Origin of the sequence: Cupriavidus sp. DB3 (genome assembly GCF_020418465.1) — a bacterium.
In the GTDB taxonomy this organism is placed as follows: Bacteria; Pseudomonadota; Gammaproteobacteria; order Burkholderiales; family Burkholderiaceae; genus Cupriavidus; species Cupriavidus cauae.
The window spans coordinates 113,269-169,079 of record NZ_JAIZPL010000001.1 but is presented as its reverse complement, the minus strand read 5'-3'; the positions used below and the strand labels follow the sequence as shown (position 1 = coordinate 169,079).

Annotated in this window: 52 protein-coding genes and 1 pseudogene (2 of these 53 only partly in view); 21 read left to right on the top strand and 32 right to left on the bottom strand. The window is 68.8% G+C overall.

The genetic code is table 11. From position 1 onward, the window contains the following. On the top strand, positions 1–103 hold the final stretch of the coding sequence (locus tag K7G19_RS00750; RefSeq protein WP_150082365.1) for a DUF4142 domain-containing protein. The gene continues 518 nt to the left of window position 1, outside the view; only the last 103 of its 621 coding nucleotides appear in the window; its start codon lies beyond the left edge, outside the window; the stop codon is at positions 101–103. An 87-nt stretch (positions 104–190) separates the two neighbouring features. Further along, positions 191–586 carry a BON domain-containing protein gene (locus K7G19_RS00745; RefSeq protein ID WP_226105211.1) on the top strand — a complete coding sequence of 132 codons (396 nt, stop codon included), beginning with the start codon at positions 191–193 and terminating at the stop codon, positions 584–586. Positions 587–962: 376 nt separating this feature from the next. Here the strand turns inward: K7G19_RS00745 and K7G19_RS00740 are convergent, their stop codons facing one another. Together K7G19_RS00740 and K7G19_RS00735 are read right to left on the bottom strand one after the other, a co-directional pair. Further along, positions 963–1,430: a hemerythrin domain-containing protein gene (locus K7G19_RS00740; RefSeq protein ID WP_149318063.1), complete on the bottom strand. Its 468-nt coding sequence runs from the start codon at positions 1,428–1,430 to the stop codon at positions 963–965. Between the two features lie 96 nt (positions 1,431–1,526). After that, positions 1,527–1,985 (bottom strand): BON domain-containing protein, encoded by a 459-nt coding sequence (locus tag K7G19_RS00735; RefSeq protein ID WP_226105208.1) that lies wholly within the window; start codon positions 1,983–1,985, stop codon positions 1,527–1,529. A gap of 345 nt (positions 1,986–2,330) precedes the next feature. Between K7G19_RS00735 and K7G19_RS00730 the strand changes: the two genes are divergently transcribed. After that, positions 2,331–2,840 carry a CinA family protein gene (locus tag K7G19_RS00730; protein WP_150082367.1) on the top strand — a complete coding sequence of 170 codons (510 nt, stop codon included), beginning with the start codon at positions 2,331–2,333 and terminating at the stop codon, positions 2,838–2,840. 114 nt (positions 2,841–2,954) lie between these two features. Here K7G19_RS00730 and K7G19_RS00725 read toward each other — a convergent pair whose 3' ends face one another. Further along, positions 2,955–4,937, bottom strand: coding sequence for an ATP-binding protein (locus tag K7G19_RS00725; RefSeq protein ID WP_226105206.1), 1,983 nt, complete (start codon positions 4,935–4,937; stop codon positions 2,955–2,957). Positions 4,938–5,286: 349 nt separating this feature from the next. Here K7G19_RS00725 and K7G19_RS00720 point away from each other — a divergent pair, with 349 nt between their 5' ends. The 3 genes from K7G19_RS00720 (at position 5,287) to K7G19_RS00710 (ending at position 6,687) form a co-directional block, all read left to right on the top strand. Next, positions 5,287–5,649 carry a hypothetical protein gene (locus K7G19_RS00720; RefSeq protein WP_226105204.1) on the top strand — a complete coding sequence of 121 codons (363 nt, stop codon included), beginning with the start codon at positions 5,287–5,289 and terminating at the stop codon, positions 5,647–5,649. A 213-nt stretch (positions 5,650–5,862) separates the two neighbouring features. Beyond that, on the top strand, positions 5,863–6,306 hold the full coding sequence (locus K7G19_RS00715; protein WP_149318057.1) for a hypothetical protein: 444 nt from the start codon (positions 5,863–5,865) through the stop codon (positions 6,304–6,306). Positions 6,307–6,324: 18 nt separating this feature from the next. Further along, on the top strand, positions 6,325–6,687 hold the full coding sequence (locus K7G19_RS00710; RefSeq protein WP_226105203.1) for a hypothetical protein: 363 nt from the start codon (positions 6,325–6,327) through the stop codon (positions 6,685–6,687). A gap of 119 nt (positions 6,688–6,806) precedes the next feature. Here the strand turns inward: K7G19_RS00710 and K7G19_RS00705 are convergent, their stop codons facing one another. Then, complete coding sequence (locus K7G19_RS00705) at positions 6,807–7,397, bottom strand: diguanylate cyclase (protein ID WP_226105202.1); 591 nt, start codon at positions 7,395–7,397, stop codon at positions 6,807–6,809. Positions 7,398–7,413: 16 nt separating this feature from the next. After that, positions 7,414–8,427, bottom strand: a complete 1,014-nt coding sequence (locus K7G19_RS00700; protein WP_226105201.1) for an SDR family oxidoreductase — start codon at positions 8,425–8,427, stop codon at positions 7,414–7,416. A gap of 495 nt (positions 8,428–8,922) precedes the next feature. Between K7G19_RS00700 and K7G19_RS00695 the strand changes: the two genes are divergently transcribed. From K7G19_RS00695 to K7G19_RS00675, 5 genes are read left to right on the top strand one after another with little or no spacing between them, the layout of a single operon-like run. After that, positions 8,923–10,194, top strand: a complete 1,272-nt coding sequence (locus K7G19_RS00695) for a glycosyltransferase family 1 protein (RefSeq protein ID WP_226105200.1) — start codon at positions 8,923–8,925, stop codon at positions 10,192–10,194. Positions 10,195–10,207: 13 nt separating this feature from the next. After that, positions 10,208–11,317, top strand: a complete 1,110-nt coding sequence (locus K7G19_RS00690) for a UDP-glucuronic acid decarboxylase family protein (protein ID WP_226105199.1) — start codon at positions 10,208–10,210, stop codon at positions 11,315–11,317. Beyond that, entirely contained in the window at positions 11,314–11,685 is a 372-nt protein-coding gene (locus tag K7G19_RS00685; RefSeq protein ID WP_226105198.1) for a hypothetical protein, read from the top strand. Before K7G19_RS00690 ends, K7G19_RS00685 begins: the two co-directional genes overlap by 4 nt. A 3-nt stretch (positions 11,686–11,688) precedes the next feature. Continuing rightward, positions 11,689–12,423: a PIG-L deacetylase family protein gene (locus tag K7G19_RS00680; RefSeq protein ID WP_226105197.1), complete on the top strand. Its 735-nt coding sequence runs from the start codon at positions 11,689–11,691 to the stop codon at positions 12,421–12,423. A gap of 14 nt (positions 12,424–12,437) precedes the next feature. After that, positions 12,438–13,361: a glycosyltransferase family 2 protein gene (locus K7G19_RS00675; protein WP_226106263.1), complete on the top strand. Its 924-nt coding sequence runs from the start codon at positions 12,438–12,440 to the stop codon at positions 13,359–13,361. Between the two features lie 61 nt (positions 13,362–13,422). Here the strand turns inward: K7G19_RS00675 and K7G19_RS00670 are convergent, their stop codons facing one another. The 11 genes from K7G19_RS00670 to K7G19_RS00620 all read right to left on the bottom strand — a co-directional run bounded on the left by K7G19_RS00670 (position 13,423) and on the right by K7G19_RS00620 (position 26,706). Next, positions 13,423–14,370 carry a glycosyltransferase family 4 protein gene (locus K7G19_RS00670; protein ID WP_226105195.1) on the bottom strand — a complete coding sequence of 316 codons (948 nt, stop codon included), beginning with the start codon at positions 14,368–14,370 and terminating at the stop codon, positions 13,423–13,425. Continuing rightward, positions 14,363–15,490: a glycosyltransferase family 9 protein gene (locus K7G19_RS00665; RefSeq protein WP_226105193.1), complete on the bottom strand. Its 1,128-nt coding sequence runs from the start codon at positions 15,488–15,490 to the stop codon at positions 14,363–14,365. Before K7G19_RS00665 ends, K7G19_RS00670 begins: the two co-directional genes overlap by 8 nt. After that, positions 15,487–16,518 carry a glycosyltransferase family 2 protein gene (locus K7G19_RS00660; protein WP_150082375.1) on the bottom strand — a complete coding sequence of 344 codons (1,032 nt, stop codon included), beginning with the start codon at positions 16,516–16,518 and terminating at the stop codon, positions 15,487–15,489. Before K7G19_RS00660 ends, K7G19_RS00665 begins: the two co-directional genes overlap by 4 nt. Continuing rightward, the gene (locus K7G19_RS00655) at positions 16,505–18,271 is read right to left on the bottom strand and encodes a carbamoyltransferase C-terminal domain-containing protein (protein ID WP_226105191.1); all 1,767 of its coding nucleotides are present in this window, start codon (positions 18,269–18,271) and stop codon (positions 16,505–16,507) included. Before K7G19_RS00655 ends, K7G19_RS00660 begins: the two co-directional genes overlap by 14 nt. A gap of 47 nt (positions 18,272–18,318) precedes the next feature. Further along, positions 18,319–19,506, bottom strand: a complete 1,188-nt coding sequence (locus tag K7G19_RS00650; protein ID WP_226105189.1) for a glycosyltransferase family 9 protein — start codon at positions 19,504–19,506, stop codon at positions 18,319–18,321. Then, positions 19,503–20,144 carry an HAD-IIIA family hydrolase gene (locus tag K7G19_RS00645; protein WP_226106262.1) on the bottom strand — a complete coding sequence of 214 codons (642 nt, stop codon included), beginning with the start codon at positions 20,142–20,144 and terminating at the stop codon, positions 19,503–19,505. Before K7G19_RS00645 ends, K7G19_RS00650 begins: the two co-directional genes overlap by 4 nt. A gap of 47 nt (positions 20,145–20,191) precedes the next feature. Continuing rightward, complete coding sequence (locus K7G19_RS00640) at positions 20,192–20,932, bottom strand: SDR family oxidoreductase (protein ID WP_053823623.1); 741 nt, start codon at positions 20,930–20,932, stop codon at positions 20,192–20,194. Between the two features lie 435 nt (positions 20,933–21,367). After that, a complete protein-coding gene (locus K7G19_RS00635) occupies positions 21,368–21,922 on the bottom strand; it encodes a heme-binding protein (RefSeq protein ID WP_226105187.1) in 555 nt (184 codons plus the stop codon). 182 nt (positions 21,923–22,104) lie between these two features. Further along, positions 22,105–24,819, bottom strand: a complete 2,715-nt coding sequence (locus tag K7G19_RS00630; RefSeq protein WP_149318045.1) for an ABC transporter transmembrane domain-containing protein — start codon at positions 24,817–24,819, stop codon at positions 22,105–22,107. Positions 24,820–24,935: 116 nt separating this feature from the next. Beyond that, a complete protein-coding gene (locus K7G19_RS00625) occupies positions 24,936–25,982 on the bottom strand; it encodes a hypothetical protein (protein WP_226105185.1) in 1,047 nt (348 codons plus the stop codon). A 217-nt stretch (positions 25,983–26,199) separates the two neighbouring features. After that, positions 26,200–26,706, bottom strand: coding sequence for a low affinity iron permease family protein (locus tag K7G19_RS00620; protein ID WP_149318356.1), 507 nt, complete (start codon positions 26,704–26,706; stop codon positions 26,200–26,202). 566 nt (positions 26,707–27,272) lie between these two features. Between K7G19_RS00620 and K7G19_RS25020 the strand changes: the two genes are divergently transcribed. From K7G19_RS25020 to K7G19_RS00590, 5 genes are all read left to right on the top strand, one after another. Then, positions 27,273–28,853 carry a BON domain-containing protein gene (locus K7G19_RS25020; protein ID WP_370639459.1) on the top strand — a complete coding sequence of 527 codons (1,581 nt, stop codon included), beginning with the start codon at positions 27,273–27,275 and terminating at the stop codon, positions 28,851–28,853. A gap of 20 nt (positions 28,854–28,873) precedes the next feature. Then, positions 28,874–29,494, top strand: a complete 621-nt coding sequence (locus tag K7G19_RS00605; RefSeq protein WP_226105183.1) for a ParB/Srx family N-terminal domain-containing protein — start codon at positions 28,874–28,876, stop codon at positions 29,492–29,494. A gap of 432 nt (positions 29,495–29,926) precedes the next feature. Beyond that, positions 29,927–30,886 (top strand): chemotaxis protein, encoded by a 960-nt coding sequence (locus K7G19_RS00600; RefSeq protein WP_149319966.1) that lies wholly within the window; start codon positions 29,927–29,929, stop codon positions 30,884–30,886. Between the two features lie 456 nt (positions 30,887–31,342). Further along, positions 31,343–31,582 (top strand): isochorismatase, encoded by a 240-nt coding sequence (locus K7G19_RS00595; RefSeq protein WP_226105181.1) that lies wholly within the window; start codon positions 31,343–31,345, stop codon positions 31,580–31,582. Next, positions 31,579–31,908 (top strand): GTP cyclohydrolase, encoded by a 330-nt coding sequence (locus K7G19_RS00590; protein WP_149319964.1) that lies wholly within the window; start codon positions 31,579–31,581, stop codon positions 31,906–31,908. The genes K7G19_RS00595 and K7G19_RS00590 overlap by 4 nt, the downstream gene beginning before the upstream one ends. A 111-nt stretch (positions 31,909–32,019) precedes the next feature. On the opposite strand, the gene blaOXA is transcribed toward K7G19_RS00590, so the two are convergent. Beyond that, positions 32,020–32,925: an OXA-837 family class D beta-lactamase gene (gene blaOXA, locus K7G19_RS00585; protein WP_226105179.1), complete on the bottom strand. Its 906-nt coding sequence runs from the start codon at positions 32,923–32,925 to the stop codon at positions 32,020–32,022. A gap of 255 nt (positions 32,926–33,180) precedes the next feature. Here blaOXA and K7G19_RS00580 point away from each other — a divergent pair, with 255 nt between their 5' ends. Further along, complete coding sequence (locus K7G19_RS00580; RefSeq protein WP_226105177.1) at positions 33,181–34,860, top strand: hypothetical protein; 1,680 nt, start codon at positions 33,181–33,183, stop codon at positions 34,858–34,860. Between the two features lie 93 nt (positions 34,861–34,953). Here the strand turns inward: K7G19_RS00580 and K7G19_RS00575 are convergent, their stop codons facing one another. From K7G19_RS00575 to K7G19_RS00510, 14 genes are all read right to left on the bottom strand, one after another. After that, a complete protein-coding gene (locus K7G19_RS00575; RefSeq protein WP_226105174.1) occupies positions 34,954–38,073 on the bottom strand; it encodes an efflux RND transporter permease subunit in 3,120 nt (1,039 codons plus the stop codon). 5 nt (positions 38,074–38,078) lie between these two features. Continuing rightward, positions 38,079–39,239 carry an efflux RND transporter periplasmic adaptor subunit gene (locus tag K7G19_RS00570; RefSeq protein WP_226105172.1) on the bottom strand — a complete coding sequence of 387 codons (1,161 nt, stop codon included), beginning with the start codon at positions 39,237–39,239 and terminating at the stop codon, positions 38,079–38,081. 2 nt (positions 39,240–39,241) lie between these two features. Continuing rightward, positions 39,242–40,531, bottom strand: a complete 1,290-nt coding sequence (locus K7G19_RS00565; protein WP_149319960.1) for a TolC family protein — start codon at positions 40,529–40,531, stop codon at positions 39,242–39,244. 154 nt (positions 40,532–40,685) lie between these two features. Further along, complete coding sequence (locus tag K7G19_RS00560) at positions 40,686–41,138, bottom strand: cobalt-zinc-cadmium resistance protein (RefSeq protein ID WP_149319959.1); 453 nt, start codon at positions 41,136–41,138, stop codon at positions 40,686–40,688. A gap of 363 nt (positions 41,139–41,501) precedes the next feature. After that, on the bottom strand, positions 41,502–42,836 hold the full coding sequence (locus tag K7G19_RS00555; protein ID WP_226105170.1) for an MFS transporter: 1,335 nt from the start codon (positions 42,834–42,836) through the stop codon (positions 41,502–41,504). A gap of 167 nt (positions 42,837–43,003) precedes the next feature. After that, positions 43,004–44,527 (bottom strand): amidase, encoded by a 1,524-nt coding sequence (locus K7G19_RS00550; RefSeq protein ID WP_370639458.1) that lies wholly within the window; start codon positions 44,525–44,527, stop codon positions 43,004–43,006. A gap of 467 nt (positions 44,528–44,994) precedes the next feature. Further along, positions 44,995–45,186 (bottom strand): hypothetical protein, encoded by a 192-nt coding sequence (locus tag K7G19_RS00545; RefSeq protein WP_149319957.1) that lies wholly within the window; start codon positions 45,184–45,186, stop codon positions 44,995–44,997. 290 nt (positions 45,187–45,476) lie between these two features. Continuing rightward, the gene (locus K7G19_RS00540; RefSeq protein ID WP_150082386.1) at positions 45,477–46,181 is read right to left on the bottom strand and encodes a GntR family transcriptional regulator; all 705 of its coding nucleotides are present in this window, start codon (positions 46,179–46,181) and stop codon (positions 45,477–45,479) included. A gap of 187 nt (positions 46,182–46,368) precedes the next feature. Continuing rightward, positions 46,369–47,370 carry a 2Fe-2S iron-sulfur cluster-binding protein gene (locus tag K7G19_RS00535; RefSeq protein WP_226105168.1) on the bottom strand — a complete coding sequence of 334 codons (1,002 nt, stop codon included), beginning with the start codon at positions 47,368–47,370 and terminating at the stop codon, positions 46,369–46,371. A gap of 88 nt (positions 47,371–47,458) precedes the next feature. Then, complete coding sequence (locus K7G19_RS00530) at positions 47,459–47,938, bottom strand: heme-binding protein (protein ID WP_006575728.1); 480 nt, start codon at positions 47,936–47,938, stop codon at positions 47,459–47,461. Between the two features lie 51 nt (positions 47,939–47,989). Further along, complete coding sequence (locus K7G19_RS00525) at positions 47,990–49,435, bottom strand: aldehyde dehydrogenase family protein (protein ID WP_149319988.1); 1,446 nt, start codon at positions 49,433–49,435, stop codon at positions 47,990–47,992. 73 nt (positions 49,436–49,508) lie between these two features. Next, a complete protein-coding gene (locus tag K7G19_RS00520) occupies positions 49,509–50,240 on the bottom strand; it encodes a TenA family transcriptional regulator (protein ID WP_149319954.1) in 732 nt (243 codons plus the stop codon). Positions 50,241–50,424: 184 nt separating this feature from the next. Continuing rightward, a complete protein-coding gene (locus tag K7G19_RS00515) occupies positions 50,425–51,366 on the bottom strand; it encodes an ornithine cyclodeaminase family protein (protein WP_226105166.1) in 942 nt (313 codons plus the stop codon). 144 nt (positions 51,367–51,510) lie between these two features. Further along, a complete protein-coding gene (locus tag K7G19_RS00510) occupies positions 51,511–52,308 on the bottom strand; it encodes a sulfite exporter TauE/SafE family protein (protein ID WP_226105164.1) in 798 nt (265 codons plus the stop codon). Between the two features lie 346 nt (positions 52,309–52,654). Here K7G19_RS00510 and K7G19_RS00505 point away from each other — a divergent pair, with 346 nt between their 5' ends. From K7G19_RS00505 to K7G19_RS00490, 4 genes and pseudogenes are all read left to right on the top strand, one after another. Beyond that, complete coding sequence (locus K7G19_RS00505) at positions 52,655–54,193, top strand: hypothetical protein (protein WP_149319951.1); 1,539 nt, start codon at positions 52,655–52,657, stop codon at positions 54,191–54,193. A 97-nt stretch (positions 54,194–54,290) separates the two neighbouring features. After that, a complete protein-coding gene (locus tag K7G19_RS00500; protein ID WP_149319950.1) occupies positions 54,291–54,659 on the top strand; it encodes a 2Fe-2S iron-sulfur cluster-binding protein in 369 nt (122 codons plus the stop codon). 25 nt (positions 54,660–54,684) lie between these two features. After that, entirely contained in the window at positions 54,685–54,978 is a 294-nt protein-coding gene (locus tag K7G19_RS00495) for a ferredoxin (RefSeq protein WP_226105162.1), read from the top strand. 69 nt (positions 54,979–55,047) lie between these two features. Continuing rightward, a pseudogene (locus K7G19_RS00490) lies at positions 55,048–55,326 on the top strand (2Fe-2S iron-sulfur cluster-binding protein); the annotation flags it as partial. Between the two features lie 367 nt (positions 55,327–55,693). On the opposite strand, the gene K7G19_RS00485 reads toward K7G19_RS00490, so the two are convergent. Beyond that, positions 55,694–55,811: the 3' portion of a hypothetical protein gene (locus tag K7G19_RS00485; RefSeq protein WP_006575737.1), read on the bottom strand. Its footprint extends 68 nt past the window's final position; only the last 118 of its 186 coding nucleotides appear in the window; its start codon lies beyond the right edge, outside the window; the stop codon is at positions 55,694–55,696.

Here is a 55,811-nt window from a genome sequence, read left to right as displayed (position 1 = left end):
CTTCGCCAAGCGCACGCTGCCGATGCTGGAAGAGCGCCTGTCGCAGGGCAAGTCGATGTCCACGCGGACCATGACGTGGCGCAGCGGGATCGCGCAGCGATGAGGTCGCGGTCCGATTTCCCGACTGGACGGGCGCGCGAAGACAACGGCGCGCGCCTCTCTTTGCTTTCCTGACTCAGCGAGCACGCCCATGCCAGACTCCATTCCTTCTCAGCCCACCCCGCCGACCGCCGCCGCCACCTCCGCGCAGGACGACGACCTGCTCCGGCAGGCGCGCGACCATATCGCCGAGGAATTCGGCGGCTCCCTGCCGGAGGGCATCGAGGTGGGCATCGAGGACAAGCGCATCCGGCTGCGCGGACGCGTGGCCGATCTGCCGACCGCCGAGCGCATCGCCAAGGCGGCGGCCATCGGTCCCGGCATCCTCGGCGTCTACAACGAACTGCAGGCGGCCGATAACAGCGAACCGGCCAGCCCGATCGCGGGAGCCGAGGCCGCCGATGCCATCGACGCGCCCGAGCCCGGCGAGCGGGGAGAACGCGGCGCACCGCTGCCGCCGCCCGGGCCGATCCATCACAAGGTGTGAGACCGCGGGTGTGAGACCGCGGGTGTGAGACCGCGGGTGTGAGACCGCGGGTGCGAGGCCGCGGGTGCGAGGCCGCGGGTGTGAGACCGAGGGTGCGAGACCGCGGGTGCGAGGCCGCGGGTGTGAGACCGCGGGTGTGAGGCCGCGGGTGTGAGGCCGCGCCGCTGTGAGACCGAGGGTGCGAGACCGCGGGTGCGAGGCCGCGGGTGTGAGACCGCGGGTGTGAGGCCGCAGGTGTGAGGCCGCGCCGCTGTGAGACTGCAGCACGGCCGCTGAAAACGCCTGCGGCGCGGTATGAATCCGCGCCGCAGGCAGCCGAGGCCGTCAGGCGAGCCTCAGCCGACGAGCCTCGGCGACGAGGCCTTAGTGACGAGCCTTACGCCATGGCCCCCATCAGCTCTTCCTTGCGGGCCGTCATCTGCTCGGCCATCTCGCCCAGCTCCACGTTCTTGCTGATGACCATCTTGAAGAGTTCGTTCTCCTCTTCCTGCACGTGGTGGTTGACGTATTCGGACAGCACCTTGTAGTTGGCCTCCAGCATCTCGCCGCTCAGGTCGCCTTCGATCGCCGCGATCAGGTCCTTGGCGACCTGGTGTTCGACCTTCGCTTCATCGAGCATCTCGTCGATCTTCTCGTGGACCCCGCGCAAGCCGGGATAGAAGATCTCCTCCTCGATCTGCGCATGCACGGTCAGCTCATGGCAGGTCTGCTGCGCGATCTGCTCCTTCTCGGAACGCTCCTTCGCGCTCTCGAACGACTTGAACAGCTTCTTGACGTTGCGGTGGTCGTCGAGCAGCAGGCTCAGCGCGGCGCGTTGCGCGGTCGGAATCTTGGACTTGTCCATGCGAAACTCCTTTTATCGTGGTGGGGAATTGCTTTGTGGTGCTGCGTCAGTGCTGCGTGGGCCGTTACCGAAGCCCTGTTTCCATCCGGTCCGTCGTTACCCTTCGGCGGGTGCCGTCAGGCCCCGGGACTCGCTGCGATCCGGCGCGACCCGGATCCGGTTCTCGATATCGGACACGCCCTGGCAGGCGTCGACACACTCCTCGATCTGCCGGCGCGCCGTACGGCTGCCGACCTGGCCTTCGAGCGTGACGTGGCCGCCTTCGACGCGGACCGATACCTCGCTGACATCGAGCCCCGCGCGCCACAGGCGCTCGCAGACCCGATCCAGAATGCGATCGTCCGAATAGCTGATGCGGTTGCCCGCACCGCGGCCGGCATCGCCTTGCCGCTGATAGCTCGGGTTTTCGTTCTTGAAGCCGCCGTAACTGCTTTGACCGGGATCGGCACTGCGGCTGCGCACCTCGTCGCCAGACCGGTCGGTGCGGGTCCCCGGCGCGGCAAACGGTGCCCCGGTGACACTGCGTTCTCGCGGATTGCTGGTGGATTGCTGCATGCCTCGACTCCTTGTGCTCCGGTTTGCATCGATCGCCGCGGGCCGGCGCTGAGGCGCATCCAACCTGCGGCTTCGAGCCAAGACGCAATATCCATACCGCCGGCACGACGGCCACGTTTGCGCCCGCTGCGGCGCTGAAAAAGCCCGCTGCCGGCGTGTCCCGACGTTCGGAATTTCATGCGGGGGCCGCTTTTTACACACTTTCCCGATGTCCGGCGCAGGCCACGTGGCAACGCGTGCAGATTTGACCAAGCCGGCCCGATGGCATGGAACCTGCACACGCGAAGCGCGATGTCGATGTCGATGTCGATGTCGATGTGGATCGTGAAGCGGGAGGAACACAAGATGAATGCCCATGAGGAGGCCGCACGCTTTCTGTTGCGGCATGGCCTGCGCCTGGCCACCGCGGAATCGTGCACGGCCGGCCTGATCGCCGCGCGCATCGCCGATGTGCCCGGCTGCGGCGACGCGCTGCGTTGCGCGGTGGTGGCCTATGCCCCGGCAATCAAGCATCGCGTGCTGGGCGTGTCGCCGGAAACGATCCGCCGCCATGGGCTGACCAGCGAAGAGGTATCGCTGGCGATGGCGCGCGGCGTGCTGGCGCTGACCGATGCCAACCTGGCGATCGCCAACACCGGCATTGCGGACGGCAAGGGCGATGACGGCACGCCGCCCGGCACGCAGTGTTTCGCCTGGATCTTCAGGCAGACCGGTCGCGGCGACGGCCGTACCGTCGAGTTTTCGGAGACGGTACGCCTGCGCGGCGGCCGCAACGAGGTGCGGGAGGCGGCCGCCGAATTCGCACTGGCGCAGATCGCCCGCTATTACGCGCTGGCACAGCAGCGGGAGCGATGATCTCGCTGGTTTCGCCGACCTCGCCGACCTCGCTGACCTCCCTGACCTCGCTGACCTTGCCGGCCGGGCTGACTCGCCGGCCAAGCTGGCGGGGCAACGCGTGCCCCGATGAGATCAGGCGCGACGGGACGGCTGGCACGCCGGCAGGAACAGCGTGACGGTGGTTCCCTTGCCCGGAGCCGAGCGCACCGTGACCGCACCGCCCGCCTCGCGGCAGAAGTCGCTGACCTGGCTCAGGCCGAGACCGGTGCCGGCGCCGTCCGGCTTGGTGGTAAACAACGGCTCAAGCGCCCGATCTGCGACGTGAGCCGGCATGCCGATGCCGCTGTCGCTGACCCAGAGCCGCACGTAGACGCCGCGCATCGGCGTCGCGGCATCGCGCGGATCGTCTTCGGCGCGGTCTCCGTCCGCGCGGTCTTCTGCAGCTTGGCGTGCTCCGGCGCGGTCTTCTTCGGGGTGAGCTTCCGCCCGACCATCGGCACGATCGGCAGTATTGGTACGACCGGCAAGATGGACATCATCGGTCGGCTCCACTGACCCGCGCCGCGCATCCAGGTCCGGCGGCAGCGAGGCCCCACCGCCGTCGGCCGCGCCGAGATTGGCGGCACCGATCTCCAACACCCCACCCTCGGGCATCGCATCGCGCGCGTTGGCCGCGAGGTTCAACAGCGCCAGACCCAGCTCGCAGCGGTCGGCAAGGACCGGCAGGCAATCGGGACTGAGCGCATAGCGCAAGGCGATGCCGGAGCCGAGCGTCGCGCGGATCAGCGGATCGCATTGCTGCAGCTCCTCGTGCAGCGCAATGGCCTCGCTGCGATGCTCGCGCCGCCGCACCACGCCGAGCAGCCGCTCGGCCAGCAGCGCGCCGCTGGCCAGGCTCTTGCGGATGCCGGCCAGCGCGGTACGGTTGGCGCGGTCCGCCCGCTCGGCCCGGTCCGAACTTCCCGGGACACCGGGCCGCAGCAGCAGCACGTCGGTATAGGCCGAAATCACCGCCAGCACATTGCGAAAGTCGTGCGCGACCGAGCCGATCAGCTGCCCCATCGCCTCGAACTTGCGCGACTGCCGATAGCGCTTTTCCAGTTGTTCGCGGCGCGCGCATTCGTCGCGCCAGCGCCGCCGTACCGCTTCCTCGGCGCGAATGCGCCGCAACGCGCTCCATAACGACAGGCACAGCACCGCCGAGACGATGCCCGCCGCCAGCGAGGCGGGCGCCATGCGTTGCCACCAGGCGCGATAGACCACGCGATACGGCACGCTGACCATGGCGCTGGCCACGCCGTCGCCGACCGGATGGACCGTAACCAGCCACGCATGGCCGTCGGCGCGCTCGACTCGCTGTGCTGCGTCGCCGTCCCGCGCATGCCGCACCATGGCCGCGAAGCGCGCCGCGTCGGGGTCCGGCCAGGGATACGCCGCCAGCACCGCGCCATCGCTGCGCACCAGTGCCGCGCGGTAACCGTCGGTGTGCTCGAGCAATTGCCGGTAGAAGTCGGCGAAATAGGAAGGCCGCAGCGAGATCGACACGATGCCGGCGAGCCGTTGGCCATGCATGCGCGGCATGCTGGCCTTGAACACCGGCTCGGGAATCACGCCGCCGATCAGCACCGCGGACAGATGCATGGGCTCGCGATCGACCATGATCGCCCGATAGTCCTCCCGTTCCGAGATATTGAGCATCGGCGCCGGGTAGAGCAGGCTGCTGACCAGCAGCGTGCCGTCGTCGCCGAAGATGCCGAGCGCAAAGGCTTGCGGCAGACCACGGCCCATCCGCGCCATGCGCCGATGCAGTTCGAGCTCATGGTGGCGAATGTCCGCGTTGCTCCATTGCACCGTCAGGTCGCGCAGGCGCTGGTCAGCCAGCCGGTTGCTCTCCATCACCTTGCTGGCGTGCTCCTGCACCACCCGTGCTAGCAGCGCGCATTGACGCTGGGCATCGGCGAACGCATCGCGCAGCGCGAGCCATCCCCAGCCGGCCAGCAGGCACAGCGGCAACAGCAGGGTGCTGGCCAGCAGCAGCGCGGTGACGCGCCGGCGCAGCGGAAAATCGGCTTGGGGATCGGCCTGCGTGGCCTCGGCGGAATCGAAGGTGTTCATGGCGGGACCCGGGCGCGGGATGGCATCGCCGTTCGGCCGGGTGCGAGCCAGCTTAGTGAGCGGTAGCGAGGCCGCAAGACCGGGAGGGTCAAAAGCTATAGTCCGCGTCCGGGCGGGTCCCGTATGCGTCGGACTGCCGCGCCGGACTGCCGCGCCGGACGCCGCGCGGAATCGCCCTGCTTGCGGCCCGGCCTGGCCAACGAATTACAACGTCCATGTAAAACCGGCCGAAAACCGGGCGTATCGCGCCGCGCCTCGCGGTACGGAGGGCTGCGGTGCCAGCAATCGCGATTGGCATGGTTAGTGCTCATGCGTGGGAAGTGCAACTTGCCTTCGACGGAGTGGACGCATGGCAACAGAATCTCGGCCCGGGACCGCATCCCCTGATACCGGCAACACCGGCGCCGGCGATACCGGGCGGCAAACCAGCGCCCCGGTCGGCCAACGCAACGATCCGGGCGTGAGCCAGACCTCCGGCCCGACCCCGGCGCAGAGCGCGCCCGATGCCGGTGGCCGCAATGGCCAGCGCGACACTCGGAGTGACAGTCGGCAAGACAGTCAGCGAGATCAGCGCGACAGCGGCGGCAACTCCGCAAGCGAGTCCGACCCCGCGGCCGGGCGCGACCTTCCCGATGAAAACGGCGAGCCGCCGTCGGTGAAGCGCCCCGGCGGCAATCCGGAAGAAAGTGAGCCGCCCGTGGAAAACACCTGAACCAATTCCGAAAAACGTTCTAAAACACTAGAGCACGCCGCCATCAGCACGCAGCCAAGCCCCGGCATGCGGTAGCGCGCCCCGGATCCCACCGATCCGCACGACCTCCGCCCCCCTTGCCGAGCCGAGATTGCCGTGTCTGCCCAAGCCCGTTTGCCGAACCGTCCGCACACTGTGAAATCGACCTCTCCGTCTCCAGACGACCCGGCCGCCATGCTGGCGGCCCTGGGCGAACTGGCCGCGCTCTGCGGGCAGTCGCTCGAAGCCGCATCGGTGAGCGCCGCCGATCCGCAATTGCGGGCGCTGCTGATCCACCGCGCCAACCTGCAACGACGCGCCGCCGCCGATCTGTCGCAGCGCGCCGCCGGTACGCCCGCCGCACCGCCGCGCGGGGATGGCGCGGCGCATCGCGAGCGCCCCGGCGATACGCCGCTGCAGCTGGCCTGCCGCCGGGCGGGGCGTTCGGTGGCCGCCTGCGGGGCGCTGCTGCGCGGCGAACTGGAGGATCCGATGCTGCGCCCCTGGCTGATCCGCTATTACCACGAGGCGGCCGACCTGCTGCGGGTGCTGGAGCAGTTGACGCGCGAGCAGTACCCGGCCACCACGCGCCGCTCGCCGTCGCGGCCGACCGTCAACCGGCCGCTGCCACACCGCTAGACCACGAAGGCTGTGTCGATGCCGACGAATCCGCCCAACTCACCCGACTCGCCGAATTCCCCCACTGCGCAATCCCCGCGCAATCCCGCTGCCGATCTGCGCCGCGCGCCGGCGGACCCGGTGCCGCCGGCCGCCACGCCACTTGCCACGCCGCCGGTCACGCGGCCGGCATGGACGCGCCTGCTCGATGCGCTGGCAATGACGCTGCTGGTCGTCGCGGCCGTGCACGAGGCGGTCATCTGGCTGGGGGGAGAAGGCTGGCTGGCGCGCCTGCCGAGTGCCGGTGGCAGCGACAATGCGGTGGTGGTCGGCGTCATCTTCGCGCTGGCCGCGGCCTATGGGGCCTACCTGGTCGTGCGCAGCTGGCGTCGGGTCGGCTGAGCGGCGGGCCGGCCTTCCGACCGGTCGGTCACCTCAGTTCACTCACCCTGGCGCGTTCACCCGAGGTCATTCACCTGAGGTCATTCGCCTGAGGTCATTCACCTTAACGTCCGCCTCCCTCACCCCTCCGTCACCACCGCCGCGCGCTGCCCGCGCTCGGCGCCATGCTCGCGCCGCCAGCGTCGGCAACGATAAAACTCCTCGACGAAGGGCAACACCCCGCATAGCGCCGTCGCCGCCAGCACCGCGGCGAGATACCAACCGGGCAGCGGCGGCTGTTTCGGCGTCAGCGAGAAGTCGGGAGCCCGGTCGCCCAGTCCGAACAGCGCCAGCGCCTGCGGCCAGTGCGCGACTGCCACCAGCGCCACCGCCGATAACGGCAGCACCTCCAGCAGCCCGTGCATATGCTGTTCGGTCGGGCCGATGACCCTGCGGCCGTACGTGTAATGCACATCCCACCAGGCGGTCGCGGCGTGCACCACCACGGCGACGATCATGATCGCCAGCACCAGCGCATTGACCTCGAAGAACAGCGCCAGCAGCACCGGCACGCCGACCTCGGCCAGCATCAGCAGATGCAGCGCCGATTCGTAGGTGCCCGCATTGCGCTCGATCCGTTCGCGACGATGGCAGGCCCAGTCGCCCAGTCCCGCCACCAGCCACAGCGGGACCAGGCCGTACATCAGGATTAGCGTGGCCGCCTCAGCCATCGTTGCTGCTCATCGCTCATCGCATGCGCGTGCGCCGCATGCCCAGCGCCGCTGCGAGCGCCAGCGACGCGCCGACCACCATTGCGCCGGTCATCACCGGATGGCGGGTGCTGGCGGTATAGGGGCAGGTGCGGACCACGTGCCGGCGCCCTTCGCGCTCGACCAGGTCGTTGGTGGCCTGGAACAGCGCGTTGTTCTCGCGGGGACCCGCGGGACGGGCGGTGCACTGCGCGCGCCCCAGGAAGCGCCGCATCACGCGGTCGTACAGGGCCGGCATGTGGTAAGCCGCGGACGACATGGCCTTGGAAGCGGCGCCGACGAACATGTCGCGGCGCGGATGCTCGGCGGCGAACAGGATCGCCTCGGCTGCCATCTCGGGATCGTAGACCGGCGGCGCCAGTTCCGGCTCGACGTCCAGATAGTTCTTGGCATGGCTGGCGAACGGCGTGTCGAGCGCCGCCGGCTTGATCAGCGTGACCGACACCGGCGCGCGTTCCTGTTCGAGCTCGAGCCGCAGTGAGTCGGTAAAGCCCTTGATCGCATGCTTGGACGCGGCATAGGCGCTCTGCAGCGGCAGCGGTACATCGCAGGCCTCGCTGCCCATGTTGATGATCGCGCCGCCCCGCTCGCGCAGATGCGCGGCCGCGACCAGCGAGCCATGGACCACACCCCAGTAATTGGTATCGAACAGCTTGCGCTGGTCCTCCATCGGTACCTCGTTGTACCGGCCGTAGATCGTCACCCCCGCGTTGTTGACCCAGGTATCGAAGCCGCCGAAGCGCTCGATCGCCGCTTGCGCGAGCGCCTTGACCGCCTCGAGATCGCCGACGTCGGTCGGCACGGTGATCACTTCGGAACCGGTCTCGCGCAACTGTTCGGCGAGCTGGTGCAGCGCCTCTTCGCTGCGCGCCGCAAGAACCAGCTTCGCGCCGCGCGCGGCCGCCTTGCGCGCCGCGAGCAGGCCCACGCCGCTGGTGGCGCCGGTGATCACGATCACCTGCGACCCGATTTTCTTCAGCGTCATTCTCATCTGCTTGCTACTCCAGCGGCCCGGGTCTCCATCCACCGCATCGCGGCGCCGCACCACGCGCGTGGCAGCCGGCACGGGCCTCGCCGCCGGCAGCCTTGACCTTCCTGCAAAGAGCGTTCCCGGAGTTGCTCCGGCGATGCTCGTGCGCTACCGCGGCACCGTTGTGCAACGGAAGTGCGCACGCAGCGCAAACGCAACGCAAACGGAGCGCCGGTGCGTCGCGCGCGCGGGACATGCAACAGTGGCCCATCGCCGCCTGCTAGCGCGTATTACAAAATGCTGCAATTTCGCCATGGCGCTGGACAGCGCCCTGCGAACGCCCGCGCAGATTTTCATGTGCGGCAGGGGAACCGAACGAGAAGCGATATAACGCTTCTCGCCGTCAACAGCCTGAGAAGTCGCACGCTGGCATGCAAGCTGCAATCACGCTGGCTTTACTAGCGAGCGGATCGCCCGGCTGCGACGGCCGGCAGCTCGCTCCCCTGGGAGCCAACCATGCAAAGGATCGCGCTGATCAGCGAGCACGCTTCCCCTCTGGCCGGGCCGGGTAGCGTGGACAGTGGAGGACAGAACATCTACGTGGCGCAGCTGGCGCGCCATCTTGGCAAGCGAGGCTATCCGGTGGACGTGTTCACGCGCCGCGACAAGGGCCTGTTGCCCGAGGTCGTGGCGTTCGCTCCGAACGTGCGCGTGATCCATGTTCCCGCCGGCCCCGCGGTCCACGTGCCGAAGGAACAGCTGTTGCCTTATATGGACGAGTTCGGCGCGTATATGGCCGAATTCATGGCGCGCGATCGCGTCGGCTATATGGTGATGCACGCGAACTTCTTCATGTCGGGGTTGGCGGCGCTGCGCGTCAAGCAAAAGCTTGATATTCCGCTGGTCATGACGTTCCATGCGCTCGGCAAGGTCAGGCGCCAGCACCAGGGCAGCGCCGACGGCTTTCCCGACTGCCGCTTCGATATCGAGGAGCGGCTGGTACGGGAGTCGGACTGCGTGATCGCCGAATGCCCGCAGGACCGGCACGACCTGATCCGCCTCTATGGCGCCGATCCCGGCACGATCGAGACGGTGCCGTGCGGCTTCGACGGCGACGAATTCTCGCCGGTGCCGCGCCTCGAAGCACGGCGCGCGCTCGGCTGGCCGTCGCATGAATTCTCGGTGCTGCAGCTCGGCCGCATGGTGCCGCGCAAAGGCATCGACAACGTGGTGCGTGCGATGGGCGAGCTGCGGCGCGCGTTCGGCCTGCGCGCCCGGCTGTATGTGGTCGGCGGCAATTCCGATCAGCCCAGCCCCGCGGCGACGCCGGAGATCGGCCGGCTGCAGAAGATCGCCGCCGAGGAAGGCGTGGCCGACGCGGTGACCTTCGTCGGCCGGCGCGGCCGCGAGCAATTGCGGTTGTTCTACAGCGCGGCCGACGTGTTCGTCACCACGCCGTGGTACGAGCCGTTCGGCATCACGCCGGTCGAGGCGATGGCCTGCGGCGTACCGGTGATCGGCGCCGCGGTCGGCGGCATCCGCAGCACCGTGCTAAATGGCCGTACCGGCTACCTGGTGCCGCCCAACGATCCCGCGGCGCTGGCCGCTCGGCTCGCGCGGCTGGCGTGCGACCCGACGCTGGCCGAGCGCATGGGCGCATCCGGCCGCCGCCGCGCGCACGCGCATTTCACCTGGGCCGGTGTCGCCGCGCGGATGGAAACGGTATATGCGCGGCTGGCCGGTGTCACCGTCGACGACACGGCGCAAACGCCGCAAGTCGCCGCCTGAACGGAGCGACCTCATGAAAGAAGCCAATCGACGCCGCGTGCTGGTCACAGGAGGCGCGGGCTTTCTCGGCTCGCATCTGTGCGACCGGCTCGTTCAGGCAGGACACGACGTACTGTGCGTGGACAATTTCTATACCGGCAGCAAGGACAATATCGCGCACCTGCTGCGCGAGCCGAATTTCGAGCTGATGCGTCACGACGTGACCTTTCCGCTCTACGTCGAGGTCGACCAGATCTACAACCTGGCCTGCCCCGCCTCGCCGGTCCACTACCAGAGCGATCCGGTGCAGACCACCAAGACCAGCGTGCACGGCGCGATCAACATGCTGGGGCTGGCCAAGCGCGTGAAGGCGCGCATCCTGCAGGCCTCCACCAGCGAGGTCTATGGCGACCCGGATTGCCATCCGCAGCAGGAGTCGTACTGGGGCCATGTCAATCCGATCGGCCTGCGCTCCTGCTACGACGAGGGCAAGCGCTGCGCCGAGACGCTGTTCATGGACTATCACCGCCAGCACGGCGTCGACGTCCGCATCGCCCGCATCTTCAATACCTACGGCCCGCGCATGCATCCGGCCGATGGCCGCGTGGTGTCCAACTTCATCACGCAGGCGCTGTCGGGCCAGCCGCTGACCGTCTATGGCGACGGCTCGCAGACGCGCTCGTTCTGCTATGTCGACGACCTGATCGAAGGACTGATCCGGCTGATGGAGGCCCCCGGCGACCACAGCACGCCGATCAACCTGGGCAATCCGTGCGAGCTGTCGATGCTGGAGATCGCGCGCAAGGTGCTGGCGGCGACGGGCTCGTCCGCGCCGATCGTGATGCGCCCGCTGCCGGAGGACGATCCGCGCCAGCGTTGCCCCGATATCACGCAGGCGGGACTGCAGCTGCAGTGGGCGCCGCGCATCGATCTGGACGAAGGGCTGCGCCGAACCGTCGCCTACTTCGCCGAGCGGCTGGCGCGTGGCGCTGGCATGCCGGCACCGGCGGTCAACGACACCGTCGCGCAGCAGGCCGATGGCGGCCTGGCCGCCGCGGCGCAGGCAGCGCAGGCCGCCGCCGGCATCGCGGCGCTGGCGCCGCGGCGCGGCGCCGGTCCAGGCCCGCGGGGAGCAACGCGATGAGCGGCAACATCACCTTTCTGGTCTACCGGCTCGAATGGCATCGCCGCCGTGCCGAAGCGCTGCAGGCCGCGCGCAGCGGCCTCTATCGGCAGCTTGAAGATCTGCCATCGTGCAAGATCTACTGGGCGGCCGACACCTTTGCACACCGCAGCCCCTCGGGCGCGCGGCCCCTACAGGGTCCACTGTCAGGTCAGATATCGGGCCCGATATCCGGCCCGATATCCGGCCCAATATCCGGCCCGACTTCGAGCGCGACGCCCGGCACGACCGAGGACACAGCGCCGGACACCACGCAGCGCACCCCACTGCGCGCCACCGATTGGCGCGATCCTTGCACCATCGCGGACCTGCAAACCGAACCGGATTGAACCATGTCCCTGTCGGTCTCCGTTCCCCTGGTGGTGATATCGCCCCACCTGGACGACGCGGTATTCAGCTGCGGCAATCTGCTCGCGGCCTGTCCCGGTTCCGTGGTCGTCACCGTCTTCGCCGGCGTACCGCCGGTCGACATGCCGGCGCCGGACTGGGACCGGCGCGCCGGCTTCTCCAGTGCGGCGCAGGCGGTGCTGTCGCGGCGCGAGGAAGACCGCGTCGGCCTCGCCATCCTCGACGCGCAACCGGTCTGGCTCGATTTTCTGGACAGCCAGTACAACCGGCGCCACACCGCGGGCGAGATCGCCGCGCAACTGTCGAAGGTGATCTCGCTGCATAACGCCTGCGCCGTGGTGGCGCCATGCGGCCTCTACCATTCGGACCACACGCTGGTGCATGAAGCCTGCGCGCGGCTGTGGCGCGAACGCGATCACGGCGGTCCGCCCTGGCTCTATTACGAAGAGGCGATCTACCGGCGCAAACCCGGCATGCTGCACAAGCTGCTGGCGCGCTGGCACGCGGCCGGCACCGTGTCCACGCCGGTGGACCTGGCCATCGGCGAGCACACCGCCACCAAGGCTCGCGCCTGCAACGCCTACGCCAGCCAGCTGGCCATGTTCGACTCGAACACGATCAGCGACCTGAGCGCGCCCGAGCGCTATTGGCAGTGGGAGGCCAGCGCCGGCGATGCGACCGAGGCCCAGACCGCCTGCACCAGCGAGGGCAGCGTGTGAGCGTAGCGGACGGCATCGCGGCGCCTGCGCCCGGCGGCGGCCGGCAATCGCAGGCGCGGGCGCAGGTGGAGACGCGCGTCAGCGTGGTGGTGTTGACCTACAACCGTTGCGAATGGCTGCGCGCCACGCTGTCACGGCTGTGCGCGCTGCCCGAGCGTCCCGCCATCGCGGTGGTCGACAACGGCTCGAGCGACGGCACCGCGGACATGGTGCGGCGGGATTTTCCGCAGGCGGCCTTGCTGCGGCTGCCGGCCAATCTCGGCGCCGCGGCGCGCAATGTCGGCGTCGACTGGGCGCGCACGCCCTATGTCGCGTTCTGCGACGACGATACGTGGTGGCATGCCGGCGCGCTGAAGCTGGCGGCAGACACGCTGGACCGCCATCAGGACGTCGCCGCGCTGACCGCGCACCTGATGGTGGTGCGCGAGGACAGCGAGCCGCAGACCGACCCGATCAGCCGCATCATGGCCGACAGTCCGCTGCCGTCGGCGGGCCTGCCGGGCAAGGCGATCCTCGGCTTGCTCGCCGGTGCGACGGTGTTCCGCGTGGACGCCTACCGCCGCGCCGGCGGCTACCATCCGCGGCTCTTCATCGGCGGCGAGGAAACGCTGCTGGCGCTCGATCTGGCGGCGCTCGGCTGGCAGCTGGTCTACTGCCCCGAACTGATCGCCTACCACCAGCCCTGCCCGATCCGCGCGCACAGGATGCGCCGCCGCCTGCTGGCGCGCAATGCGATCTGGTCGGCGTGGCTGCGCCTGCCGGCGGGCGCGGCGCTGCGCGAGAGCCTGCGCATGCTGCCGGCGCTGCTGCGCGAAGGCGGACTGGCGGGATGCGTCGATACCGCACGCGGGCTGCCATGGGTGCTGCGCGAACGCACGGTGATTCCGCCGACGGTGGAGCAGCTGCGGCGGTATCTGGGGTCGGCGCAGATGCGGTAAGGCGCGGCAGGTTGGGAATTGGGCCGCCTGCCCTTCGCGAGAGCGCCCAGCCCCTTCCCTCTTACTGGGTCACCTGCCGCAACACCGCGCACCAATCCTCGACAAAGCGCCCGATCCCGAAGCGTTCCTGCGCGCTGGCGCGCGCCTGCTCGCCCCACTCCCTGGCCAGGCCAGGATCGTCGATCAGCCGCCGCATCACCTCGACCAGCCGCTCGAGCCGGGTATCGACATAGCCGTTGTATTCGTTGCGGATCGCCGTCGACATCTCGGTCGTCGCCATCCCGACCACCGGCATGCCGATCATCATCGCCTCGACCACGGCGAGCCCCAGGCTCGTATAGCGGATCGGATTGAAGAAGAAGCGGTAGCGCGCGATAAAGGCCGCCAGCTCGGGATTGGGCACCTCGCCCAGTCCGCCGGCCTCTTCCGCGGCCATGCCGACCAGATCGAGCGGCACCTGCTCGCGCGCCTGCGCGAAGATGTCGGCGCCAAGCCGGCGCCCACGTTTGGTCAGGTTGTTGACCACGCTGATGCCGCGCGGGGCCTCGCCGCTGTAGCGCACGGACGGATCGACGACCACCCCATGCTCGACCACGCAGTGCGGCGTGACGCCGCTGTCCCACATCAGCGCATTGAACGGCGTCACATGGACCAGCATCACGTTCGGGTCCTGCACCGGATGCACGGTCGCGGTCGGATGCTGCTGCGGCGGATCATGTTCGAGGAAGATCGTCGGCAGACGCCGCTGCGCCTCCGTCAGCAGCGTCTCGCGATCGCTGTCCCAATGGCGCTGGTGCTGGTACAGCACGCAATCGAACTCGCGGTTCGGCACGTCCTCGTAGGCGACCTCGTGCACGTTGCCGCCCCAGGGCAGCGCGCCGACGGCACCGGCATAGCCCGGCGGCGAGCCTGGCCTGGTCACCAGGTACAGGTCGTGCGGGATCTGCGACAGGTAGTACAGATAATTGCCGTGAACGTGCCAGGTCAGGATGCGCAGCCGCTCACGCATGGCTGACCTCCTGCGTCTCGCGCGACTGGCCGGTCATCGCCATCGCGGCCGCCACTACCTCGTCGACCCCGACGCCCTCGGCGCACAGATGGCCCACCGGGCAATCCTGATGCATGCACGGGCGGCAGGCCGGATAGTCGGCCAGCACGCGATGGCTGGAGCTGTCGAGCGGCGCCCAGCGCGCGCTGTCGCTGCCGCAGGAAACCACCACGCTCGGCGTGTGCATCGCCGCGGCGATATGCGAGGCGCCGGTGTCGTTGCACAGCAGCAGCCGCGCGTGTTTGACGACCGCCGCCATCGCGCCCAGATCGGTCTTGCCGCACAGATTGATCACCGGCGAACCGAGCGTGTCGCACAGCCGCCCGACCAGTTCCGCCTCATCGGGCGTGCCGGTCACCACGATCTTCCAGTGCTGGCGCAACACGTCGGCCACCGCGGCAAAGCGCTCGACGGGCCAGCGGCGGGAATGCATGCGCGCGCCGGGATGCACGCAGATGAAGTTGCCGGGCATCAGGTCGTACATCAACGCCAGCCGCTGCCAGGCCGCGTTGTCGGCGGGCCGCAGCGGAAATTCGAGCTGGGTGCCATCGGGCGGATAGCCCAGCCGGCTGGTCAGCGCCAGCAGCCGCTCGATCTCGTTGCCGCCGGGCCAGTCGATCAGCAGCTCCTTCACCGGACGCGCGCCGTACGAGACGACGCCCGGCTGCCATTTGCGTTCGGCGCGGCCCGCGACCGGCGCCGCGGGGACCGGCCGGAATCCGGCCATCTGCCGCGCGCCCAGCTGCCGCACGATCGCGTTGGTCACCAGCCCGCTGCCATGCAGCTGGATTGCCAGATCGAACCGGCGCGCGCGCGCCTGCTCGTAGAAGGCCTGGGTTTCCTCTTCGCGGATCGGCTGCTCGGGCATGCCGGGCGCCCCGGGAAACACCATCAGGTCGTCGATCAGATGCGAGAAGCGCTCGACGAACGAGGCCGCCCACGGCAGGCCGATCAGCGTGATGGCCGCATCGGGCTCGGCCTTGCGCAGCGCGCGCAGCGCCGGCACCGCGCACAGCATGTCACCCAGTTGCAGCGCGCGGAATACGGCGATCCGGCGCGGACGGTCCGCGAATCTGATCATAGGAAACCAACCTTGAAGGCAAGGGCGCCGCGCAGGCGCCAGTACAGGGAAAGCGGGGGAATCAGAATCGACGTCGCGATCATCTCGGCGACATGCGAAGGGGTCAGCGCCGCGCCGCGCAGGCGGCGGCAGCAAAACCACGCCGTCAGCACGAACCACACGCCGAAGCCGCTCCATGCCACCGCGGCATGGCCGGCCAGCGCGGCGACCAGGGCGACCAGCAAGCCGAGCACCGAAACGTAGTAGTGCCAGGGCGGAATCGGGCGGATGCGCTCGCGATACCAGCGCGGATGCTTCTTGTACAGCAGCGCGTCGAAGAACACCTTGGACTGCGCGGCGATGCTGCTGCCCCACGGAGCCGGCCGCACCGGATGCACCACCATCGCCCCGTGCGCGGTACCGATCGGGCCGACCTGCTGCAGCAGGCGGAACTGCAGATCGGAGTCCTCCCGCCACGCGCGCGTGAAGCGCTCGTCGAAGCCGCCGACCTTCAGCAGCGCCTCCTTGCGGACGAAGCAGTTGGCGGTGACGAACTCCGCGGTCGCCAGGCCGCCGGTATCGCGCTGATGGTCGGTCGGACGGGCCGGCAGGGGCACCACCACCCTGCCCGTGATCGCGCAGCATTGCGGCGAGGTCGACAGCGCCCGGCAGCCTTCGCGCAGCCAGCCAGGATCGGGAATGGTGTCGTCGTCGGTGAACGCGATCACCGACGCGCGCGCGATGCGCCAGCCGGCGTTGCGGGCGCCGGCGGGTCCTTGCGTGTCGGGCACCGGCAGATAGCGCAGCGTGCAGCGCGGCCACGCGCCGTTCAGTTCCTGGACCAGGCGCTCGACCTCGGGCTGGCAACCGTCATCGGCGACGATCACCTCGAACGTGCCGGCGCCGAACTGCTGCACGCCGATCGCGCGCAGGCAGCGGTGCAGCAGGTCCGGGCGGCGGTAGGTCGGGATCACCACCGAGACCAGCGGCTCGGCGTCCGCGGTCTCGACGTGGCCGACTGCCTGATCCGCGGGCTCATGCAGCGGCATGGGCGCCCTCCCGCGCAGGCTTTTCCAGCAGGAACGGACCGATCACCAGCGCATCGAGCGGCGACGTCCAGAAGCATTCGACCGCATCGCGCGGCGTGCAGACGATCGGCTCGCCGCGCGTGTTGAACGAGGTATTGACCAGGATCGGCACGCCGGTGCGCTGCTCGAAGGCGGCCAGCACGTCGTAGTAGGCGGGATTCTGCTCGCGCCGCACGGTCTGCACGCGGGCCGTGCCATCGACGTGGCAGACCGCCGGGATACGATCCTCGCGCCCCGACTTGACGTCGAACACGAACAGCATGAACGGCGCGCGCCAGTTGCCGGGACAGGCCGCCGTAAACCATTCGGCGGCGCGTTCCTCCATCACCACCGGCGCCACCGGCCGGAAGTCCTCGCGGTCCTTGATCTGGTTGAGCTTCTGCTGCATCGACGGATCGATCGGCGAGGCCAGGATCGAGCGCGCGCCCAGCGCGCGGGGGCCGAATTCCATGCGGCCCTGGAACCAGCCGATGATCTTGTTCTGCGCGAGCAGTTCGGCGGTCTCGCCGGCAACGTCGTCGAGCCGGCGGTACGGCAGCTTGGCCTGGTCCAGGAAAGCCGCGATCTCCTGCTCGTCGAAGGCCGGGCCGTAATAGGCGTGCTCCATCGTCCAGCGCCGCGCCGGCTTGCCGCGCTGCTGCCAGTCGATCCACAGCGCCGCGCCCAGCGCGGTGCCGGCATCGCCGGCGGCCGGCTGCACCCAGACCTCGTCGAACGCGCCCTGGTCGCGCACCCGTGCGTTCATCACGCAGTTGAGCGCCACCCCGCCCGCCATCGCCAGCTTGCGCTCGCCGGTCTCGGCGGCCAGCCACGCCGTCATGCCGAGCACCGTCTCCTCGAGCACCAGCTGCAGCGAGCGCGCGATATTGAAATGCTCGCGCGTGAATTCGCTGCCGCGCACGCGCGGCGGCCCCAGCACCGCTTCGAGGTCGGCCTGGTCGATGCGATAGCCGCCCTCGCGGTCGCCATGGACCATCGCGCGGAACACGTCGGCGCGGGTCGGCTCGCCATACGAGGCCAGCGCCATCACCTTGTACTCGTCGGACGAATGCAGGAAGCCCAGATGCCGCGTCACGCGTTCATACAGCAGGCCGAGCGAATCCGGCAAGTCGATCTGCTTGATGCGGCGGTAGTCGCGTCCGTCGAACACGCCATAGCTGGTGGTGGCGCTCTCGCCGCGGCCGTCCATCGTCAGCACCGCGCAGCGGTCGAACGGGGCCGCGAGGAAAGCGCTGGCCTCGTGCGCCATATGGTGCTCGACGTAGTGCCAGCGGTACGGCGCCTCGGCGCTGCTGCGCACGGTGGCGAAGCGCTTCTGCAGGTGATGCGGCACGCCCGACACCAGTTGCCGCGGCGCGTTGACGACATAGGACAGGAACAGCGGGTCCCACGGGGAATCGGCCACGCCGGGCTGCGCATGCCGCGACGGCTCCAGCGGCAGCGTCACCGTCTCGTCGCGGCGCCGCTCGCCGAGCATGATCGCGGGGTCGAAGGAATAGGCGATATGGTCGATATCGGCCAGCGTGATGCCGGCCTCCTTCAGGCAATAGTCGATCGCATGGTAGGGCAGCTCCCAGGCCGTGAACGGCACCGGCCGCTTGCCGTGCTTGATATGCGTGAACCGTTCGTCTTCCGCCGCGGCGATGACCTCGCCGTCGCGCACCAGGCAGGCGGAGGTGTCGTGATAGGCGGCGTTGATTCCAAGCGTGTACATGGCGGCTCCTCTGCGCGATTCCCTCTGCGCAATTCCTTGTGTCCGGTTCAGGTCGCCAGCACCGCGCCACTGGCGCGTACCGGCGGCAACGGGGGCATGACGGGAGCGGGCACGATCAGCGGCGGCAGCGCATCGGTGACGGCCGGCGCGCCGGCCAGCAGTTCGCGCGCCGCGGCCACGACCTCGGCCGCTTCGACATCGTTCAGGCAACGGTGGTGCTGCTGCGGGCAGACGCTCTTGTAGCAATAGCGGCACGGCACGTCGGCATACAGCGTGCGGTGCGGCACCTGCCACGGCGTGTGCTGCGGATTGGTCAGCGCATAGAGATCGACCACCGGCGTGCCGAGCGCGGCCGAGAGGTGGACCGGCCCGCTGTTGTTCGAGACCAGCAGATCGGCATGCTCGATCAGCGCGCCCATCTGGCCGAGCGTCAGTTCGCCGGCGATGCCCACCACGCGTGGATGTCCGGCGGCGCGGCATACGCTGTCGACCAGCGCCTGCTCGCTGACGCCGCCCGTCAGCAGCACCAGCGCGCCGTCCTGCTCGGCCAGCGTGCGGGCGACCTCGGCGAAGCGCGCCTCCGGCCAGCGGCGCGACTCGGCGGTGGCGCCGGGATGCATCACCACGCAGCGGGTCGACACGGCGCTCGGTGGCTCGCCCTCCCCTTGCCACCGTTGCAGCAGCCGCTGCACCGCGCGCCGGTCATGGGGCTGCACGCGGAAGCGCAGCCGCGTGTCGGCCGGCACCGCGCCAACCGTCGCCACCAGATCGAGCTGGCGCTGCGTCTCGTGGCGAACCTGCGTCTGGGGCTCGGTCTCCGGCACCCAGTCGCTCAGCAACTGATAGGGGTTCTCGCGGCAATGCGCGAGCCGCAGCGGAATGCCGGCCATCGTGCAGAGCAGTGCGGCGGGCAGCGGGTTCTGGCTGTAGACGGTGAAGATCACCGCCGCGTCGAAGCGCGCCGCCTGCAGCCGCTGCGCCATCGGCATCACGCTGCTGCCGGTGCGGTTGCCGATGCCGTACCCCTTCACCCACGGCGCATCCCAGGTCAGCACCGTATCGATCATCGGCAGGTGGCTGGCGAGCGCCGCCGCGCCACTCGAGGTCAGCAGGGTCAGATGACGGGACGGGTCGCTGTCCTTCAGCGCCTGCATCGCGGGCGTGGTCATCAACACATCGCCCATATTGTCCAGCCGCACGCACAGGATGCGTTTGGCGTCGCGCCATGCCGTCATGAGGCCTCCACCCGGCAACGTTCGGCGTGCCGCACCGTGCCGCCCAGATGGCGGACCACGATGCGCGCGGCCTGGTCCAGATCCGCGACGACATGCTCTGGCGTGCGGTACGACCCGCGCACCCATTCGGTCTCGTTGCCGCAATCGACCAGGATGGTGTGGCAGCCGGCGCGCTGGCCGGCCTCGATGTCGTCGAGGATGTCGCCGATCATCCAGGAGCGGCGCAGGTCGAAGTGCAGCATCGCCGCGGCATTGCGCAGCAGCCCCGGCAGCGGCTTGCGGCACAGGCAGGTGCGCGTGAAGCGCGGCACCACGCCTTCCGGATGATGCGGACAGAAGAAGAAGCCCGACAGCCGCGCGCCGTGGGTCGCGAACAGTTCGCCCAGGCGCTGGCGCATTGGTCCCAGCGCCTCCGGTTCGAAGCGGCCGAGCGCCAGGCCCGGCTGGTTCGACACCACCACCAGCGGCACGCCGAGCCGGCCGAGCCGCCGCAGCGCCCGCGCGGCGCCCGGCGCGAGCCGCATCCGGTCGGGGTCGACGTTGTAGGGCACGTCCTGCAGCACCGTGCCGTCCTTGTCGAGCAGTACCGCGCCGGGGAGTCCGCTGCCGGAGCGGGCCGGAACGGCGGCGCCCGCCATGGAGCCAACGTCGGGACCAACTCCGGGACCGGCGCCGGGATCGTCGATCACGGCCACGACGTTTCCTTCATCGGCAGCACCATGACCTCGGGGATCACGGTCTCTTCGGGCTGCGTCAGCACGAAGCGCACCGCGCGCGCGACATTGGCCGGATCCTGCAGGGTGGACTGGTCGATGTCGGCGAAGCGGTCGAGCAGGAAGGGAGTACGCATGCCGCCGGCGACGATGGCCGACACCTTGATGCCGTGCGGCCGCAGTTCGGCGTGCAGCGCGTGCGAGAAGCCCAGCAGTCCCCATTTGGTGGCGTGGTAGGCCGAGGCGTTGGGCCAGGCGCGCTTGGACGCCGTGGACGCGATATTGACGATATGGCCGCCCCCCTGCGCCTTCAGCATCGGCACCACGGCGTGCGACATCAGATAGGGACCGTACAGATTGACCATCAGCACGCGGTGCCAGCGCTCGGTCTCGACCTCGTCGACCGGCAGCGTGATGTCGATGGCGGCGTTGTTGACGATCCCGTCGAGGCGGCCGCTGCGCTCGCGCACCTGCTCGAAGGCCGAGCGGACGGCGGCCGGCTCGGCCACGTCGAAGGACAGCGAATAGGCCCGCTCGCCGCTGGCGTCGAGCTTCTCGGCACAGTTGCGCGCCAGGGTTTCGTCGACGTCGGCAACCACCAGGCTGGCGCCGGCGGCCGACAGGTTCTGGCAGATCGCGGCGCCCAGCCCGCGCCCTCCTCCGGTCACGAGAAAGGTCTTGCCTTGCAGGCTGGCGTCTGGCGCATCGGTCATTTCGGCTCCTGAAGTTGGCTTGGAAAGCGTGACCGGATGCGTCGCGGGGGCAAGGGGATGCGGTGCAGGGTGCGCGCGACTGCGGCGCGCTGGCGGGCGGGACGGAAAAAGGGAATGCCACGGCATCGCTCCCCATTCCGGTTGCCCGCCGCACCGTGCGACGGCGGCGAATCCGGTTCTCTGTGGGAAGGCCTTCAGCGAATTGCATGCCAGACGCGTGATGGCGCAGTGGCTTGCCGTTTCAGCGGTAACGCTTCCCCCATGTCCGGAGTTACATGGGGCGCGTTGGCGTTTATGCCGTGGCTGGTAAAAGTTGCATGGGCGGTGCTGCCCTCTCCCCAACCCTCTCCCGCAAGCGGGAGAGGGAGCGACGTGTTCGCCAGCGCGCCCGCCGTCGCGTCATTCAATCGCTGCACGAACTCTCTACGGCGCGACCTACCCCTGCTGCCGCCGCCGTTGCTGTGCCACGGCCCGCAACAGCGCCGCCACGCTGAGGGCGAAGGCCTCGTCATACCAGGGGTTCGCCCCGCTGACCGCCACCACGATGCCGTCGAGCACCACCGCGCCGCCCAGCATCGATTCCTCCGCGCGCAGCAGATGAGGCGCGCGCGCCTGGACCTGGTCGGTCGCCATGCCGGTGCGCCAGGCCACCTTGGCCTTCTCGCGCGCATACCAGGCGTAATCGGCGTCCCAGCGCTCGCGCCCCGGCGCCGAGTATTCGTACAGGATTGCCTGCTCGAACGGGCAATCGGCCGGACCCTTGCCCGGGTCCATCACCACCAGATGCAGGAAGCCGCCTTCGCCGACCTCGCGGTCCCGCACCGCCGCTTCGAGCATCGGTCTCGCCAGCGCGACCGCGCGCTCGGCGCTGGCCGCATCGGCGAACCGGCTGCCCGGCGCCCTGCCCGGCGAGGCAGTGGCGCCGGGCACGTCAGTGGAAGACCGGGACGGTGTGGAACTGGGCAGATCGGGTCTGTCGTGAGGCTGCATGGTTTCTCCTCGATCGTGTAGTGGGGGTTGTGAAACGGAATCGATGGACCCGCAACGGCGACCCCGGGCCCGAGGCCCGAGGCCCGAGGCCCGAGGCCCGAGGCCCGAGGCCTGAGGCCGGAGGGCTGCGACCGGGGGCCGCGGTCCGGTACCGGGAACCGGAGACCGGCAGCGCCCTGGCGCTAGCTTCGCGGCCCCGGCACCGTGGTGTCGACATCGCGATGGCGCACCAGCGAATGGATCGCCACCACCAGCTCGCCGATCTGCACCGGCTTGGACAGGTGCACCTGGAAGCCGGCCATCATCGCGCGCATGCGGTCCTGCGCCTCGGCATGGCCGGACAGCGCGATCGCGCTGAGGCGGCAGGCCAGCGGCACGTTGCGCTCGGTCTCGAGCCGGCGCACGCGGCGCAGCACGGTGTAGCCGTCCTCCTCGTCCAGCGCGATATCGCACAGCAGGACCTGCGGCCAGTGCTGCGGATCTGCCTTGCCCAGCAGCTCCAGCAGGTCGTCGCCGCGGCCGAAGGCCTGGGCGTCGGCGCCGTAGTCCTCCAGCGTGCTGGTCAGTACCTCGCGCGTGGGCTCGTCGTCGTCGAGCACCAGGATGCGCAGGCCCTTCAGCGCGTCCGGCGCCGGCAGGGTCGCCGCGATGTCGGGCGGGGCGACCGGCGGCGGCGCCGGGGTTTCGCGGATCGGCCGCAAAGGCATCGCGATGCGATAGCCATGTCCGTGCGGATCGACCGTCAGCCGCACCGCGTGGTCCTCCAGCAGGTTCTCCAGCTCGCGCATATCGGGCAGCGGCGCCTGCCGGTCCGGCGCGGCCACATAGAGCGAGGCCTCGCCGCCCTGCCGTTCGAGCCGCAGCTCGATGCGCCCGCCCGGCTCCATGTCGGCGATCAGCGCGTGGCACAGCTCCCACACGGCCTTCTGCACCACGCCCGGATCGCCGGTGACGCGCAGTTCCGCCTCGCCGAGCACGGTGAACAGATTGACCTGCCGCTCGGCGATCAGCTCGCGCAATCCGTCCACCACCGCGGCCACGATGGCCTCGAGCCGGATCGGCTGCAGCGCCAGCTTCTGCTCGGTCCGTTCCAGTTCGCGCTGCTGCTGTTGCAGGCGCCACATCTGCGCATAGACGCCACGCCGGGCCAGCAGCGCATCGTGGGTGCCCTCCTCCACCACGCGGCCATGCTCCATCACCAGGATGTGATCGGCATCGGCGATCGTGGACAGCCGGTGCGCGATGATCAGCGCGGTGCGGCCCTTCGCCACTTCGGCCAGCTCGCGCTGGATCGCGCGCTCCGAGCGCGTATCGAGGGCCGAGGTGGCTTCGTCGAACACCACGATCGGCGGCTTCTTTAGCAGCGCGCGCGCGATCGCCACGCGCTGGCGCTCGCCGCCGGACAGGCGCACGCCGCGCTCGCCGACGCGGGTCTCGTAGGTATCGGGCAGCCGGTCGATGAAGGTATCGAGCTGCGCGGCACGCGCGGCCTCGACGATATCGGCGCGGGTGGCGCCCTCGCGGCCGTAGCCGATGTTGTAGGCGATGGTGTCGTTGAACAGGATGGTGTCCTGCGGCACGATGCCGATCACCTCGCGCAGGCTCTGCTGCGTGACCAGCCGCAGGTCCTGCCCGTCGATGCTGATCTTGCCGCTGTCCGGCAGATACAGCCGGAACAGCAGGCGCGCGAGCGTCGATTTGCCGGAGCCGCTGCCGCCGACCACCGCCACGGTCTGGCCCGCGCCGATGCGGATGCTGACGTCCCACAGCGTCTGCCGGCTCGGGTCATAGCTGAAGTTCACGTGCTCGAACACGATCTCGCCGCGCGTCACGTGCAGCGGCCGCGCCCCAGGCGCGTCGTGGTCCTCGCCCGGCGGTCCCTGCGCGTCGAGCAGCGCGAACAGCCGCTCGACCTGCGTCATCGCGTCGTTGGACTCGCGGAAGATGAAGCCCAGCGTATTGAGCGGCAGCACCACCTGGATGATGTACGCGTTGATCAGCACCAGGTCGCCGACCGTCAGCGCGCCGGTAACGACCCGCTCGGTCGCCAGCAGCATCACCGCCGCCACGCCGAGCGCAATACAGCAGCTCTGGCCCACATGCAGCGCCGACAACGCGTACTGGTTCTCGACGCTGGCATCGACCCAGCCTTCGAGCAGGCCGGACAGGCGGCGCGTCTCGAAGCGCTCGCGCGCGAAGAACTTGACGGTGTCGTAGTTCAGCAGGCTGTCGACGACCTTGCTGTTGGTCTGCGCCTCGACCGCGTTGACCTTGCGCTGCACCCGCGTCCGGCGCCGCGTCATCACATAGGTGTAGCCCGCATACAGGGCGAAGGTCACCACGATGATCGCGGCAAAGGCACCGCCATAGGCCGCGATCATGATCACCAGCACCGAGCCGATCTCCATCAGCGTCGGCACGATCGTAAACACCGCGACGCCGAGCAGGAAGCCGATCGCCGCGGTGCCCTTCTCCAGGTCGCGGATCACGCCGCCGGTTTCACGGCGGGCATGGAAGCGGGCCCCCAACGCATGCAGATGGGAGAAGGTGCGCTCCATGAAGGTCGCCACGGTGCGCTGGGTCACCGGCGCGAACACCACGTCGCGCAACTCGTTGAAGGCGTTGCCGAGCAGGCGCAGCGCCGCGTAGGCGAGCACCAGGAACACCGGCATCGTGATCGCCGCGCCCGCCATCGCGGCGGCGCCGGTGGCCACCGGCGCCACGTCGTCGACCACGAGCTTCAGCACCAGCGGCACCGCTACGGCGGCGGCCTTGGCCAGGATCAGCAGCACCACGGCTACGCCGACGCGGCCGCGGAAACGCCAGATCGTGGCCCAGAGTTCGGCCGCGATCCGGCGTTTGGAAGCAGGGGCGGGATGTCCGTTGGTCGTCGGCATCGTCTCGCTGGTGGGGGGCGGCGCTTAGGGGAGTACCGGTTCGGTCATCGCGGCCGTCATCGCGGCGGTCATCGTGGTGGTCATCGTGGTGGTCATCGGGTCCGTCATCGGATTCCTCACGACCGGTTGTCGACCTTCGGCGCGTCCGGCGTGGTGCTGCCCGGGTCGCGCAGGTCGCCCTCGCCGACTCCCGGCGGGAACTGTCCGCGGCGGATCTGGCGGAAGGTGTCGTTGGGCCCGCTGGGCTCCGGTGTGGTGGTGGCGCCGCGCACCAGTTCGGGCTCGTCGGTCTTCTCGCCCGGTTGGCGATGCGACTGCGCCGATTCCCAGGCTTCGCGCGGTTGCTGTTCGGCGGGGTGCTGGCCCTGCCCTTCGCGTTGCGCTGGGCTCTGGCCTTGAGTCGCGCCATGGCCCGCACCTTGGCTCTTTCCTTGGCTCTTTCCTTGGCTCTTTCCTTGGCCCACGTCTTGAGTCGCTCCTTCACTCGCGCCTTGGCTCGATCCCTCGGCGGCCGACGCGGTCTGGCTGCCAGCGTCCTGCTGCCGCGGTTCGCCCGCCCGCTGGCCCTGCATGCGGGCCTCGTCGCCCTTGCTGACGCCCTCATGCGTGGTGGTGTGCTGGCCCGGGGTCAGCAGCACGCCGAGATCGCGCTCGCCGTTTCCAGCCTCATGCCCGCCCGGCTGCCCGCCTGTCTGTCCGCCGGCATGCCCGCCCGCCTGCCCGCTCACTTGTCCGGGATGGCGGTCTTCGTCCTGCCGGACCGACTGGTCGATCTCGCTACCCGGGTCCTCGTTGCCGGTCGCGCTCAGCGCGCCCTCGCCGAGCTGGCCCGCGCGCTCGTGCGGTGCGCTCTCCTGCAACGGCTTCGGTGTGCCAAGCGGATCGAAGTCCGACCAGCGGCCGTTCTCCCATTGGCCCTCCGCCTGTTCGAGCTCGCGCCCGCCTTCCAGGCGGATCAGTTCGGCCGCCGTCTGCAGCCGTTCGGGCTCGACCCGCGCCGCCAGCAGCACGCCGGGCGGGCGCGCCAGTTCCTGCGTGGCCTGCGGCGTGCCAACCGTGAAGATCGACACATCCCATACCGAGAATCCGTGTCCATAAAGCCCTCGCGCCGCGCGCTCGGCGTCGGCGAAGGAATCGAAACGCCCTGCCACGATGGTCGACATGATTGGCTCCTGGGTTCGGCAACGACATTCTTCGCGTCGTGCAAGGAATGCGCCCGCGCGTGCCGGCACGCAGCAGCGCGCGTCATCGCTGGATGGCTGTTCGTCGCGCATGTCGAACTTGCAACACCCACACCGATCTACACGGACCGACTCGATCGACACGGGCCTGCACCGGCCCATCGCGATCCGGCCTGCGCGCGAGGCAGGCTCGGCCGCTTCAGACCGCGTCGTCCGGCCGGCGGTCCTTGCGCGCCTTCGAGTCGAGCTCCGCAGCGATCTCCTCCTCCAGATCGTGCCGCGCCTCCTGCTTGGCGACGTGCGTCTGCAGCGCATCGTCAAGCCCGTGGGTTTCCTCGATATCGCTTTCGCGCTCGGCCAGCTCGGACAGCTGCCGGTAGAAGGCCGCCAACTTCTTGAGGTCCTCTTCGTCCAGGTCCTCGATTGCCACCAGCCGGCTGCTGGCGTGGCGATGCGAGGCCAGCAGCTCGTTCAGCTTCAGGTGCACCGCCAGCGAGTCCTTGTTCTGCGTCTGCTGAATCAGGAACACCATGACGAACGTGATGATGGTCGTGGCGGTATTGATGACAAGCTGCCAGGTCTCGGAATAATCGAACATCGGCCCCGTCACCGCCCACAGCAGCACCACGCCCACGGCGGAGGCGAACGCGATCGGCGAGCCGGCGCCCCGCGTGGCATGGCCGGCGAACCATTCGAAGGCGTGCATCACACGTCGTCGCCAGCCCTGCCGGTCCTCTTCCGACGCGCCATTGCCGGCGCCATTGCCGGCGCCTCTGGCATTGCCGTTGGCTGCCTTGCCGTTGGCGGACTTTCCGTTGATGACTTCGCGGGCGGCGCTGGCGAGGCGTTCGCGGTCGGTACTGGCTACGTCGGACATGGCTGTTCTCTGGGCGCCTTCCGGCATGGCGGGCCACAGCACGCAAGGCACGCCCGCGCCGGTGATGGGCAATACCGCTATACGGCAAGTTCCATACCTGCGACGTCGATCCGTCAGGCGCGACGCACGCAAATGACGAAAGAGACTGCGCTTCGGTGACGGCCCCGCCATGCGCCGTACTTTTTACAAGTGACGGCGGCAAACTTTGCATGTGGATTGCTGGCGCCGCGGCGATCGCGGGCGATGCGCGCGCCCCGCTTTCGCATGCCGCCTCTCGCGCACAGCGGTACGGTTCTTGCGGTTCTTCACCCGGCCGGGCAGCAGCAGAGCAGGAGCAACATCCGCCCGGCGCAGTGCGCGGCGCGTGCCGCCACTTGGTACGCAAGGAGGGACAAATGAGCAACGGTAGCAATCAGCGCTACCCCGGCGGCTACGGTGGCTATGGCGGCGGTCCGGGGCGGGATCAGGGGAGCGGCAGCGAATGGTGGCGCGACAAGGACGGTGACGACATGGGCGAAGAAATGCGGTTTGGCGAATACGGCGACGAGGGCGAGTCACGCGAGCAATACGGCCGCGGACAATCCGGCCGCGGGCAGTCCGGCGGATACGGCGGCCAGCGCTCGGGCCAGCAGCGGTACGGACAAGGACAGGGGCAGTGGCAAGGCCAGGGCCAGCAACGCCATGAGAACGAACGCGAACGCTGGCGCGATGAATGGGGCGCTGGACGCGGCGGTGGTGGTGGCGGCGGTGGCGATCGCTCGCGCAGCGGCGGCGGCGGTTCCTCGTTCGAGCAGCAATCCTCGCCGCGCTATCGCGGCAGCGGCCAGGGCCGCTATGATCCGACCGACATGGGCGGCGCGCGCAATCCGTACAGCAGCGGCTATGCCGGCTACGACCCCAGCGGCGGCGGCGTGGAGCGCTACGGCATGTACGGCGTGCGCGATACCGGACGCGAGGACGATTGGGAATCGGGCCAGGGGTACGGCAGCCAGCAGTACGGCGGCCAGCAGTACGGTGGCTATGGGCGCGAGCAAGGCCGCCGCGGCGGTGGCGCGGAAACCTGGCGCGAACTCGAGGCGCGCGACCGTTCGCGTCGCGGCGGCAACGAGCCCGGCTATGGCGGCGGCTACTACGGCAGCAGCTCCAGCGGCGGACAGTCGTACAGCGGTGGTCAGCGGGCCTATCCCGGCGATCCGGGCTATCGCCAGAGCGGTACCTCCGGCTATGGCGGCAGTTCGGGCCAGGGCGGCCGCGGCTACGGGCTGGAGAGCTACGAATCCGGCGGCCGGGGCGGCTCGCAGTACCAGTCGGGCTACGGCTCTCAATATGGCCAGGGTCAGCAGTATGGCCAGGGGCAGCAATATGGCCAGCAAGCTTCCCAGTACGGCCAGCAAGGCCAGCAATACGGACAACAGCAACGCCGCCGGCGCGTCGGCCCGAAGGGCTATCAGCGCTCGGACGAGCGCATTCGCGAGGATCTGTGCGAGCGGCTGTCCGATGTGCCGATGGTCGATGTCAGCCAGGTCTCGGTCGAGGTCAGCGGCGGCACGGTGACGCTGACCGGCTCGGTGCGCGAGCGCCATGAGAAGTTCGTGATCGAGGATATTGCCGACGAAGTGTTCGGCGTCAACGAGGTCCACAACCAGATCCGCGTCACGCGCGACATGGGCAGCGCGGGTGCCGGTTCGGAAGCGGGTGGCGACTATCGCAGCAGCAGCAGCGGCGGGATGTCGGGAACGTCGGGCTCCTCCGGTTCGTCCGGCTCCACCTCGGCCACGTCGACCGGCTCGCCGCTGTCGTCCGGCACGATGGGAACGTCCGGCACCACCGGCAGCACCGGCTCGATGGGAACGTCGGGCACGTCCGGGACATCGGGAACGACCGGGACATCCGGCTCGTCGGTCTCCTCCGCTTCGGGCAGCACGCCCGATATCGGCGACGGGCTCGGCTCGACCGGCAAGGGAACCAACCGCTGAGCCCGACCGGACCGGCGCACGTGGGCACCACGACCCTCGCCAAAGGCAGCAAGCTCCGCGCGCCGATCGCGGAGCTGCGGCCGACCCAGATCACGGTCGGCATGCTGCACGTCAAGCGCAAGATGCAGACGACGCGCCGGCAGCCCGAGGACCGGCTCGAGGCCTTCTTCGACAAGCATCGCATCCACGTGGTGGTGGGACCGCAGCATGTGCTGTGGGTCGTGGACCATCACCACTGGGTGCGCGCCTGGCACGAGCTGGGTTTCGACATCATCCCGGTGTTCGTCCGCAAGGACCTGAGTGACCGCTCCGAGGACGAGTTCTGGGAGTACATGCTGCGCCGCCATCAGGTCCACCCGTACGACGAGCACGGCCAGCGCCAGCCGCTGTCGGCGCTGCCGCGCTCTGTCGCGGGCATGCGCGACGATCCATATCGCAGTCTGGAGGCCTTTGCCCGCATCGCGGGCGGCTACCGCCGGGTCAAGCAGGCCTATCCCGACTTCAAGTGGGCGGATTTCTTCCGGCGCGAGATTCGCGGGCCGATGGGGAATCCGGAATGCTTCGCCTATGCGCTCGCGTTGGCGGTCAAGGCGGCCAGGAGTCCGAAGGCGCGGGGACTGCCTGGGTATATCGGTAAATGAGCGGCAGCCAGGCAGCAACCGGGCAGCAATCCAAGCAGGAAACAAGCGGCAACCAAGCGAGAAAGGCAGCAAGACGCCGCGTCCCCGCACGCAGGGACGGCAGAGCGCCTTGTTATCTCGTCGCGGGCGCGCCCGCGCCGCCAATCACCGCGGCGACGTTCAGCGCCTGCTGCTCGCTGGCCATCGGCACGAACAACAGGCCATTGGTCCGGCCGCGCGATCCGCGGCGTCGCCACCAGATTGCCGTTGATCGTCAGCACCAGCACCTAGCCGGGGAAGCGCTGCGTCACGGCCCTAAAGGTTCCACCCGCCCGGTCGTTAATGACCCGTACCGCGAGCGGTCGGGCCCTCTTCGTAGCCGTGCCCTCGTGTGTCATCGACAACACACTGCGCCACCGGTCACGCGGGCGTCGCGAGGAATATGGGGAAGTCATGAGCGGCTTGATGAAGGAAATCGACGAGCGGACCAACCTGACCAACAATAATCAGTTCGAATTATTGCTGTTCCGGCTCGGGAATGCCGAGCGTTCCGGCCAGAACGAGATATTCGGCATCAATGTATTCAAGGTCCGTGAAATTCTGGTGATGCCGAAAATCACGACCGTGGTCGGCGGCGCGCCGGCGATGCTGGGCATGGCGGATATTCGCGGGCAGGTGATTCCGGTCATCGACCTGGCCAAGATCGTGGGTTGCACGCCACAGGGGGGCAGCTGCGGCATCCTGCTGGTCACGGAGTACGCCCGCTCGACGCAGGGCTTCGCCGTCGAGGGCGTCGAGGAAATCGTGCGCCTGGAGTGGAACGAGGTGGTGTCGGCCGAAGCCAGCACCAAGGGCGGGCTGGTGACCAGCATCGCCAAGCTGAATGCGGACACCCCCGACGCTCGCCTGGTACAGGTGCTCGACGTCGAACAGATCCTGCGCGACGTGTTGCCGACCAGTCAGCCCGATGTCGATCCGTCCACCGTCGGACCGAAGCTGGCGCTGCGCCCGGGCACGAAAATCCTCGCGGCCGACGATTCCGCCCTCGCCCGCAGCCTGATCGAGCAAGGTCTCGATGCGATGGGCGTATCCGTGGTGATGACCAAGACCGGCCAGGAAGCGTGGGACGAACTGAACGACATCGCCGCCACCGCCGCGAAGGCCGGGCGCAATGTGCGCGACGAGATCGCCTGCGTGCTGACCGATCTCGAGATGCCGGAGATGGATGGCTTCACGCTGACCCGCAAGATCAAGGCGGACAAGCGCTTCCAGGGCATCCCGGTGGTGATCCACTCGTCGCTGTCGGGCAATGCCAGCGAGGACCATGTGCGCAAGGTCGGCGCGGACGCCTACGTGTCGAAGTTCCTCGCCAAGGATCTGGCGGAGACGATTCGCGGCGTGCTGCATATGTGAGGCGCTTCGCTGCGCGCTGCGGGGGAAACGAAGGCTGGTTGCGACGGCGATGCCGTGGCGACCGCCGTTTTTCCCTCTCCCCTATCCTCTCCCGCGCGTGGGAGAGGAGCCTACCCGCGCAGCCGGTGCTGACAGGCCAACCGTGCTATAGTGTGTGCCTTCGCCCCAAGAGGCGAAAACCCGGACAGATTATTAAGACAAGACACTGTCCGGCTGGCCCCCAGGGCCCCGCCGCCCGACCTGACGTCCGGCATTCACCACCCAGCGTTCCCGTTCCGTCGCCTCACCGCTGTTTCGGCTCCACCGAGCCGGGCCTCGCCTCGCGACCAAGCCGTTTCCGTAAGCCGCAACTGGCGCGCACTCACGCGCCGCAGCGCTCGACATCCGCATGCACCTGCCTCTGGCATCTGCGCGGACCCATCGGATCAGGGCAAGGGACCGCCCCCTTCCAATGACATGAATCAACAACACAGCCAAAACCAGAACCAGAACCAATACACCGTCGCCGTCCATCCGATCCAGCAAAGCCCCGGCCAGTGGTTCGCCACTTACATCGTCAGCCGCTATGAAAGCGGACGCGAGCGGGTGCTCGAAAACGTCGCGGTACGCGACACGCTGCATCGCACGGAAGCGCAGGCAAAGCAGGTCGCCCGCCAGGCGGGCGAACGCGCGATTACGCGCTTGCGCCGCCATTGAGCGCGCGCATTTCCAAGGAGTCCACCATGTACGCCAATCACGCTGTTTACAAGGGCTATCGCCTCTCGGCACACGTCCATCACGCCGGCGAACAAGCCGGCAAGTCGGGCACCGCGCGCGACAGCTTCGAGGCAACGGTCAACATCATCGCCTTGGGCGGAGAGCCGTCGACCGGTTTGCCGGCGCTGCGCTCGCATCGCGCCGGCAGTCCGCGCGAGGCGATCGAAGCGGCCGTCGCCTACGGTCGCGATGTGATCGACGGCCTGTCGAGCTTTACCAAGGGCAAGCGCAAGGCCGCGGCCACGAAGGCGCACGCGACAGCCTGACGCAGCCGGTACGCCCGGCGCGGCAAGCTCCGCCCCGCGCCAGTTCGTCTTCGCCAGCTCCTCTTCGCCAGCTCATCTTGCGCTGGCTCGCCCGGGCTGGCCCGTCTTGCGCTAGCTCATCTTGCGCGCTTGCCCGTTCTCCACGGGCAACACGCCAAGTTCCGCCATCATCGCCCGTGCGATGGCCATGCGCTTTGGCGCCAGTTCCTCGCGCTGCAGATCCATATTGAGCGCGAAGGCATGGACGCCGCCGCTGCGTTCGACCCACCCCACCCACCAGCCGTGGTTCAGCCCGGCATCCATCGCCCAGCCCGTCTTGGCGTAGATCGCGTGATCGTCATTGGCTTCGACGCGCAGGATCTCGCGCACCCATTGCTGGCTCAGGCGCGACGCCGGTAGCTGGCCCTGTGCCAGCCGCGCCAGGAAGCGCGTCTGTTCGGCCGCCGAGATCGCCAGCGGCCCGCGCAGCCAGAACTGATCCACCACCTTCCCGAGTTGCCGGTTGCCATAGTCGAGCCGGTCGACCCACGTCTGCATCCGCTGCATGCCGATCCGCCGGGCAATGCCCTGGTAGACCGGCACATTCGACATCGCGATCGCCTCGCGCAGATTCATGTCGCGCTGCCACTGCGGGAAGCGCGTCTTGCCGCCGCCATATGGCTGGATCTGGTCCGGATCGGCCACCACGCCGGTCTCGAAGGCGATCAGGCTGTTCGGAATCTTGTAGGTCGACGCCGGCACCATGCGCGTCTTCGCACGCGATGCGTTGACCAGCGTCATCCGGTTCGCCTTGACGTCGAACAGCGCAAAACAGCCGTCGACGTCCAGCGCGCGAAAGTGCGACATCAAATCCTCGCGGGCGACTTCGCTCGGCGCGGCGACGGCGCTTGCCGGCGCGACATCGGCCAGCGCCAGGCGCGCCGCAGGCAGCAGCGCGGCGCCGCCGGCCAGTTGCAGCAGGCGGCGGCGATACAGGCCATGCGCGTGCAGGGACTGCCCTTCGGTACGGGACTTCATGGTCTCTCCTTGTTCGTTGGGGGCCGCTGCCATCGGCGGCTTGCCGATGGCAGCGGCAGGTTGTGCGCGCCGGTCCGGCCGGCGTGGCGCATCGCCCACCGGACAGTGCGCATCGTAGCCATGGCGGGGTTCCGGTCCAATCCTGCCCATGCGACAATCCGGCACGGCTGTCACGGCTGTCACATCGACCGGCCTTTTTTGCCATCCTTCCGCCTTCCTTCCGCTCCGTTGCGCCCCTTTCGCTCCCCCTGTTCCATGCCCGATCCCGTCGTCGTCGAACTGTCCGCCCCGCAATCGGTCAACGGCACGCGCGCCGCCTACCAGTCGGTCTGGCTGCTGGTGCGGCTGCACCACGCCACGCTGGCATCGCCGCAACGGCCACTGGTCTACGCGGACGACCTGCGCGAGCGCATGAGCAATGCGCGCACGCTGCGGATGGCGATCGCCCGTGCCTTCCAGGATTTCGGACGCTGGCAGTTGCAGGTCGGATGGGGCGAGGACGCGAGCCGCGACCCGCGCTTCCTCAATCTGGAAGGACGCAGCCAGGGGCCGTTCTGGCTGGCCGCGCACGAGCGCCAGCGCATCGTCTGCCAGGTCGAAGGCGCGCCCGCCACTGCGCACGAGATTGCCGCCTTTCTCGGTCTGGACCGCGACGGGCGCGCACAAGGCAAGGCCGCCGTGCCGCAGCGGATGGTGACGCAGACCGACCTGTCCTTCTGGCGCCATTTCGTCGACGGCAAGCAGGCGCTGCGCGAGGGGCGATTGCTGACGCCGCTGGCGCGCGACGAAGCGGCTGCCGCAGGCATAGGTGGTAACGGCAGCCATGACGCCCCGGCCGCGCTGACGGCATTTCGCGCCGCGCGCCGGCTCGCCGTCAGCGAATTCGAACACGCCTTTGTCGCGCTGAACGAGGCGCTGCTGTGGCGCCGCCTGGGCGATCGCGCGCAAACCCGCAAGATGCTGCGCGCGCTGCGACGGCGTCGGCGCGGCCACGCGATCGCGGGCAACGACTACCTCGACGCGATGGAAGGCATCGTCGCGGCCTGGTGCGCCTACGACGAGCGCGATCTGCGCGGGGCGCTGGCGCTGTTGCAGGCGCTGGCGCAGAACGCGCCCGGCGCGACGCTGGTGCAGGTGCACCCGCACGTCCGCTTCGAGTGGCACAACCTCGCCGCGCTGATCCAGCGCTCGCATGCGCTGTCGGCGGCCGCGACCAACGACACGGCAGCGGCCGGCACGCTCGCCGAGCAGGCCGTCGCGCATTTCGAGCAGGCGCTGGCGGCGGCCTTCGAATCGAACGTCTCCGATGCCGCTCAGCACGTCGCGGCGAATATCGGCATGGCGCTATGGCTGTTCGGCGAGGCCGGCATCGCATGGTCGGGCGCCTTGCCCGGCGCACTGCCCGGTGCCGTGCCCGGGGTCTCGTCCGAGCGCGAGGCCGAGCGCGCGATCCAGTGGATCGGCCTGTCGGAATGGCTGGGCCGCGGCGCTGGCAATCGCCATCCGTCGGCGTGGAACGCGATCTATCTGATGCGCATCGCCCGCGGCGCCTGCCATACCGCGCCGCGTCCCACGCTGGCCGAATTCCAGGCCGCCGCGCCGATCGGCGTGGCCGCGCTGCGCCAACTGGCCGGGCCCTTCGCCGACGCCTTCACCGGCCCGGCCTGGCCCGACAGCTGGCACGAGGTCGCCGCCTGGCGCCTGGCGGAATCGCAGCGCGGCGAGCGCAAGTATCCGCTGCTGCAGCAGAGCAGTCTGTGGTTCGAACTGGCGTGGTATGCCTCCCATGCGGGGCAACTGGAACAGGCGTCCCGCGCGCTGCGTTCGCTGCGCGAGGGACTGCGGCAATTGGCGGTCAGCGATCGGCAGTATTTCGGCAAGCCGCTGCTCGATGCGCTGCCCGAGCCGGTGCATCGGCTGGCGCAGGACGACTGACCGAGCGCCCGGCAATAAAAAAGGGCCCCCGCCTTCGCGGGGACCCCAACGCACCACCTTGGCGCCGGCACGGTGCCGGCGCCCGGCCTTCGATTACACCGGCTCGTCCGTCGCCGGATTCGGCTTGTGGTCGTCGAACCAGCGATACAGCGTGGGCACCATCACCAGCGTCAGCAGCGTCGACGTGATCAGGCCGCCGATCACCACCACCGCCAGCGGGCGCTGCACCTCGGAGCCCGGCCCCGTCGAGAACAGGAACGGCACCAGGCCCAGCAGCGCGATGGTCGCCGTCATCATCACCGGACGGAAGCGCTGGGCGGCGCCCTGCCGCACCGCGGTGTCCAGATCCAGACCGCTGTCGCGCAGCCCGCGGATATAGGACACCAGCACCACGCCGTTGAGCACCGCGATGCCCCACAGCGCGATGAAGCCCACCGATGCCGGCACCGACAGGTATTCGCCGGTGACGAACAGGCCGATGATGCCGCCGATCGATGCGAACGGCAGCACGGTGATGATCAGCGTGGCGAAGCGCAGCGAGTTGAACAGCAGGAACAGCAGGAAGAAGATCGCGGCGATCGTGATCGGCACGATGATCTTCAGGTGGCCCATCGCGCGTTCCATGTTCTGGAACTGGCCGCCCCACTCGAAGTAATAGCCTTCGGGCAGCTTGACCTTGCTGTCTGCCGCCTGCTGCAGTTCGGCGACGAAGCCGCCGAGGTCGCGGTCCTTGACGTTGATCATCACCACCACGCGGCGCTTGGCCATTTCGCGGCTGATCTGCGCCGGGCCGTCGCTGACCTCGATCTTGGCGACGCTCTGCAGCGGCACCTGGATGCCGTCCGGCGTGGTCACCAGCAGCTGGCGGATCGACTGGACATCATGACGGAAGCGCTCCGGCAGGCGGACCGCGGCGCTGAAGCGGCGCTCGCCCTCGAAGATGTCGGTGGCGCGCTTGCCGCCGATCGAGATCTCGATGATGTCGTGGATGTCCGAGACATTGAGCCCATAACGCGCGATCGCCTGGCGGTCGATCTCGATCGACAGGTACTGCTGACCGGTGATGCGCTCGATGCGGATGTCCTGCGAACCCTGGATGCCGCCCGCCACGCGCGCCACCTCGCCGGCCAGCTCGCGCAGCTTGCCGAGGTCGTCGCCGAAGATCTTGACCGCGATATCCGAACGCACGCCGCTGACCATCTCGTCGATCCGGTCCGAAATCGGCTGCGCCATCACGATCTGCACGCCGGGGATCGCCCGCAGCTTCTGGCGGATCGCCTCGGCGATGTCGTCCTGGGTCCAGCCGTCGGGCCACTCGTCGCGGTCCTTCAGGCTGGCGATCGGGGTGGACTCGTTCTGGCTCTGCGGGTCCGCCGGGCTCTCGCCGCGGCCGACGCCGGAGACCACCGACTTGACGCCCGGCACGCTGAGCACCAGCTTGTTGGCCTCCTTCTCGAGCTTGATCGATTCCTCCAGCGAGATGTTGGGCACGCGGTCGATCGCCGGAACGATCGAGCCTTCCTTCATCTCCGGCATGAACGACGAACCGAGCAGCGGCACGATCGCCAGCGTGGCCAGGAACGCGACCACGGCGGCGACCACGGTCTTGCGGCTGTTCGCCATCGCCCAGCCCAGCATCCGCAGATAGTGGCGCTTCAGGAAGGCGATCACCTTGGTGTCGTGCTCGGCGCCGCCCTTGAGCAGGTACGACGACAGCACCGGCGACAGCGTCAGCGACAGCACCAGCGAGATCGCCAGCGCGATCGCGATGGTGAAGGCCAGCGGCGCAAACATCTTGCCCTCGGTGCCGGTCAGCGTCATCAGCGGCAGGAACACCAGGATGATGATGCCGACGCCGACGATCACGGGCGTCGCCACTTCCTGCACCGCCTTGACCAGCACCTCGGTCTTGGTCAACCTCAGTTCATCCTTGCGCCCCAATCGCTCGAACGCGTTCTCGACCACCACCACGGAGCCGTCGACCATCAGGCCGATGGCGATCGCCAGACCGCCCAGCGACATCAGGTTCGCCGACAACCCGACCTGGTTCATCACCATGAAGGTCAGCAGCGGCGTCAGCACCAGCGTGGCCAGCACGATGACGGACGAGCGCAGGTCCCCGAGGAACAGGAACAGCACGATCACCACCAGCACCACGCCTTCGAGCAGCACCTTGGTCACCGTCCACAACGCGGCATCGACCAGTTCGCTGCGGTCGTAGTACGGCACGATCTGCAGCTTGCCGGGCAGCATGCCGCGCTCGTTGATCTCGGCGACGCGCTGCTTGACGCGGCTGACGACTTCCTTGGCGTTGCCGCCGCGCATCATCATCACGATGCCGCCGACCGCCTCGGTCTGGCCGTTCTTGATCAGCGCGCCCTGCCGCACTTCATGGCCGATGGTGACCTCGGCCACGTCGCGCAGATAGACCGGCGTGCCGTTGACCTCCTTGAGCACGATGCTCTTCAGGTCCTCGACGCCCTGCGCCAGGCCCACGCCGCGGATCAGGTACTGCTCGGCATAGTGCGGCAGCACGCCGCCGCCGGAGTTGGCGTTGTTCTGCGCGAGCGCCTGGTACACCTGCTGCACGGAGATGCCGTAGTGGCGCATGCGATCCGGGTTGATCAGCGCCTGGTACTGCTTGACGTAGCCGCCCTGGGAGTTGATCTCGGCCACGCCCGGAATCGAACGCAGCAGCGGACGCACGACCCAGTCCTGCACGATGCGGCGTTCGGACAGCTCCTCCTGCGTCAGTTCGCGATCGCCGTCGTCGGCGCGGTCCAGCGTGTACTGGTAGACCTCGCCAAGGCCGGTGGAGACCGGGCCGAGCACCGGCGACACGCCTTCCGGCATGCGCCCGCCGACCTCGATCAGCCGCTCCATCACGAGCTGGCGCGCGAAATAGACGTCGGTGGCATCGGTAAACACCAGCGTGATCAGCGACAGGCCCGCCTTGTTCAGCGAGCGCATCTCGACCAGCCCGGGCAGGCCGGTCATCGCGATCTCGATCGGCACGGTGACGAAGCGCTCGACCTCTTCCGGCGAGCGGCCCGCCGCTTCGGTGGCGATCTGCACCTGCACGTTGGTGACATCGGGGAAGGCGTCGACCGACAGCTTGCCGGCGGCGCGCAACCCGAAGAAGAACAGCACGACCGCGATCACGCAGACCACGAGCCGCTGGTTGATGGCAGCTTGGACTAGGGATTGGATCATCGTGGTCAACCTTGCTCGAGGCGCTTGCGCTCGTTATCCAGATGGAAGGCGCCATTGACCACGATGCGGTCGCCAGCCTTGACGCCGCTCTGCACCACCCGCATGCCGTCGCTCTCCGCGCCGAGCTTGACCGGCACGGCGCGATACAGGCCCTCGCCCTGCTCGACGTAGACCTGCTCCTCGTTGCCGTCGCGCACCACGGCGGAACCCGGCACCACCAGCCGCTCGGTCGGGCGGCTGGCGATCACCATGCTGGCCAGCATCGCCGGCTTCAGGCGACCCTCGCGATTGTCCAGTTCTGTGCGAACCAGCACCGTGCGCGATTCGGGATTGACGGTGCGGCCCACATAGATCAGCTTGCCGGCGATGCGGCTGCGGCCCGTGCCGGCGGCCAGCGACGGCACGTCGATCTCGACGGTCTGCCCTTCGGCCACCAGCGCGGCCTGCTGCTCGGGCACCTCGGCCACGACCCAGACGCGCGACAGGTCGGCCACGGTGTAGAGCGAATCGGCGGGCTGCACCACCTGCCCCTGCGCGACCTTGCGCTCGACCACGGTGCCGCTGATGCTCGAATACACCGGCGAATACGAATTGATGCTGCCGCCCTTGGACAGCTCGGCAATGGCCGCCTTGGACATGCCCAGCACGCGCAGCTGGTCGCGATAGGCATGCATCTCGGCGTTGGCGATCGCATATTCGCTCTCGCGGCGCTGCAGCTCGCCGCGGCCGATCACGTCGGCGGCGAACAGCTGGCGCGCGCGCTCGGCGTTCTGCGCCTGCAGTTGCGTTTGCGCCAGCGCCTTCAGATACGACATCTGCGCGGCGCCCAGCTCGCTGCTGTGCAGGCGCGCCAGCACCTGGCCGGCCTTCACTTCCTGGCCGGGCATCGCGTAGAGGTCGGTCACGCGCCCGGTCACGGACGCGCCGATGCGCGCGACGCGCTGCTCGTCAAAGTCGATGCGGCCGGCCACGTGCAGCATCTCGCTGAACGGGCTGGTGGTCACCGGCGCGATCTTCAGCTGCTGCTGCAGCGACGGCTCGGGCTTGACTACCCCGGGCGGCAGCTTGGGTGCCTCGGCCGCGGGCGGCGGCTCCTCGGAACAGGCCGCGAGCGTCAACATCATGGCGGCAGCCACCGCCAGGGTACGGAGGGAAAAGGGGCGCATGGTCAGTCTTGTTTCGATTCGGTGGAGAAGGTCGCGGCGGTCGGGGCCATGCCCGGCGGCGTCATGCCGGGCGCCATCGACAGCAGGCGTTCGATCTGGATCACGGCCATCTGCTGGTCGTATTGCGCGGCGATCAGTTCGTTGCGCGCGTTGCGCAGCGTGCGCTGGGCATCGATGACCTCGAGGATGCCGCGCTCGCCGTAGCGGTAGGCCGCCTGCGCGACCTGCAGCGCGTTCTCGGCCTCGCGCACGATGCCGGACTCCAGCGCGGTGACCTGGGCCTGCGTGATTTCCAGCTGGCGGTACGCCGACTCGAGCTCCTGGCCCAGTTCGAATTCGCGCAGCTCGTAGGCATTGCGCGCCTGCGTGGCCTGCGCAACCGCCTCGCCCACCGGGCCCTTGCGACGGTCCCACAGCGGAATGGTCAGCACCAGGCCGACCTGCGAGACGCTGTTGTCGGGTTCGCGCGTGGTGCTGGCGCGCACCGCCAGCTCCGGCAGCCGCAGCGAGCGCTGGTAGTCGACCGCCAGATTGGCGCGCTCCAGCTCCATGCGGCGCTGGACCAGTTCGGCGTTGGCCGTGTTCAGCCGCTCGCGCATCACGGCCAGATCGGGCACGCTCGGAAGCTGGCCCAGGCTGCCCGCCAGCGCGAACTTCGGCGGCAGCGCGCCGCCGACCTGCTGGCGCAGCGCCGCCTTGGCCTGGTCGACGCGGTATTCGGCGCTCTGCAGCGACTTCTGCGCGGCCAGCAACTCGGTCTCGGCACGGATCAGCTCATAGCGCGGCGCCTCGCCGACCTCGACGCGCAGGCGCGCCCGCGAATGGACCTGCTTCATCATCGCCAGGTCTTCCCGTGCCGCCGCCAGTTCGCTCTCGCGGCGCAGCACGCCGTAGTAGCCGGTTTTGACCCGGCCGGCGAGGTCGGCGTAGAAGGCCTGCAGACCGGCTTCAGTCGCGTCGAGATTGCGCTCGGCGATCGAGCGGCGCAGGCTGCGTTGCTGGGGGTAGTCGAGGCGCTGCGTGATCGAGAAGCTGGGCGCGTTTCCCTCGGCAACGCCGGCCTGCCGGCCGCGCAGGCGGCCGTACATCATTTCGACCTGGGGATTCGGATAGGCGCCCGCGCTGGTGACGGCGGCGCTGGCGGCGTCCACGCCGGCATGCGCGGCGACCACGCCCTTGTTCGAGTTCTGGGACAGGGAAAGCAGTTGCTCCAGCGAGAAGGCATCGGCGGCAAAGGCCGACGACACCCCAAGCGAAAGCGACGCTATCAGGGTAAGCGTAGAGATCTTCATGGCAACGAGAAAAAGCCGGACCACTGCATGCCGGCTTCGCGCGGACGGCGTTACCGCGACAAGCACACGGCCCACGGCGGCGAAGGCCGCGAGCAAGACACGCAGATAGGAGGCGCGGCCGGTCCGATACGGGACTGGACCGGCGCGTCAGCGATCAGGCAGTGAGGATGGGGGGCTTGAACAGCGCCGCGGGCAGTGGCGGCGCGCGACCGTGGCGAGGCGGAGAGACATCGCCGGAAGGCAGTTCGAGCGGCGCCGTCGGCAGGGCGAACAGCGCGCTGGATTCCTCGATTTCGTCGAGCACGTCGGGCGGATCGAGCAGATCGGCCGACCAGATATTGCAGTAGCCTGGCGAGGGCGCGGATTCGACGACGTCGTCGGCATGGATGCCGTCGTCGCCGGGGGCGACGATGCGGCTGCCGTCCTCATCGCTGGAGAGCGTGCGGGCGGCCACGGCGGCAACCGCCGCCATGCTGCAAACCAGCGGTCCGACCCGCATCTGGCCGGGACCGAGCCCCGCCGCCGCGTCCAGACGCGTGCCGGCCTGCGCTCCAAAGGAGAGCAGGAACAGGCAGCACGCGATCAGAAAGGGCAGTAAGGCTCGCATCAAGGGGAAGTTGGCGTCGGTATGCAGGCAAGCGCACGACGCCAGGAATATGACGGCTGGTGCCCTGCGTAATAAGACGCAAGAGCGGCATTGTAACCGAATGCAATCGCATGGACAGGGTTAGCCCTAGGTTGTTCCCGAAAACGTGACGATCTGGATATCGGGCGGGGTGTTCCCCCCGCCCGTTCCGACCGATTTGCCGCCGGATTTGCCGCCCGATTTGCCGCCCGATTTGCCGCCCGATTTGCCGCCCGATTTGCCGCCCGATTGCGCCCCACCGCGCCCGATCGGCGCCCGGTCCGCGCCCGACTTGCGCCCGGCCTCTGCCCCGCCTGCTCCCCCGGCTTTCGCCAGTTCGGCCGGTCAGGCCACGGTCCCGCCGACACCCGGCGCGGGTGCCAGCCCGACCTTGCCCGGCGCCGTCTCGTCGCGGTCGGCCTCATCGCCACCCGCCTTGTCCAGGTCCATGCCGGTGGTTTCCGGCAGCATCAGCGCCGCGAACACGACCAGCGCGTACCCGGCCCCGGCGACGATGGCGATGGCCAGCGGCAGCGAGGTCCGGCCCGAGCTGAGCCAGCCGACCGACAGCGGAAAGAAGGAGCCGATCACCCGCCCGAGGTTGTACGAGACGCCGTAACCGGTCGCGCGGATATCGTTGGGATACGACTCCGAGATGGTCGCGCCGATGCCGGAGAACACGCCCTGCATCAGCACGCCCAGGGGAAAACCGAGGAACAGCATCGACAGGTTTGAAACGGGGATCACCATATAGATCAGCGCCATCGCAAACGCGCCGGCGGCGAACAGCACATAGGTCGGCCGCCGTCCCAGGCGGTCGGTCGCATAGGCGCCCGCCACGTAGCCGACCAGCGAACCGAGGATGGTCACCGCCAGATAGGAGCTGGTGCCGAACACCGACAGGCCGCGCTCGGTCTTCAGGAAGGTCGGTAGCCAGGTCGCGATCGCGTAGTAGGCGCCGAGCATGCCGCCCGACAGCAGGCTGCACAGCACGGTCTTGCGCAGCAGCGGCCGCCGCACCAGGCGGCTCAGTTCATGCCACCCCGAGCCGCGTTGCGCGGCGCGCTCGGCGCGCGTCTTGACGAAGACCTCGGGCTCGTCGAGGTTGCGGCGCAGATAGAACACCACCAGCGCCGGCACGATGCCGAGGAAGAAGCAGACGCGCCAGGCCGTCTCGGCCGGAAACAGGCTGAAGGTCAGGCCATAGGCCAGCGCCGCCGCGCCCCAGCCGAACGAATAGCTGCTCGCGGTGAAGCCAGAGTATTTGCCGCGGTGCGCGGGATTTCGAATCATCTCGGTCACCAGCACCATGCACAGCGACGACTCGCCGCCAAAGCCGATGCCCTGGATCATGCGGAACAGCATCAGCTGCTCGGGCGAATTGGACAGCCCGCACAGGAAGCAGGCGACGGTGAACACCACGATGGTCCAGCGCAATACGCGCACGCGGCCATAGCGGTCGGCCAGCATGCCGGCGCCGATCGCGCCGATCAGCGACGACACCAGCGTCCACGTGACGATCGCCCCGGCGGTCGACTTGCTCATCTGCCACTGCGTCAGCAGCGTCGAGATCAGGAAGGAATAGATCATGAAGTCGAACACGTCGACCGCATGACCGAGGAAGGCGCCGTAGAAACCCTTGCGCTCCATCCGCGATAGCTCTTTGAACCAGTCCAGCATGATCGTCGCTCCTTGTCAGTGTGGGGCATCGTGGCGGCGTGTTGCCGCGTGGTTGGCCGCGTGGCGTGCGAATTCGGTGGGGTGGGATGCCGGGCGAGTGGCGTGGCGCGTTGCCCCGCGTCCTCGGCCGTTGCGTCGTGCGTCCTCGTCCGTTGCCTCGTGCGTCCTCAGCCGGGCGGAGGCCGGAAGCCGAAGCCCGCCGCCTCCAGAAGACTGGCGAAGCGCAGCGAGGTCAGATCGCGGTAGCGTCCGGCGACGATCTGCACGCCGACCGGCAGGCCGCTGCTGCCGGGGCCGATCGGCGCGACGGTCGATGGCAGCCCGCACAGGCCCGAATGGCCGGCCCAGAACAGCTGCGTCGTCATCGGCTGCGGCTTGCCGTTGACGTTCAGATGGCGCTGCCACGGCTCGCCGGCCTCGTCCAGCTCGAAGGCGGTCGTGGCCGCCGCCGGGCACAGCAGCACGTCGTAGTCGTCGAAGAAACGTTGCCAGGCCAGGGCGAAGCGCTCGCGCGCGTGTTGCAACAGCAGCCAGTCCCGGTGGCGCAGCGTGGCGCCGGCATGCTGGAGCACGGCGTAACGCGCATCGTCCGGGGATGCGGCCGCGGCCTGGTCCAGCGCCTCAGCAAACGCGCCGTCCGGCATATGGGCCGAGGTGGTCGCGCGCAGCAGCAGCACGTAGACGCGCCACAGCTCTTCGGCCGCGAATGACGGACGCACATGCCAGGCGACACTGGCGCCCTGCCCTTCAAGCCAGCGGCCCAGCCCTTCGATGCAGTCGCTGACTTCACGGTCGGCCTCGGCCTGCGGGTGCGACGGCAGCACCGCCACGCGAAATTGCGCCAGCGTATCGAGCCGGCACGGCGGCAGGGCCAGGCGATAGGCCACCGCATCGGCGCCTTCGGGACCGGCGATGGCGTGCAGCACCAGTTCGAGATCGCGCGCGCTGCGGGCGATCGGCCCGGCCACGTTGATGTCCTGCATGCCGAACGAGGCCGCACCGGTGCCATGGCCGCTCAGCGGCACGATGCCGTGGCTGCTCTTGTGCGAGAACACGCCGCAGTAGTGCGCGGGATTGCGCAGCGAAGAACCGATGTCCGAACCGATGTCGAACAGGCTCATGCCGGCGCAGACGGCCGCCGCGCTGCCGCCCGACGAACCGCCCGGCGTGCGCGACGGGTCGTGCGGATTGCGCGTGGTGCCGTAGACCGCGTTGTAGCTCTGCCAGTCGCGCAGGCCGAGCGGCACATTGGTCTTGCCGATCAGCACGGCCCCCGCCTCGCGCAGCCGCTGGACGACGGTGGCGTCACGACCGGCGACATGCTCGCGCAGCGCCGGATTGCCGCAGATGGTCGGCCAGCCGGCCACGTCGAACGATTCCTTGATGGAGAACGGCACGCCATCGAGCGGCCCCAGCACCCTGCCTTGGCGGCGGCGCGCGTCGCTGGCGCGCGCCTGCTCGCGCGCGGCATCGAAATCGGCCAGCACGATGGCGTTCAGCAGCGGATTGCGTTCGGCCCAGGCGGCGTGGCACAGATCGAGCAGCTGCTCGGCGCTGGTGCGGCCTTCGGCGAGATCGTCGACGGCCTGCCACAGCGGGCGATAGCGCGCGTCAGATCCGGCGGTTGCCGTTTTAGGGCGCGGTGGAACGCCGGCGCGGGCGGGAATGGACGGGGACGTTGGCAGGCTCACGTCGGCTCCTGTTCTTGTTGTTGCCTGTTGTTATTGCCGCGACCCTGACGGCAGCACCCGGCCTCTCTGCTGGAGTCCTGGGTTTGTGCTGCGTCGGTATACTATATGCAATAGTTTAGGGCGCACCAAGGTTCCCCGGCATTGGCGGAAACCCTCGCACCGCCGGTGCGCCCCAGGCGCGGGCGGCGTCGCGGATGCGCTTTACGCAAGAATCGGCCCAGCGGGACGTGGGCCACCATGCGGTGCGCCGCGTTGGCCGAGAGATGGAATCGCTCCCGGACGAATGCTTGGCGTCGGGAGAGCGGCGTCGGCAGAGCGGCGTCGGCAGAGCGGCGTCGGCAGAGCGGCGCCAGGAGGGCGGAGTCGGCGGGGCGGGTCAGCAGAGCCGAATCAGGAGAAGGAAAAGAAAAACCGCCCCGGAGGGCGGTTCGGGCGCTGCCAGCAGCGCTTTGCCGGTACGTTGGCGCTTATGCCGGGCGATGCCCGCAGCCCGCGCGGCCGAACAGGCACTGCACGAAGCGCAGCACATCGGCCGCCCGCAGCGGGATCAGCGGCGTGGCATGGCGGACGGCATCGCGGGATGCGTAGTGGCGCAGCAGTTGCTGGCCGACCGGGGTGTCCAGGTACGACGCCCGGGCGGTGGTGTCGCGGTAAGTCATGGTCTTTCTCTATTGCGTTTACAACGGTTGACAGTATACACAAATTTTGTGCATTGCGCCATGACGGTGCGGCGGCACGCCCCGAAGCCGTGCGTGCACGCGATGCCGTCCCCATCTACAGCGGACCGCAAGCAGCCGCGGACGAGCGCATGCGGCGCCGCTACCGTGGTGCGGCGCGACAGAGAAAACCGAGGGGAAGGAGAAGGACCGGAGCACTTGCCCCGGTGGCAGGCGTGAGGCGTGAGGCGTCAGGCGTCAGCCGTCAGCCGTCAGGCGTTCAGCGCCCAGGCTCAAGCAGCGTGCTGCTCGCCCACCGGCAGCTCGGCCGCCTTGGCCGCGCTGTAGACATGCCGCGCCGCCAGCAGGGCCGCCAGATCCGCATCGCCGGCGATGACCGCCTGCAGGATCTGCGCGTGCTCGTCCCAGTTCTGCCGGGCGCGCACCGTATTGGCCGGTCCGAACAGCACCGCGGTGCGCTCACGCAGCGAGCGCATCATTTCCTGCAGCACGCTGTTGGCGGCGATATTGCCGAGCACCTCGTGGAAGCGCGAGTTCAGTGTCAGCAGTTCGTCCGCCTTGCCCTGCGCCGCCGCCTCCATGCCCTGCTGCAATACCGCCTCGAGTTCGGCGATCAGCCCCGGATCGCGCCGCTGGGCGGCCAGCTTGGCATTCAGCCCCTCCAGCGTGGCGCGCACCTCGACCATCTCGCGGACGATATCCGGCGACAGCTTCGCCACCGAGGCGCCGCGGCGCGGTTCGATCAGCACCAGCCCTTCGCTCGCCAGCGCCCGCAGCGCCTCGCGCACCGGGATGCGGGACACGCCCAGCTCCGCCGACAGCTTGTTCTCGACCAGCCGTTCGCCGGGCGCGTAGTCGCCCTTCAGGATGCGCTCGCGCAGCTTGTCGGTGACCAGCGCGAACAGCGGCGAATGGCTGGCGCCCAGGCTCACGACTTCCTGATCGGGCGCGGCGGAAACGGAGGGGCGGAGGGACATGGCGGATGCGAGGCGATCGGATTGGACAGCGCGATTTGGCGGGACCGTGGCGCGGTTTGGTGGCGCCGCGGACGGCACCGGCCGGTGACACCGGCTGGTGCAAGGCCCGCACCAAAGGCTGGCGTTATTGTATACCAGCTACCGAGCGAAGCGGCGCGGTCGCCGCTCTTGACGATCGCCGGCCTTCTCAGTCCCGCTGGAACGTGAAACTGTCGGCGTAGATGTGCTCGGTGCTCGCGCCGCGATCCAGGAAGGCCTGGCGCGCGTCGCGGATCATGTCCGGCGAGCCGCACAGATAGATCGCATGCTCGGACAGATCGCCGAGATCGTCGACCGCGGCGTGATGCACATAGCCACGCCGGCCCTGCCAGCCGACGCCGCCACGCGACAGCACCGGGACATAGCGAAAGTCGTACAGGCGCTCGGCCCAGCCCTCGATCTGCTCGTGCAGATAGAGATCGCCCTCCTCGCGCACGCCCCAGTACAGCGAGACTGGCGGGCAATCGGGATCGTCCATCAGCGATTCGAGGATCGCCTTGATCGGCGCGATGCCGGTGCCGGTCGCCACCATCAGCAGCGGGCGGTAGTCGCGGGCGCGATAGAAGAAGTTGCCGTGCGGCAGCTCGACCTCGACCGCATCGCCCGGCGCCAGGCCCGGCAGGATGCGGTCGGTGACCGCGCCGCCCGGAATGCGGCGGACATGCAGTTCGATGCTGCCGCCCTGCGGCACCGACGCCATCGAGAAACTGCGGGCCTGCCCCTCTGCCGCGATCAGCTTCAGGTACTGGCCGGGCCGATAGTCCAGCGCCGCCTCGAGATCGGGCACTTGCAGCCGGACCTGCAGCACGGTCGGCGTCAGCGGGCGAACCGCCTCGATCCGCGCGCGATGCCGCATCGGCTCGGCGCAGGCCTCGTCCTCGCGCGCGGTGCTGATCACGAGATCGCCAACCGGCTGTGCCTGGCAGGCCAGCGCATAGCCCGCGGCCGCCTCGTCGGGCGCCAGCCCCATCGGCTCCTCCTCGTAGCGGACGTCGCCCTCGACCAGCTTCAGCCGGCAGGTACCACAGCCGCCCAGCTGGCAATCGTGCGGCAGCGCGATGCCGGCCTTGAGCGCGGCCTGCAGCAGCGTTTCGCCGCGCTCGACGAAGAAGGCCTGCTGCGTTTCGAGGATCTGGATGCGGTGAGACATGATGCGTTCCGAATAGCCGGTTGAAAGAGGCGGCGCGGGTTCAGCGCGCCGTTCAGCGCCTGGCTCAGCGCCTCGCTCAGCGCTAGGTTCAGCGCTTGATGTCGGCCTGCACCACCACCTTCAGGTCCTGCGGTGCCAGCAGTTCCTGCAGCGCCTGCAGCGCGGCGAGGCCGGCCTGCGTGTCCTGCTCGCCGTTGCCGCCGCTCAGGCCGATGCCGCCGATCACCTGCTCGTTGACGACGATCGGAAAGCCGCCGACGAAGGCAGCGAACTTGCCCTCGAAGCTCCACTGGATGCCGAAGGCCTCGTTGCCCGGCAGCGCGGGCCCGTTCGGCGGCGTCGTGAACAGGTGGGTCGAGCGCTTGTGGCCGGCGGCGGTAAAGGCCTTGTTCCACGCGATCTGCGGCCCGGTGATGCGGGCGCCGTCCATCCGCTCCAGCACCAGCGGATAGCCGCCCTCGTCCACCACGCAGATGGACTCGAGCACGCCGATCTCCTCCGACTTGGCGATGGCGGCGGCCACCATATGGCGCGCTTCGCGCAGTTCGAGCTTGATGGCTTGTTTCATGCGATGTTCTCCTGGTCGATGTCGCGTTGCGATGCTGCGATGCTGCTGCGCTCACAAGCCGCGGTAGACGGTCTTGATCTGGGTATAGAACTCGAGGCCCGTGCGGCCGGACTCGCGGAAGGTCGAGGTGCTCGAGCGCTTGAGCCCGCCGAACGGCGCGTTGACGAGATTGCCGGTGGTGGTGCGGTTGATCTTCACCGTGCCGGCCTCGATGTCGGCGGCGAAGCGATGCATGTAACGCGGATTGCGCGTGACGATCGCCGCGGCCAGGCCGTACTCGGTGTCGTTGGCCTTGGCGATCGCATCGGCGTAGTCGCTGAACGCGATGATCGCGATCACCGGCCCGAAGATCTCCTCTTGCGCGATACGCATCTGCTGCGTGACGTCGGTGAAGACGGCCGGCGACACATAGAAGCCGTTGTCGTACTCCGGGCCGGTCAGCCGCTCGCCGCCGCACAGCAGCGTCGCCTCGGACTTGCCGATGTCGATATAGCGCAGCACGTTGTCGAGCTGGTTGCGCGTGGCCAGCGGGCCGAGGTCCATGCCGGGCGTCAGGCCGCTGCCGATCTTCAGCGTCTTGACGCGGGCCAGCAGCTTCTCGGTATAGGCCTCGCGCACGGACTCGGCAACCAGCACGCGGCTGGTACCGGTACAGGCCTGGCCGCTCAGCGAGAAGCCGCCCTTGATCGTCAGCTCGACGGCCTGGTCGAGGTCGGCATCCTCCATCACCAGCAGCGGATTCTTGCCACCCAGCTCCATCTGCGTGCGCGTGGTCAGCGGCACCGAGCGATGGATCTGCTCGCCGGCACGGGTCGAGCCGGTAAACGAGATCGCGCGCACCGCGGGTGCCTGCGTGATCGCGGCGCCCACGTCGGCGGCGCTGCCGGTGATGAAGTTCAGCACGCCCTTGGGCAGGCCCGCGTCGATCAGCGCCTCGGCCAGCCGATAGCCGCTCAGCGGCGCATCGGACGACGGCTTGAACACCACCGTATTGCCGGTGATCAGCGCCGGCGCGATCTTGCGCGCCGGGATCGAGATCGGGAAATTCCACGGCGAGATCACCGTCGCCACGCCCAGCGGCTCGCGCTGCGTGTAGACGAGCATGTCGCCATCGTCGTTGGGGAACGATTCGCCGGTGAAGGTCTGGCCCTCGACGGCATAGAAGCGCAGCGTCTGCGCCGAGCGAAGGACCTCGTCGCGCGCGAGGCTCAGCGCCTTGCCTTCCTCGCGTGTGAGTTCCCGCGCGATGCTGTCGGCATTGGCTTCGAGCTGTTGCGCGGCGCGGTTCAGGATGGCCGCGCGGCGGCCGATCGGCGTGTTCTTCCAGCCGTCGAAGGCGGCAGCGGCAGCGGCCACCGCCGCCTGGCCATCTTCGGCGGCGGACGCCTGGAAGCGGCCCACCACGTCATGCGTATCGGCGGGATTGATGTTGTCGAAGGTTCGGCCGGACTGGCACGCGGTCCATTCGCCATCGATGTAGTTGTAGAACGGTTCCATCTGTGCGGCGCTCATCAGGCGGTTAGGGGAAGAAGCGCGGCGCCGCGAAGGCGCCGCCGCGCGGACCGGGCGATCAGGCCGCCAGTTCGAGCTCGGGCAGCGGCAGCTCGTGCGCGACATAGTCGTAGTACAGCGCGGTCGTATAGAGCAGCCGCATCTGTGCGCCGATCTCGCAGATCTTCAGGCAGCGCTGCTGCAGCTCGGGCGTATCGGCATGCTCGAGCACGATCTGGTAGCCGCGTTCGCCGTGGATCTCGTCCGAGACGATATGCAGGTCGAAGAACTCGACCTCCTCGTCGGTGAACTGGTACTTCTCGCGCAGCGTCGGCGTCTGCTTGCGGTAGATCGACGGCACCTGCGACTCCAGCCCGACCACCAGGCCGGCCACCGCGACGATCGGGTCCTCGCGCATCGCCACCGAATAGCACCAGGCCTGCAGGCCACGCGTGGTGGGCGACATATTGTCGGGATCGATCACGCGCTCGCGCGTGGTGCCGCAGGCCTCGGCGAAGCGGATCAGCAGGTCGGTGTGGCGATCGCCGCCGATTTCCTCTTCGTACATATTGGCCAGCAGGAAATCCTTGGCCTCGGTATACCGATCCGGCATGCGGGCGTAGATATAGCCCAGGTAGTCGGCGAACGGCCCGACATAGTGATAGTGGTTCTCGGCCCAGCGGGCGAGGTGGGCGCGGCTGAGCTTGCCGGTGGCCCAGGCCTTGCTGAACGGCGCCTGGTTGGCGCTTTTGCCCTTGATCGCTTCTTCCAGGGCGGCACGGAATTCTTCTCGGTTCATCAGTTCGGCCATGTGGGGCTCCTTGTTGGCTGACGTTCGGAATGGGTTGGGTCGGGCGGATCGTTCGCTCGATGTTTGTATACTATATACACTTAGGCTGGGCGGACAAGGTCCTGCGGAGGTTTATTCATCGGGGTTTACCTTGGTGCGGTGGTGGCCGTGCGCGGGGAAGCGAAGGCAGCGCGGGCAGCCGGCGTCAGGCCGCGATCGTGGCGCCGGTTTCCGCGGCCGCCTGCAGGCGCCGCCATGCCAGGCCCGCCAGCGCCACATCTTCCAGGCCGACGCCGACGGACTTGTAGATGACGATGTCGTCGTCGCTGCGCCGGGGCTGCGTCCGGCCCAGCACCACGTCCGCCAGCTCGATCAGCTTCGCCTCGGGCAGCACGCCCTGCCCCGCCATTACGATGTCGCCGGCTTCGCGCGTGGACTGCGGCTTCCACTCGACGACCACCGCCGAGGCGCGCGACAGCGCCACGTCGTCCAGTTCGCGCGTATGCGGCAGGCTGGAACCGATGGCCGCCACGAAGGCCCCGGGCTTGATCGCCTCGCCCGAAAACAGCGGCGTGGTCGAGCGCGAGGCCGTCACGACGATGTCGGCCTCGCGGACCGCGGCTTCGGCCTCGGTCGCGATCACCGGGATGCCGCAGCTCTGGCTCAGGCGCTCCGGCATATCGGCCGGCGCGTACGGGTCGCACAGCAGGATGCGCTCGAGCGGCAGCGCGGCGCTCAACTGCCGTGCGTGGGCAGCGCCCTGCGTGCCGGCACCGAACAGCGCCAGCGTGCGCGCGTCGGGCCGCGCCAGATGGCGCGCCGCGACCACCGTGCAGGCGGCGGTGCGCAGGCGCGTGATCGCGCCCGCATCGAACGAGGCCAAGGGCCGGCCGTCCTCGGTCGAGAACAGCAGGATCACGAAGGAAAACTGCCCGTCGATGGTGGTGTAGACCTTGCCGCCGGCCACGCCCTGCTCCGGGATCACCGCGCCCAGCGTCGACAGCTTGACGCCACCGGCCTCGGTGCGGATGCGCTGCTGCATGGCGGCGCTGCCCTGCCCGAAGCTGCGGAACGCTTCGAGCATGATGCGTTGCACGTCCTCCGGTGCGACGTGGCAATCGACCATTTCGTCTGTGATGTGCTGCATCGGGTCTCCTGCGATGGTGGATGGATGAAGTTGGAATGAAGTCGGAGTCGGAATCGAAGTCGGAGTCGGAGTCGGAGTCGGAGTCGGAGTCGGAGTCGGAGTCGGAGTCGGAGTCGGAGTCGGAGTCGGAGCGGACCGCGCGGCTCAACCCTGCAGCGCCAGCCGCACCAGCACGGCGATCGCCCCCGCCGCGCACAGGGCCAGCAGCAAGCGCCGCACGGCCACGGCCGAGACACGCGTCTTGAGCCGGCTCGATACCGCAAAGCCGGCGAGCAGGAACGGCGCAAGCAGCGCGCTCAGCGTCAGGTCCGCGATACCGAAGCGCCCCGCGCCCGCCAGCATCGCCAGCGACAACACGGCGCCGCCACCGAGGATGCAGCCCACGGTGGCGCGCATTGCGGCCGGACTCATGTGCTGCATCACGATGGCGAAGGGCGGCGCGCCCGCCGACGTCAACGTCGCCATGAAACCCGACGCGGTGCCGGCGATGGCGAGATTGCCGGCAGAGGGCCGCACGCGCCAGCCAAGGGCGCTGAGCGCGACCGCCACCAGGATCGACAGCGAGAACACCACCGCCAGCCACTGCGGCCGCAGCCACGCAATGGCCAGCACGCCGATCAGCCCGCCGATCGTGCGGCCGAGCAGCGCCGTTCCCGTCAGCCGCCAGGCGATCGCCTCGCGCTCGCGCAGCGCGGCCAGCAGCGACAGGCAACCACCCATTGTCAGCAGCGGCCCCGGCACCAGTTGCGGAAAGAACATCGCGGCCAGCGGCGCCGCCAGCATCGCGAAGCCGATGCCGCCGACGCCCTGCAGGCAGGCACCGGCAAAGATCGTCACGCCCATCCAGCCGTACTCGGACAACGGCACGGCCGGCAGCAACGACGTGGCCGGCGACAGCGTCGGCAACAGACTCGCAATCAGCGCGGGCAACGTGGTTGTCATGACGAAGCGGCGGTTGGAACAGGACAGGCGGCCGCGATGCGGGCGTCGCGTGGGCTGCACAGCGGTGGAATACCTGAGCAGCGCATGTTGGTATACAGTCTACATACAGGCGCAGGCAAAACGCAACCCGATTCGCCGCGCGCCGCACCGCAACGGCGTTTCCTTGTCCGCATCTTTCCCAGTTCTGGTGCGGCTTCCCGGCGCCGCACCCCACTCCGGTATCAGCGTATATCCGTATACGATTTCGCTTGGCGACACCGCCATACAGCATATAGTATACCGTTCAGACCCCCACCCGAAGGACGGTCGAGCTACACGAACCACCCTCTCGCCCCACGGAGCTTTCATGCAACACGAAGTCGTGATCGGTGCCGCGCACTGGATATATCTCATGGGGGTCGCGGTCATCGTGCTGACGATGATCCTGCGCGCCAATGTCGTCGTGCCCTCCATCGTGGGGACCGCGCTGGTCGTGTTCGCGCTGACCGGCAGCCCGGTGTCCGCGCTGGCGGGCGTGTTCTCGGCGAGCCTGGTGGCCGCCAAGGAGCTGTTCAATATCTTCCTGGTCATCGCCTTCATGACCGCGCTGCTCAATGCGCTGAAGACGCTGCGCTCGGATATCCGCATGGTCGAGCCCTTCCGCGTGGTGATGAAGAACGGGCACAGCGCCTTCTTCATCCTCGCCGGCGTGACCTATGTGATCTCGCTGTTCTTCTGGCCGACGCCCGCGGTGCCGCTGGTGTCCGCCATCCTGCTGCCGGCGGCGATCGCGGCCGGGCTGCCGCCGCTGGCGGGCGCGATGGCGATCGCGATCGCCGGCCAGGGCATGGCGCTGTCCTCCGACTATGTGATCGGCGTCGCCCCCGGCATCAGCGCCAAGGCGGCGGGCGCCGCGGTCAGCGCCGCCGTGGTCGCGGACCGCGCGCTGACCCTGTCGATCATCACCGGCGCGATCGCGCTGTGCCTGGCCTATCTGTCGATGCGCAAGCACATCGTTCCCGCCAGCGGTACGCTGCTGGACCGGTGGCAACAGCGCGCCAGCGGCACGACGCTGGGCGTCGATGGCGGCGGCACCTTCGACAAGGCGGAGATCGCCCGCGCCACCGCGCATGAAGAGCCGCTGGCCACCGAATCCAATATCGAGGCCAGCCTGTCGATGGTCGAGCGCAAGCGGATCAAATGGTCGAAGTGCTTCGCCATCGTGACGCCGATCGCCTTCCTCGCCGTGGTCACCGTGATGGTGCTGCCCAAGCTGGGCACCGGCGTGCAGGACCTGAAGGGCGGCGAGGCCGCTGCCCTGGTCGGCGGCGTGGCCGCGGTGCTGATGATGCTGGCCACGCTGGCCGCCGAAGGCCCGCGCCGGATGCTGGACGTCTGCCCCGAGCACATCACGGACGGCTTCGTGTTCGCCTTCAAGGCGATGGGATCGGTACTGCCGATCGCGGGCTTCTTCTTCGTCGGCGCCGGCGAGACCGCCGCGCACATCCTCGGCCTGCCGCCGGGCAAGGCGCCCAGCCTGCTGTTCGAGCTGATCCAGTCGTACCAGCACCTGATTCCCGACAACCACATGCTCGTCGCGTTCGGCGTGCTGCTGGTCGGCATGATCACCGGCATCGACGGCTCCGGCTTCGCGGGCCTGCCGCTGACCGGCACGCTGGCCGGCGCGCTGGGCCCGGTGGTGGGCTTCGATCCGGCCACGCTGGCGGCGGTCGGTCAGATGGGCGCGGTCTGGACCGGCGGCGGCACGCTGATCGCCTGGTCCTCGCTGATCGCGGTGGCCGGCTTCGCGCGGGTGCCGGTGCTCGACGCGGTGCGCGCGCTACTGATCCCGGTGGTGATCGGGCTGGCGTGCTCGACCGTGGCGGCGATGCTGCTGTGGTCCTGACCTGCCGCCGCCGCGCTTGGCCCCGCCCCATCGGCAAACCATCCGCGGACAGCCATCCCTGGATAGACACGTAGACAGCAACAAGCAGGACAACATCATGCCCAAGGTTCTTCTTCACCGGCACGGCCAGCTCCACAGCGACGAGGTCGCGCCTCGCACCAACCTCGTCGTGCGCGCCGGAATCCGGCAGTTTCCCTATCCGAACCTGCGCTACGAGTGCGGCATGGGCAAGTGCTCGAAATGCGCCTGCCGCGTGCTGGCCGGCGCCGAACATCTGCCGCCGCCGAACTGGAAAGAGAAAAAGCAGCTGGGCGAGCGGCTCGAACAGGGCTACCGGCTGATCTGCCAGCTCTGGATCGAGCACGACATCGAGCTGGCGCAGGACGAACTGTCGCCGGCCGAGGAATCCGCGGCCGCCGCGGGCCGTGTGCCGGCCGGCGCCAAGGCCTGCTCGTCGCCGACGTGATGGCGCCGTTCCCGACTTCGACACCATGTACATCATCCTGACCAGCCGCCCCGGCCAGTTCCGCACGGAGCCCGTCGACGGCATCACGCCGGTGGAACGCTACGAGTACTGCTTCTACGGCAAACCCACCGTGCGCTTCGTCATCGCCCAGCTCGACCGCGAGACCAAGGTCCGCGTGGTCGAGGAAACGCCGCCCGGCATCGTCAACCATGTCCCGACCAAGTTCCTGGACAAGTACGCCACCGTCGAGGCGGCGCGCGAGGAACTGCGCCGGCTCGCCTCGTTCGGCAGCATGGAGCTGGCGCTGGTCGCCATTTGAATTGCATTCGAATCGCCGGTCGCCATTCGAATCCTGAACACGCCCGATACCTGATAGCAGCGCATTGCCATGATCCAGATCACCTTCGTCAGCAACAACGGCAAGACCGCCACCGCCCCGCCCAACAGCAACCTGCTGCGCGTCTCGCTGCGCGAACAGGGCGGCATTCCGTTCAAGTGCGGCGGCGGCCTTTGCGGGACCTGCAAGTGCCACATCGACAGCGGCCTCGAACACACCGACGAGATCAAGGCCAAGGAGAAGAAGCTGCTGACCGAGCAGGAACTGGCCAGCGGCCACCGGCTGGCCTGCCAGACCTTCGTCAACGGCGACATCAGCGTGTCGTGGCAGCCGCGCGCCACCGCGGCGGCGGGCCGCCCTGCGCCGAATCCGGCCTCTTCCGCTGCTGCGACCGCTGGCACTGCTCCTGCGCCCGCCGCCGCTTCCCCTTCCAGGGACACGAAAGAACCGGAAAGCAGCGCGGGTTGAGCCGCGACGCAAAAAAACCGGCCCGGTATCGGTCCCGCAGCGCGTGGCTGCGAGGCCGATACCGGGCCGGTTTTCTATTGGCTGACCTTGGCGGCTGGCTACCTGCGGGCTAGCTCCGGGCGAGCTGCGGGCTCGCCAGAGCTGGCCGCGGGTTGACCAGAGGCCAACCGCGGACGGACCGCCGCGCGACGGCGGGGGACCGTCGCGATGTGGGGGTCGAGCCGGCTGCTTAGCCGTTCGCGAAGACGATCTTGGCCTTGCGGGCGTCCGACTGCAGGCGGGCCAGCACGCCTTGCACGGCGGCGATGGCACGCTTGACGTCGTAGGCGAAGCCCAGGCGCGGAGCG

What these genes read in the sequence shown, in the direction of transcription:
- K7G19_RS00700 (WP_226105201.1), bottom strand. Translation starts at nt 8,427, where the DNA reads ATGAGAATGACGCTGAAGAAAATCGGGTCGCAGGTGATCGTGATCACC.
- blaOXA (WP_226105179.1), bottom strand. Translation starts at nt 32,925, where the DNA reads ATGAAGTCCCGTACCGAAGGGCAGTCCCTGCACGCGCATGGCCTGTAT.
- K7G19_RS00510 (WP_226105164.1), bottom strand. Translation starts at nt 52,308, where the DNA reads ATGACAACCACGTTGCCCGCGCTGATTGCGAGTCTGTTGCCGACGCTG.
- K7G19_RS00710 (WP_226105203.1), top strand. Translation starts at nt 6,325, where the DNA reads ATGCCGACGAATCCGCCCAACTCACCCGACTCGCCGAATTCCCCCACT.
- K7G19_RS00690 (WP_226105199.1), top strand. Translation starts at nt 10,208, where the DNA reads ATGAAAGAAGCCAATCGACGCCGCGTGCTGGTCACAGGAGGCGCGGGC.
- K7G19_RS00555 (WP_226105170.1), bottom strand. Translation starts at nt 42,836, where the DNA reads ATGCTGGACTGGTTCAAAGAGCTATCGCGGATGGAGCGCAAGGGTTTC.
- K7G19_RS00630 (WP_149318045.1), bottom strand. Translation starts at nt 24,819, where the DNA reads ATGCCGACGACCAACGGACATCCCGCCCCTGCTTCCAAACGCCGGATC.
- K7G19_RS00680 (WP_226105197.1), top strand. Translation starts at nt 11,689, where the DNA reads ATGTCCCTGTCGGTCTCCGTTCCCCTGGTGGTGATATCGCCCCACCTG.
- K7G19_RS00565 (WP_149319960.1), bottom strand. Translation starts at nt 40,531, where the DNA reads ATGAAGATCTCTACGCTTACCCTGATAGCGTCGCTTTCGCTTGGGGTG.
- K7G19_RS00575 (WP_226105174.1), bottom strand. Translation starts at nt 38,073, where the DNA reads ATGATCCAATCCCTAGTCCAAGCTGCCATCAACCAGCGGCTCGTGGTC.
- K7G19_RS00745 (WP_226105211.1), top strand. Translation starts at nt 191, where the DNA reads ATGCCAGACTCCATTCCTTCTCAGCCCACCCCGCCGACCGCCGCCGCC.
- K7G19_RS00540 (WP_150082386.1), bottom strand. Translation starts at nt 46,181, where the DNA reads ATGTCCCTCCGCCCCTCCGTTTCCGCCGCGCCCGATCAGGAAGTCGTG.
- K7G19_RS00530 (WP_006575728.1), bottom strand. Translation starts at nt 47,938, where the DNA reads ATGAAACAAGCCATCAAGCTCGAACTGCGCGAAGCGCGCCATATGGTG.
- K7G19_RS00520 (WP_149319954.1), bottom strand. Translation starts at nt 50,240, where the DNA reads ATGGCCGAACTGATGAACCGAGAAGAATTCCGTGCCGCCCTGGAAGAA.
- K7G19_RS00650 (WP_226105189.1), bottom strand. Translation starts at nt 19,506, where the DNA reads ATGACGGCATGGCGCGACGCCAAACGCATCCTGTGCGTGCGGCTGGAC.
- K7G19_RS25020 (WP_370639459.1), top strand. Translation starts at nt 27,273, where the DNA reads ATGAGCAACGGTAGCAATCAGCGCTACCCCGGCGGCTACGGTGGCTAT.
- K7G19_RS00670 (WP_226105195.1), bottom strand. Translation starts at nt 14,370, where the DNA reads ATGCGTGAGCGGCTGCGCATCCTGACCTGGCACGTTCACGGCAATTAT.
- K7G19_RS00570 (WP_226105172.1), bottom strand. Translation starts at nt 39,239, where the DNA reads ATGCGCCCCTTTTCCCTCCGTACCCTGGCGGTGGCTGCCGCCATGATG.
- K7G19_RS00515 (WP_226105166.1), bottom strand. Translation starts at nt 51,366, where the DNA reads ATGCAGCACATCACAGACGAAATGGTCGATTGCCACGTCGCACCGGAG.
- K7G19_RS00495 (WP_226105162.1), top strand. Translation starts at nt 54,685, where the DNA reads ATGTACATCATCCTGACCAGCCGCCCCGGCCAGTTCCGCACGGAGCCC.
- K7G19_RS00625 (WP_226105185.1), bottom strand. Translation starts at nt 25,982, where the DNA reads ATGTCGACCATCGTGGCAGGGCGTTTCGATTCCTTCGCCGACGCCGAG.
- K7G19_RS00720 (WP_226105204.1), top strand. Translation starts at nt 5,287, where the DNA reads ATGGCAACAGAATCTCGGCCCGGGACCGCATCCCCTGATACCGGCAAC.
- K7G19_RS00645 (WP_226106262.1), bottom strand. Translation starts at nt 20,144, where the DNA reads ATGGCGGGCGCCGCCGTTCCGGCCCGCTCCGGCAGCGGACTCCCCGGC.
- K7G19_RS00535 (WP_226105168.1), bottom strand. Translation starts at nt 47,370, where the DNA reads ATGTCTCACCGCATCCAGATCCTCGAAACGCAGCAGGCCTTCTTCGTC.
- K7G19_RS00505 (WP_149319951.1), top strand. Translation starts at nt 52,655, where the DNA reads ATGCAACACGAAGTCGTGATCGGTGCCGCGCACTGGATATATCTCATG.
- K7G19_RS00545 (WP_149319957.1), bottom strand. Translation starts at nt 45,186, where the DNA reads ATGACTTACCGCGACACCACCGCCCGGGCGTCGTACCTGGACACCCCG.
- K7G19_RS00715 (WP_149318057.1), top strand. Translation starts at nt 5,863, where the DNA reads ATGCTGGCGGCCCTGGGCGAACTGGCCGCGCTCTGCGGGCAGTCGCTC.
- K7G19_RS00640 (WP_053823623.1), bottom strand. Translation starts at nt 20,932, where the DNA reads ATGACCGATGCGCCAGACGCCAGCCTGCAAGGCAAGACCTTTCTCGTG.
- K7G19_RS00705 (WP_226105202.1), bottom strand. Translation starts at nt 7,397, where the DNA reads ATGGCTGAGGCGGCCACGCTAATCCTGATGTACGGCCTGGTCCCGCTG.
- K7G19_RS00600 (WP_149319966.1), top strand. Translation starts at nt 29,927, where the DNA reads ATGAGCGGCTTGATGAAGGAAATCGACGAGCGGACCAACCTGACCAAC.
- K7G19_RS00580 (WP_226105177.1), top strand. Translation starts at nt 33,181, where the DNA reads ATGCCCGATCCCGTCGTCGTCGAACTGTCCGCCCCGCAATCGGTCAAC.
- K7G19_RS00655 (WP_226105191.1), bottom strand. Translation starts at nt 18,271, where the DNA reads ATGTACACGCTTGGAATCAACGCCGCCTATCACGACACCTCCGCCTGC.
- K7G19_RS00735 (WP_226105208.1), bottom strand. Translation starts at nt 1,985, where the DNA reads ATGCAGCAATCCACCAGCAATCCGCGAGAACGCAGTGTCACCGGGGCA.
- K7G19_RS00685 (WP_226105198.1), top strand. Translation starts at nt 11,314, where the DNA reads ATGAGCGGCAACATCACCTTTCTGGTCTACCGGCTCGAATGGCATCGC.
- K7G19_RS00725 (WP_226105206.1), bottom strand. Translation starts at nt 4,937, where the DNA reads ATGAACACCTTCGATTCCGCCGAGGCCACGCAGGCCGATCCCCAAGCC.
- K7G19_RS00740 (WP_149318063.1), bottom strand. Translation starts at nt 1,430, where the DNA reads ATGGACAAGTCCAAGATTCCGACCGCGCAACGCGCCGCGCTGAGCCTG.
- K7G19_RS00560 (WP_149319959.1), bottom strand. Translation starts at nt 41,138, where the DNA reads ATGCGAGCCTTACTGCCCTTTCTGATCGCGTGCTGCCTGTTCCTGCTC.
- K7G19_RS00665 (WP_226105193.1), bottom strand. Translation starts at nt 15,490, where the DNA reads ATGATCAGATTCGCGGACCGTCCGCGCCGGATCGCCGTATTCCGCGCG.
- K7G19_RS00660 (WP_150082375.1), bottom strand. Translation starts at nt 16,518, where the DNA reads ATGCCGCTGCATGAGCCCGCGGATCAGGCAGTCGGCCACGTCGAGACC.
- K7G19_RS00500 (WP_149319950.1), top strand. Translation starts at nt 54,291, where the DNA reads ATGCCCAAGGTTCTTCTTCACCGGCACGGCCAGCTCCACAGCGACGAG.
- K7G19_RS00525 (WP_149319988.1), bottom strand. Translation starts at nt 49,435, where the DNA reads ATGGAACCGTTCTACAACTACATCGATGGCGAATGGACCGCGTGCCAG.
- K7G19_RS00595 (WP_226105181.1), top strand. Translation starts at nt 31,343, where the DNA reads ATGAATCAACAACACAGCCAAAACCAGAACCAGAACCAATACACCGTC.
- K7G19_RS00730 (WP_150082367.1), top strand. Translation starts at nt 2,331, where the DNA reads ATGAATGCCCATGAGGAGGCCGCACGCTTTCTGTTGCGGCATGGCCTG.
- K7G19_RS00635 (WP_226105187.1), bottom strand. Translation starts at nt 21,922, where the DNA reads ATGCAGCCTCACGACAGACCCGATCTGCCCAGTTCCACACCGTCCCGG.
- K7G19_RS00620 (WP_149318356.1), bottom strand. Translation starts at nt 26,706, where the DNA reads ATGCACGCCTTCGAATGGTTCGCCGGCCATGCCACGCGGGGCGCCGGC.
- K7G19_RS00695 (WP_226105200.1), top strand. Translation starts at nt 8,923, where the DNA reads ATGCAAAGGATCGCGCTGATCAGCGAGCACGCTTCCCCTCTGGCCGGG.